Source organism: Litorilinea aerophila, from assembly GCF_006569185.2.
GTDB classification, from domain to species: Bacteria; Chloroflexota; Anaerolineae; order Caldilineales; family Caldilineaceae; genus Litorilinea; species Litorilinea aerophila.
Genome location: NZ_VIGC02000037.1, coordinates 1 through 51,176, shown reverse-complemented (window position 1 = coordinate 51,176; position 51,176 = coordinate 1). Strand labels below are relative to the sequence as shown.

Sequence of the window (51,176 nt, the reverse complement as noted above, 5' to 3'; positions counted from 1 at the left end):
CGCGGGGGCATCCTGCCCTGAAAAAATGGAACCCGGATGGGTAGGTCCGGTCTCCTGGCCGGACATCCGCACCCAGCGGGACGGGAACCCATGTCACGCAGGGATGCGTGACCTACGGAGCGTGCGGGTTTTTTCATCCTCCGCAACGCAATGAAGGTGCATGAAGAATTCAGATGCGGCGCTGTGCCGTTTGGGACGGCATCTGAGGATGCCGACTCCGCATGACGATGATCGTGGTTCAAGCATGTGATGATAGGGTACAGGGGATGGCGGCAAACGACAAATGAATCGCGTGATAGGATGTACCCGCGGGCGGCCAGGGAATTGCGTGGGCCGGGTATCAGTGGCAAAATAGAATAGATTGTTCAGGATGGCACAAACGCCTGCCGGCCCATGCCCGACAGGGAAACCCAGCCAGGGAGCGCCGACCCAAAGAAGAGACCGGCCAGCAGGAAGTGCCGGTTTGCAGTCCATCAAAGGAGAAGCCGAACCATGACCACCGTGACGCCGACGGATACCCAGACCAAGCCTGCCCAGCGCCTTTTCATTCCCGGGCCCACGGACGTCCTGCCCGACGTTCTGGCCGCCCAGACCGCCCCCATGATCGGGCACCGCTCCGACGAGTTTGAATCCCTCTTTGCTAAGGTGGAAAAACAGCTGCAGGAACTTTTCTTCACCCAGAACCGGGTCTACATCGTGGCCGCCTCCGGCTCCGGCCTGCACGAAGCGGCCATCCGCAACGGCGTGCGGGGCCGGGTGCTCAACTTTGTCAACGGCGCCTTTGGCCAGCGCTGGCATCAGGTCTCCCTGGGCTGTGACAAGGAGGCCATCCGGGTGGACGTGACGTGGAATACCGCGGTCAAGCCCGAGATAGTGGCCGAAGCGCTGGAAAAAGCCCTGGCCGACGGCCCGGTAGATGCCATCACCGTGGTCCACAACGAGACCAGCACCGGCGTGATGAGCCCCGTGGGCGAGATCGCGGCCGTGGTGCGGGAGATCAGCCCCGAAACCCTGGTCATGGTGGATGCGGTCTCCTCCTTCGCAGGGGTGAAAATCCCGGTGGATGAATGGGGGCTGGACATCTGCCTGACCTCCTCCCAGAAGGCGCTGGCGCTGCCGCCGGGCCTGGCCTTCTGCGCCGTGAGCGACCGGGTCCTGGCCCGGGCCGAGACGGTCAAGGGGCGGGGCTGGTACTTCGATTTCCTGAACCTGGAGAAGTCGCTGCAGAAGAGCACCACCCCGGCCACCCCGGCCATCTCCCTGATGCGGGCCTTGAGCGTCCAGCTGGATCACATCTTCGCCGAAGGGTTGGAGGCCCGCTTTGCCCGCCATGCCCGCCTGGCCCAGAAGGCCCAGCGCTGGGCCGTGGAGCGGGGCTTCGAGCTGGCCGCGGAGGAAGGCTACCGCTCCCACACGGTGACCAACGTGGCCAACACCCGCAACATCAGCATCAAAGAGCTGAATCGCCACCTGGCCACCCAGGACATGCAGATTTCCAACGGCTATGGTATTTTTAAGGACAAAGCCTTCCGCCTGGCCCACATGGGCGAAGTGACCGACCAGGACATGGATCGCCTCTTCGCCGCCATGGATGCCTACCTGGCCCGGCAGGGCCAGTAAATCCCGGCAGAAATTCGCCGATAGGTTCCACCAGAGGTAATGCCGCTGAATTTCTGCCGTGGTATTTACGCCAGACTGTACTGGTACCGGGAGGCGCCTGTTCCCCCAGAAATCCGATGACGCGTGGTGCGTGGTGCATCCCCTGGCGGATGCACCACGCACCGGAAACCCCATGCCACCCCTGGAGAAAACCCATGAGCGAGAGCAATAACCCGGTGATCGACCTGCGCAGCGACACGGTGACCCGCCCCACCGCCGCCATGCGCCAGGCCATGTTCGAGGCCGAAGTAGGCGATGACGTCTACGGCGAGGATCCCACCGTCAACCGGCTGGAGGCCATGGTGGCCGAGCTGTTGGGCAAAGAGGCCGCGGTCTTCGTTTCCAGCGGTACCATGGGCAACCTGGTCTCGGTGCTGAGCCACTGTGGCCGGGGAGACGAGATGATCCTGGGCGATTCCTCCCACATCTTTCTCAACGAACAGGGCGGCGCGGCCGCGCTGGGCGGCATCCATCCCCGCCCCCTGCCCAACCGGCCCGACGGCTCCCTGGACCTGGAGCAGGTGGAGGCCAGCATCCGGGCGGACAACGAGCACTATCCGGTCAGCCGGCTCATCTGCCTGGAGAACACCCACAACCGCTGCGGCGGGCGGGTGCTGTCGGTGGAGTACATGGATGCCGCGGGGGAGCTGGCCCATCGCCACGGGCTGGCCCTGCACGTGGACGGCGCCCGGCTCTGGAATGCGGCGGTGGCCCTCAACGTGGCGCCGGCCCGGCTGGTCCAGGCGGCGGACAGCGTCAGCGTCTGTCTGAGCAAGGGGCTGGCCGCGCCGGTGGGCTCGGTAGTGGCGGGCAGTGCAGACTTCATCCGCAAGGCCCGGCGCAACCGCAAGGTGCTGGGTGGTGGCCTGCGCCAGGCCGGCGTGCTGGCCGCGGCCGGCATTGTGGCCATCACCGAGATGGTGGAGCGGCTGGCCGACGACCACGCCAACGCCCGGGCCCTGGCCGAGGGCCTGGCCCGGTTGGACGGCGTCGCCATCCAGCCGGAGACGGTAGAGACCAACCTGGTCTTCTTCGACATCACCCACCCGGAGCTGGATGCGGCCCAGGTCTCCCTGGCTTTGAAGCAGCGCCACATCCTCATCAACCCGGTGGGGCCCCGGCGCATGCGGGCAGTGACCAACTACCACGTGAGCCGGGCCGACATCGACACCGTGGTGGGCGCCTTCGCCGAGATCCTGGCTGCCGGCGCCCAGGCCAGCCAGGGCAAGGTGTACGTTTACGGTTAGGTATGTATGGGGTGGGAGGATTGGGGAGTTGGGAGGCATCTTGTCCCCCAATTACCCAATCCCCTAATCCCCCAATTTCGACAGCTGCTTGGGGGCAGCCAGGAGCTGGAGCTGGCCACATCCCCAGCGAATCTGATGCCACCAGAAGATTTCCAGTTCCAGGTGGGCCAGGCCCGCAGTGGGCATCTTCAAGTTGAGGCGGGCCGGATCCCCGGCACAGAGGCCGGAGACCAGGGCTTCCATGCCCGGGTTGTGGCCCACCAACACCACATGTTCCGCGTCCCCCGGCACTTCTCCCAGCACGGTCAATAATGTCTCGGCGCTCGCCTCGTAGATGCGCTCGTCCCAGGTGATGGCATGGGACACGTTCAGCGCGGCCGCCAGTCCCTCCGTCGTCTCCCGGGTGCGCAGCGCGGGCGAGCTGACGATCCGGTCCACTGGCGGGCTGAGCCGGGCGACGAGGCGGGCCATGCGCCGGGTATCCTGGTGACCTCGCTTGGTCAGGGGGCGGTCGAAATCCTGGGGATATTTCTCTGGCCGACGGGCCTTGGCATGGCGGAAGATAGAGAGCTTTTTCATGGCTCGATTCCTGACATCGGTTTATCTGAGCATGGGCTATCTGGTCATTCCATCGGTAATGGGCTCCCACCTGCGGGTGCGGCTCGGCGCCCCGTCCGGTTATGGGAGTCGGGCAGGGTAAATCCCGGCAGAAATGCGCCAATGGTATCCACCAGCGGTAGGGTAGTGCCGCCGAATTTCTGCCGTGGTATTTACGCCAGACTGCAAGAGTATAGCACGTTCTCCCGCTTTTGGACATGGGCACCCCTCTGGTGAGGTATCCTGACGATTTCGTCCAGTTGCATGGCGGGGCCCGGTCTGATATACTGGCCGCCAACGTGGCCCGGCCACGGGAGCGAGCGTTCAGCAGCCTGGATGAACAGCCGCAGGAACAGGAGGTGGCGTAGCGCGGGTTCCAAAACCACGGGAAGAGAGCGCATGGCCCGTCCCACGGCCGTTTTGGCCCGGGACGGGTGACGAGGAGGGGGTTCCCGGCTCCACGCCGGGCTAACCGCAGACGCCGGCCCATGGCCACTGGCGTCTGCGGGAAAATCGAACCATCAGCGGATGCCCCTGGGTCGCTTCCACCGGCCCAACCAGGAACCACCCCGGTTCTGGTCACAATCTTCCCCACCATACATGGTCAAGCGAGCGTTGAAAACCGGCGGGTAACCGCCGGCACAAAGGCGCTCTGCAGTGGAATCGCTCCAACTGGAAAATCGAATTCCGGAGGAACCGGCCCGGCCGGTCCATGCCGGCGCGCGGATGGCCTCGCGCCCGGAGGCGCCTGCCCCTTGCCGGGGCACCAGCCCATGGACGCGGTGCCTCGGCGCCTGGCCCTTCCCGTCGGTCAGCCACGACCCATGTCGGCGGCTGGCCTGGGGCCGGTTTTCCTTCCCCTTGGAGGATCCTTGCACCCAAAACAAGGAGGTTGAACCATGTGTGGCATCGTCGGCTATGTGGGTGCCCGGGAGGCGGCGCCCATTATTCTACAGGGATTGCAGCGCCTGGAGTATCGAGGCTATGACTCGGCCGGGCTGGCCGTGCTGGCCCAGGACGGCACCCTCCACGTGCGGCGGGCTGCCGGCAAGCTCAGCCAGTTGATGGCGTTGGTGGCGGCCAGTGGCAACGGCTCTGGGACGCCGGAGCCTGTCCGGGGGACCCTGGGCATCGGCCACACCCGCTGGGCCACCCACGGTCCGCCCAGCGAGCGCAACGCACACCCCCACTGCAGCGTGGATCGACAGTTCGTGCTGGTGCAGAACGGCATCGTGGAGAATTTCCTGGAGCTGCGCAGGCGCCTCCAGGCCGAAGGCTACCCCTTCCACAGCGACACCGACACCGAGGTCATCGTCCACCTGATCCACTACCACTTCCACAACGGCTGCCGGGGGGATTGGGAATGGGCTGTGCGTTGTGCCCTGGGCGAACTCCAGGGACCCAGCGCCATCGTCGTCCTCAACCGGGCCCAGCCCGACCGCCTCATCGCCGCCCGTCTGGGCAACGCGGGTGGGGTGGTCATCGGCCTGGGCCAGGAGGAGACCTACGTGGCCAGCGACATTCCGGCCATCCTCCACCACACCCGCCACATGGTCTTCCTGGACAACCGCCAGATGGCCGTGGTGACCCGGGACGGCGCCCACTACACCGATCTGGCAGGGCGACCGGTGGCCCGCCAGGCCATCCACATCGACTGGGATCTGGCCACGGCGGAGAAGGGGACCTATGTACACTACATGCAGAAGGAAATTTATGAGCAGGGACGCAGCCTCACCGACACCCTGCGGGGCCGGCTGGATTTTGAGCACGGCCGGGTGGTGTTGGACAGCCTGAACCTCTCTGCGGCCCAGGTCCAGGCGCTGGAGCGGGTCACCATCGTGGCCTGCGGCACCAGCTACTACGCCGGGCTGCTGGGCAAGCACTACATCGAACGGCTGGCCCGCCTGCCCGTGGAGGTGGACTACGCCAGCGAGTTCCGCTACCGGGAGCCGGTCATCGGGCCCGGCCACCTGGCCCTGGCCATCACCCAGAGCGGTGAGACGGTGGACACCCTGGCCGCGCTGGAAGAGGCCCAGGCCCAGGGCGCCTTCACCGCGGCCATCGTCAACGTGGTGGGCAGCCAGGCGGCGCGGCTCTGTGATGGCGTCATCTACATGCAGGCCGGCCCGGAGATCGGCGTGGCCAGCACCAAGGCTTTCACCGCTTCCGCGGTCGACCTGCTCCTGCTGGCCATCTACCTGGGACAGGCCCGAGGGCTGCTCTCGGCCAGCGCGGTGATGACCCTGTTGGAAGAGCTCAGCCGTCTGCCTGGGCTGGCCGGCGAGCTGCTGGAGGCGGCCTGGCAGGGGAGCTACTACCGGGAGCTGGCCGGCCGCTTCGCCCACTACCAGCACTTTCTCTACCTGGGCCGGGGCCTGAACTACCCCATCGCCCGGGAAGGCGCGCTGAAGCTGAAGGAGATCAGCTACATCCACGCCGAGGGCTACCCGGCTGGCGAAATGAAACATGGGCCCATCGCCCTCATCGACCACCAGATGCCCACCATGGTCATCGCGCCCCGGGACCGGGTCTATGATAAGATGATCAGCCAGGTGGAGCAGGTGAAGGCCCGGGGCGGCACAGTGCTGGCCGTGGCCGAAGCCGGCGACCCCATCCTGGCGGAGAAGGCGGACTTCCTGCTGCCCGTGCCGCCCAGCCACGAGCTGCTGGCGCCTATCCTGGCGGTGTTGCCTCTCCAGCTCTTCGCCTACGAAGTGGCCGTCCACCGGGGTGTGGATGTGGACAAACCCCGTAACCTGGCCAAGTCGGTCACGGTGGAGTGAGTTTCAGAGCCCCCTGCCCTTCTACCTGGCCGCCGGCCGTACCCTGCAGCGGGATGTGCCCGCCGGCGCGTTGCTCCCCTGCGACGGGGTGGAGGAGCCAGGGGCATCCACCCTGTGGACCTTGCGGATGCAGCCCGGCTATGGGTCTGGCCCCTCCGGTGGAGAGGGGGGAAGCGGACCATGGCCGGTGGCCCAGTAAATCCCGGCAGAAATTCGGCGGCACTGCCCCTGGTGGAACTTGTCGGCGAATTTCTGCCGGGGGATTCATGCCAGACTGTACTAGAGCTCCGGGGTAACGACTTCCTCGGCCATGGCCCGCAGCCGTTCCACGTCCCGCATGGGCGGCTGGCCGAAGAGCCGCTTGTACTCCCGGCTGAAGTGGGAGGGGTCGTTGTAGCCCACGCTGTAGCCGGCGCTGGTGGCGTCCAGATTTTCGCCCAGCATCAGCCGGCGGGCCTCCTGGAGGCGCAACTGCTTCTGAAACTGGAGGGGCGTCATCCCGGTGACGGCCTTGAAGTGGTGGTGGAAGCTGGAGACGCTCATGCCCAGCTCTCGCGCCAGGTTCTCGATGCGCAGGGGGCGATCGAAATCCTGACGGAGCCGCTCGATGGCCCGGGCGATGGGCGATGCCGTGCCTCCCAGCACGGCGATGTGGCGGAGCCGGTCCCCCTGGTTCCCCATGAGTAGCCGGTAGAGAATCTCCCGGATTACCAGTGGCGCCAGAAACGTGGCCTCGGACGGGTCATCCAGGAGCCGGGCCAGACGCACCACCGCGTCCAGCAGATCTGGATCCAGGGTGCTCACATCGAACGCCCGCACCTTGGCCGGCCGCCGGGATATGCCGTTCGCGGCCTCGGCCAGCACCGAACTCACCAGGACGGGATCCAGGGTCAGGCGGAGGCTGAGGTAGGGCCGTTCGGGGGAGGCATCCACCACCCGGCTGACCACGGGCAGGTCCACCGTCCCCAGGCAGTAGTGGTACGGATCGTACCGGTAACACTCCTCTCCCAGGTAGACCTCTTTGCTCCCCTGGGCAATCACACAAAAGGCAGGGTCGGCCACGCCGGGCAGGGAGTCGGTGGGCGACGAGGAGCGATGGAGGCGGATGCCCGGAAAGGGCTCCACCCTGCCGTCGGTGGGTAGATACCGGGTGAGCCGCTCTACCAGTTCGGCCCGATTGGCCTGGGTTCGCTGGGCCTGGCTATCGACAGACCGGAGGTTGATCAGATGCATGGCCGCTCCTTGTGAACTTGCAGGATCGTACAAGGATTCTGGAGAATTATTGTATCCCTTTTCATCCCAGGATACTAAAATAGTCGCCAGATGACAATGCGCCCCCGGGTAGCGACGGTTGCCCACCGCCGCGACGGATGAACCCGCGCCCGGCTGTTGGGGGCGAGCCGGGTGATCTACCTGCAGGAGCACAAAACATGGAGCGCCTCTGGACCCGTTCTTTTATCTTCGCGATTTTGGGGACGCTGTTTCTTTTCGTAGCGTTTTACGCCCTGTACCCGACCCTGCCGGTCTTCATCAAGCAGATGGGCGGCAGCGAGGCCCAGGTGGGCCTGGCCATGGGCTTCTTCATGCTGGCTTCCGTGGCCATTCGGCCCCTGACCGGCGGCCTGTTGGATCGGTTCGGACGGCGCCCGTTTATCGTGGGGGGGATCCTGCTCTTCGCCCTGGCCATGTACCTCTATGGCTGGGTGGGGGGCGTCGGGGTGTTGTTGGGGATTCGCATCCTCCACGGGGTGAGCTGGGCCGTTTCCTCCACCTCCCTGCAGACGGCCATCACCGACATGATTCCCCGTCCTCGCCTGGGGGAAGGCATGGGGTGGATGGGACTGGTCATGACCCTGGCCATGGCGGTGGGGCCGGTTTTCGGCGTCTGGCTCTTCCAGGAGATTTCCCCGTGGGCCCTCTTCCTATCCGGCGTTGGCCTGTCCATGGTGGCGCTCCTCCTGACCTTTGGCGCGACCATGCCTTTTCAGCGGCAGCCGGGCAGCAGGGGCATCGGCGTGGTGGAGAAGTCGGTCCTGCCCTTGACCCTGGCGGTCTTCTTCCTCTTCGGCTCCTATGGCGGGATCACCACTTTTGTCCCCTTGTTTGCGGATGCGATTGGGGTGAACTCGGGCACCTTTTTCCTGGCCTTTGCCCTCACCCTGGCCTTGACCCGGCCCTCGGCCGGCAGCCTTTCGGATCGCTACGGCGAAGGGGTGGTCATCGTGCCGGCACTGCTGTTCGCCATGGTGGCGCTGGTGGTCCTGGGCTTCTCCACCGGACTGGCCGGCGTGGTGGGGGCGGCGGTTTTGTATGGGATCGGCTTTGGCGCTGCCCACCCGGTGCTGAATGCGCTGACCGTCCGCATGGCTCGGCCGGATCGGCGGGGTGTGGCCATCGCGTCGTTTTCCACCGCTGTCGACCTGGGCATTGGCCTGGGCGCCATCGGCCTGGGCTGGATCTCCGAATACGTGGGCTACCAGGGACTTTTCACCGCGGCCGCCGGGCTGGTGGTCTGTTCCTTGCTGGTCTTCCTCTGGGTAAAGCGTTTGCTGGCTGCCCGCTCCCTGCCCCTTCCCGCGGGCGAGGCCACGTGATGTCCTGCCTCATCCTTTCAGGCCTGTGGTGCTGATCCCCTCCACCAGATATTTTTGGAAGGCGACAAACAAGACAGACACAGGCACCAATGCCAAGGTTCCCATGGCAAAGACACCGCCCCAGTTGGTTACGGAAGAGGGATCGGCGAACGAGCGCAGGGCCAGGGAGATGGTGTACAGCCGAGGGTTGTTGAGGTAGACCAAGGGGGTCAGGAAGTCATCCCAGCTCCAGTAGAAAGCGAAGATGGAGGCGGTGACCAGGGCCGGCTTGAGCAGGGGCAGGATGATGCGGAAGAAGATGCCCGCCCGGTTGCAGCCATCGATTTCCGCCGCCTCGTCTAGCTCCCTGGGGATGCCGCGGATGAACTGGACGATCATGAAGACAAAGAAGGGAGCCGCAAAAAAGTGGGGCAGAATCAGGGGGATGTAGGTGTTGACCCAACCCAGGCGGCTGAAAACGATGTATTGAGGGATGATCTGGACCTGCACCGGCAACATCATGGTCGCCAGCATCACCGCGAACCAAAAGCCCCGTCCGGCAAAGCGGATGCGGGCGAAACCATAGGCTACCACCGCCGACGAGAAGACTGAGGCTACCGTGCTGATAATCGTCACCAGCAGGGAATTTCTGAAATAGGTGGTAAAGGTGACGCCGCCAAAGCCGGCCCACCCTTCAATGTAGTTTTGCAGGGTGAAGCGCCGGGGGATCAGGGAGGAGACGTTGGTCCAGATTTCGTCGGGCCCCTTAAAGGAGCTAGCCAGCATCCAGAGGAGGGGGTAGATCATCACGAAACTCAGGGCCAGCACTCCGGCGTGAAAGGCTCCCGTCTTGAGTAACTCCGGCACTCTTTTGGGATTTGCTCTGATGGTGGAAGAGTCGTTGAATGCGCCCATGGTCTCCTGCTCCGTACAGTTTGGCGTAAATACCACGGCAGAAATTCGGCGGTACTATCTTTGGTGGATGTTATCGGCGAATTTCTGCCGAGATTTACTCCGCAGCTTCGTAGAAAACCCAATAACGGGAGAAACGAAACATCAGCCCGGTGACGACGGCGATGACCGCCAGCAACACCCAAGACATGGCCGCCCCGTACCCCAACTCGAAGACGTGAAAGGCCCGGTTGAACACATACAGGTTGTAGAACAGGGTGGTGTCCAGGGGTTTCCCGCCGGTGATGACATAGGCCTGGGTAAAGGTCATGAACCCGTAGATGAGCTGCATCACCAGGTTGAAGAAGATCACCGGGGTCAGCAAGGGGAGGGTGATGCGCAAGAACTTGGCCCAGAAACCGGCCCCGTCGATGGAAGCAGCCTCGTAGAATTCTGGGGGGATGTGTTTGAGACCGGCCAGGAAGATCAACATGGGCGAGCCAAATTGCCACACCGCCAGCAGGATCAAGGTCCAAATGGCCGTCGCGGGATCGCCCAGCCAGGCCCTTCCCGGCAGACCCACCAGCGCCAGAAGCGCGTTGAACAGGCCGTTGCTGCCGAAGATCTCCCGCCACATCACGGCCACGGCGATACTGCCGCCCACGATGGATGGCGCGTAATACATGGCCCGGTAGACCCCGACAAAGGCTCGTGCCCGGTTCAGGACCATGGCCACTGCCAGGGCAAAGGCCAGCTTCAGGGGGACCGAGGCAAAGGTAAAGTAGAAGGTTGCCTTGACGGCGCGCCAGTATCGGGGGTCGCCCAGGAACATCTTCTGAAAGTTCTGGAATCCCACCCAATTCGGAGCGCCTGCCAGGATATTGTAATCCGTGAAGCTCAACACCAGGGATGCACCGATGGGAATAAGGGTCCAGACGAAAAAGCCGATGAGCCAGGGCGAGATGAACAGGTAGCCCATCAAGTTATCCTGACGCCACCGCCTGCTCCGTGGTTTGGCGGCTGCTGTTTTTGGGGGCAGGGACTCCGCGCCCATTTCCACTACGCCAGCCACATGGAACCTCCCTCTCATTTATGCCAATATCAAGCATACCGACACCGTACGGATTCAACGTCCTGCCAACACCCGGGTATCCCCCGGGCTTACGACCGGAGGGATACCCGGCATTTTGACAGGACGGCTTAGTTGGCTGCGGCCAGAATCTCGTTGGCCCGCTCCCGCAATACCCGGGCACCCTCTTCCGGTGTGATCAGGCCATAGCGCACCGGATCGGTGAATTCCGGGTAGTAGACGTTGGTGCGGATGTCCTCCACCCCCAGAGGATCCTGGACCAGGGAATAGGGTGTGGAATCTTCTGCCAGGCGAGCCAGGTAATCATAGATAGCGGCCTGGGGCGGCTGGGCTTCTGCCTTCAACGCCTCCAACACCACCGTGTTGATGGGCACTCCCCGTTCCCCGTTCAGGACCTTGTTGGCCTCCACATCGTTGATGAAGAAATCCAGGAACATGGCGGCGATTTCCGGATGTTGGGAATGTACCGTGATCGCCTCGAACTGGCTGGGGCGGATGGAGAGTCCCTGCTTGCCACCAACAGCCCTGGGAACGGGCATGATCTTAAACCGCCGCTCCTCGCCAGCTGCGGTCCACAGGGCAACCAGTTGATTGGAGCCGGCCAGCCAGTCCATGGCAGCCTGTCCAGAGACGATAAACTGGCTTTCCGGGCCGAGGCCGTGCACTTCGCTCTCTTCTGCCAGGGATGGGATCGCACCGGCTTCCTGCAGGCGCAGGATCATCTTCATGTGATCGATGAGGGGTTGGTCATCCGTGTAGCCCAGGGACTTGCCGTCGGGCGCGTAGAGCTCCATGCCCAGGCCGGCATAGATCACCCGCCACAGATCGATGTGATGGAGATACATGCCAAAGCCCCAGATGTCCAGCTTCTCGTGCAGCGTCAACACAAGCTCCTCGAACTCTGGCCAGGTCCACGTGTCTGGGGGAACGTCTACGCCGGCTTTCTCAAAGGCATCCAGATCGATGACAATGCCGTTGGCATTGGTGCCGGCGCTCACCCCATAGATCTTGCCATCCACCATGCCGTGGGTTTGCAGAACCTCGGGCACATGGGTGAAGTCGATGACGCCAGAGGAGACATACTCATCCAGGGGGAGGAGGAAGCCGTTCTTGGCCCATTCCACCAGGGTGGGTGAGCCGTGCTGCATAATGTCCGGCAGACCTCCTCCTGCAGCCTGGGTGGTCATCTTGGTCCAATATTCTTCGAAGCCCAGGGGCTCGTAGGTGAACTTCACGTTGGGATGCTTGGCTTCGAACATCTTGATGACCTGGGTGGTGATGTCCGCACGAAGCTGGCCGCCCCACCAGACGAAGCGTAGCTCCGCGGGGGCAGAGGCACTGCCGGCACCTGCTGCCGTGGCGGCTGCTGTGGGCGCTTCGGTCGCGCCGGGTGCGGCGGGTGCCACACAGCCGGCCAGGGCAGCCCCCAGGCCACTCATCGCCGATAGCTGCAGAAATTTTCGACGGGATAGCTTCTGTGTCATGGGATTCCTCCTGGAGTGATAGAGTAGGTGGGAAAGTACTCTTCGAACATTGGGGAACAATGCTACAAGAACCCCGCAGCAAACATGGCAGCAGAAAACATGGCAGAGGTCCGGCGGTCGTCGGACATTGCCTACCGCTCGACGATCGGTACCGGTCCGGTCGACTCCCGGAGAATCAGGCGAGCCGGGACTCGGACCTCCTGCGGGGGGGAGTCCGGCTGTTCTAGCCGCGCCAGCAACAGCCGGATCGCCTCCTGGCCGATTTTCGTGCCATCCTTGGATGCGGTGGTGAGGCGCGGAACCAGATACCGGGCCAGGGGGATATCGTCGTAGCCGGCCAGGGAGATGTCGTCAGGCACCCGGAGCCCCGCGTCGGCGATGGCCCGCAGGGCGCCGATGGCCAACAGGTCGTTGATGGCCAACAGGGCTGTGGGTGGTGTGGGCAGTTCCAGCAACTGACGGGTGGCCTGATAGCCGTCTTCCAGGGTCGGCCCGCACTGGATGATCAGGTTCGGATCCACAGGCAATCCGGCAGCTTCCAGGCTTTCCCGATAGGCGACCAGGCGGTCATTGCCCAGGGTCGGCACGGCGATCCCGAAGACGAAACCGATCCGCCGGTGTTGCCAGGCTAGCAGGCGGGCCATCAGCTCCAGGGTGGCGTCCCGATAATCGGCGAGGATGCGGTCGATCTTGTGGGGGACATGACCGTGGCCGGACATGATGCCCACCACAGGAAGGCGCCGTTTCAGCAGGGCAGCCAGGGTCTTCTGGGCTTCGGCGGAATCGTAGAGAAAACTGGGCACCATGATCAGCCCGTCGATGCGCCGCCGGGCGAGGTTTTTGAAAATATCCTTGGCATGCTCATCTTCTGGGCGGATGCTGGAGAGAAGGATGTCGTAGCCGGCGGCCCTGGCCGCTTGCTCGGCGCCATCGGCCATTTCCCAAAAGTGCGGATTGTGGATATCCGGGATGATAAGGCCGATGGTCTTGGTGTTGCCGGAGCGCAAGGCCTGGGCGCGGGCATCGGGCACGTAATCCAGCTCGGCAATGGCATCCAGGACCCGTCGCCGGGTCTCTTCAGAAATGGGGACCCGGCCACGGGTCTGGTTGTTCAGCACGTAGGAGACGGTGGCCCTGGACACCCCGGCCAGCCGGGCAACATCCGCCTGGGTGGGACGTTTCATGGGAAAAGTACCTGAAAAATGTAGATGGGAAGATGACAAAGGCAGATGACACGTGTAACCTTACACGTGTCAATAAACTGCAGGCATGATAGCATGGGTTTGGGGCAGTGTCAAGAGGTGTAGAGATAAAGAGATAAAGGAGATAGAGGCGCACGGTCGTGCGCCTCTACCGGCATGGGGTTTTAATGGGAATCCCGCGGGATGAACGCGCCGGATTTGCCCACCAGGAAGTCGAAGTCCGCGCCCTGGTTCGCCTGGAGGACGTGCTCCACGTATAGCCGGGCGTAGCCCCGTTCCGTGTAGGGCGTGACCGGCGGGCGCCAGGCAGCCCGGCGGCGGGCCAGCTCTTCTTCCGGCACATCCAGGTGCAGGCGCCGGTTGGGCACGTCCAGCTCGATGGGGTCGCCGTTTTCCACCAGGGCCAGGGTGCCGCCCACGGCCGATTCGGGCGCGACGTGGAGCACCACCGTGCCAAAGGCTGTGCCGCTCATGCGGCCGTCGGAGATGCGCACCATGTCTTTCACCCCCTGCTCCAACAGTTTCTTGGGCAGACCCATGTTGCCCACCTCGGGCATGCCGGGGTAGCCCCTGGGCCCCACGTACTTCAGCACCAGCACCGAATCCCGGTCCACCTCCAGGTCCGGGTCATCGATGCGGGCGTGGTAGTCCTCGATGGACTCGAAGACCACGGCCCGGCCCCGGTGGCGCAGCAGCTCCGGCGAGGCGGCCGACGGCTTGATGATGGCCCCGTCCTCACAGAGGTTCCCCCGGAGCACGGCCAGACCGGCCTCCCGCTGGAAGGGTTTGTCCAAAGTGGCGATGACCTCCCGGTTGTAGCAGACGGTCGCCCCTGGGGACGCGAGATTCTCGGCCACGCTCTTTCCCGTCACTGTCAGGGCGTCCATGTGGAGCAGCTCCCTCAGCTCGTGGATCACCACCGGTAGCCCGCCTGCGTAGTAGAAATCCTCCATCAGATATTGGCCCGAGGGCATCAGGTTCACCAGCAAGGGCAGATGGCTGCCCAGCCGGTCGAAGTCGTCCAGGCTCAGGGGGACGCCCACCCGGCCGGCCAGGGCCAGCAGGTGGACGACGAAGTTGCTGGAGCCGCCGATGGCCGCGTTGACCCGGATGGCGTTCTCGAAAGCCTCCCGGGTGAGGATCTTGGAGAGGGTCAGCCCTTCCCGCACCATCTCCACGATGCGATTGCCGGCCAGGTGAGCCAGCCGTTTGCGCCGGGAGTCTGCCGCGGGGATGGCCGCGCCGCTGGGCAGGGTGAGGCCCAGGGCTTCCACCATGCAGGCCATGGTGGAAGCGGTGCCCATGGTCATGCAGTGGCCGTCGCTGCGGGACATGCAGGATTCGGCCTCCAGGTATTCTTCCATGCTCATGCGGCCGGCGCGCACGTCGTCGGTGAACTTCCAGACGTCCGTGCCGGAGCCGATGTCGCGGCCCCGGTACTTGCCGTTGAGCATGGGGCCGCCGGAGACCACGATGGTGGGCAGGTCTACGCTGGCTGCGCCCATGAGGGTGGCGGGCGTGGTCTTGTCACAGCCGGCCAGGATCACCACGCCGTCCAGGGGATTGGCCCGGATGGATTCTTCCACGTCCATGCTGACCAGGTTGCGGTAGAGCATGGTGGTGGGGCGCATGATGGGCTCGCCCAGGGACATGACCGGGAACTCCAGGGGGAAGCCGCCGGCCTCGTAGACGCCCCGCTTGACCATTTCGGCCAGGATGCGGAAGTGGGCGTTGCAGGGAGTGAGTTCCGACCAGGTGTTGCAGATGCCGATGACCGGCCGGCCGTCGAACATGTGATCCGGATGGCCCTGGTTCTTGATCCAGCTACGGTGGATGAAGCCGAGCTGGTCGGTTCGTCCGAACCAGGCCCGGCTGCGCAAGGTGGGGTTGGATTCCATGGGATACCTGCTCTTTCCAGACGGGTACGGATAAAAATAGATGACAAATGGGTGGCCCATCGTCCAGGTGTCTGTCGATGGGCGGCGGGTGACCCCAGACCGGTGTTGTGTCCTGGTGGGTGGGGGGCTGGGGAAGCCGGGCAGGGCCAGCCCTGGTTGCCTGTTCGTAAATCCTGGCAGAAATTCGCCGATGGTTTCTACCAGAGGTAGTGCTGTCGAGTTTGCGCCGTGGTATTTACGCCAGACTGTATTAGTGTACCGTAACGGCCTGAGGGATGGGAATTTTCCGCGTTGCTTGAAAGCATCCCAAATCGCGCCTATAATGCCATTCGTACGTTTCCCACCGTTACCCGTGTCCACCCTGGCCGATGCACTTGCCAGGAGGCTCCTAAAATGATAAGGAATATCCCCATGCCCATGCACACCGTTGAAAGCCGGCGACAGTCCTTCCAGGGGTATCTGGCCCTGCCGCCCTCGGGCAGCGGACCCGGCGTCCTGCTCCTCCACGCCTGGTGGGGACTCAATCCGTTCATCCAGGAGCTGAGCGACCGGCTGGCCCAGGCCGGCTTTGTCACCTTCGCACCGGATTACTACGACGGCGCCGTCGCCACCACCATTGAGGATGCTACCCGGCACCGCCAGGCGCTGGACCGCAAGGCCACCAACCGCCTGGTGGCGGACGCGGTGGATTTTCTGGTGGATTTGCCTGCACTCACCAGTTCCCAGATCGGGGTGGTGGGCTTTTCGCTGGGGTGCGGCTTCGCCATTGAGGCGGCCCGCAGCCGAAATCAGACGGTCAACGCGGTGGTCCTCTACTACGGCACGGGCGGCGGCAAATTCGATAAGGTGCAGGCCGATTTTCTGGGGCACTTCGCCGCCCAGGATGAGTGGGGGGCCCATGGGGCCAGGGCCAAAGCCCTGGCCGAGCGTATTCAGACGGCCGGCCGAAATGCCCTCTTCCACATCTACCCGGAAACGGAACACTGGTTTGCCGAGGCGGACCGGCCCGAATTTGATCCAGAGGCGGCGGAATTGGCCTGGGATCGAACGGTCCAATTCCTGGGCCAGCAGCTGGCTTGAATCGGGTCGGGTGCCGATTGTCTGGAATCCGGAGAGCGCACCCATGTCCCATGATGGTGCCGGGCACCCTTCCACCATCCGCGAGCGGTTAGATAGGGCGCGCCGCGGGCGCTTTGTGGGCCGGGCCGCGGAGCTGGAGCTCTTCCGCCAGGCCCTGCTGGCCGAAGAGCCCCCTTTCCTCGTGCTCCATCTCTTCGGCCCCGGCGGCGTGGGCAAGACGACCCTGTTGAGGGAATTTGCCCGGCTAGCCACCGACTGGGGGCGGGCTGTCTACTGGCTGGATAGCCGGGACATAGATCCTTCCCCCCAGGGGTTTCTTCGTGTCCTGGCCCAGGCTGCCAGCCCAGAGGTGGTCGGGCCCGGACTCGCTGCCCTGGCCCATCTCCCGCCGGCGGTCCTCCTGCTCGATACCTATGAGCGCCTCCTGGCGCTGGATGGCTGGCTACGGGAGACCTTCCTGCCCGCACTCCCGGCCCACGTCCTGGTGGTCATCGCCGGCCGCAATCCCCCCGCGGAGCCCTGGCGCACGGACCCTGCCTGGCGGGAGCTGGCCCGCATCGTCTCCCTGCGCAACTTGCGTCCCGAAGAAAGCCGCCAGTTGTTGACCGTGCTCCAGGTGCCACTGATGTTGCAGGAAGCCGCGCTCGGCGTCACCTACGGCCACCCCCTGGCCCTGGTCCTGCTGGCCGACTGGCTGGCTCTGGACGCAACGCCAGTCCAAGAAATCGGCCTGGAACAGGCGTCAGACACGGTGCGCCTGCTGGTGGAGCGGTTCATGCAGGACGTGCCTACCCCCTTGCATCGGCAGGTGCTGGAAGTCAGTGCGCTGGCCCGGGTAACCACCGAAGCCCTGCTGGCCGAGGTGCTGGGTGAAGAAGCCACCCCCGCCCTCTTCGCCTGGCTGCGCGGCCTTTCCTTCATCGAGACCGGCCCGGACGGCCTCTTTCCCCATGACCTGGTGCGGGATGTGCTCGAAGCCGACCTGCGCTGGCGCAACCCAGAGACCTGGAAGCAGCTCTACCGCCAGGTGCGAAGACATCTGAGCCGCCGCTTTTGGCAGAGTAGCGGCCTGGCCCGCCAACAGGCCATCTTCGACCTGATCTACCTGCAACGTCACCACCCCCTGATGAAACCCTACTATGACTGGAAAGCTATGGGTGGCGCCTATCACGAGCCGGCAAGCCCTCAAGATCACCCTCACATTCTGGCCATGGTCGAGCAGCACGAAGGAGCGGACTCGGCCCGTGTTGTTGCCTACTGGCTTCAGCGCCAGCCTCAGGCATTCGTGGTGTACCGCGGACCGGAGCCTCAGCTCCTGGGCTTTGCCGCCAATCTCTTGCTGGAAACTGTGACCCCAGAGGATGAGCAGGCCGACCCGGCCCTGCGCGCCATTTGGGCCTTTGTGCGCCGCTACGGCCCCCTGCGCCCCGGCGAGCGCATCCAGATTGCCCGCTTCTGGATGGGCCGCGAGAGCTACCAGACGCCCCTGACCCACAACATGATCACCCTGAACACGGTGATCACCTGGCTCACCACCCCCAACCTGGCCTGGACCTTCTGCTGCACCGCCGACCCGCCCTCCTGGGAAGGCTTGTTCACCTATATCAACTTCTGCCGCGTCGCCGAAGCCGATTTCGAGGTGGGCGGCCGGCGCTACGGCGGCTTTGCCCACGACTGGCGCGCCGAGCCGCTGTCGGTCTGGAACCGGATATTGGAGGAGCGACAGCTCGACCTGGAATTCCAGCCGCAACCGGTCCACCAGACCTCGGCTCCGCCCCTGATGGTCCTTTCCCAGCCCGAATTTGCCGAGGCCGTGCGCCAGGCCCTGCGGGACTACAGGCGGCCAGACGCCCTGGCGCATAACCCGCTGCTGCGCTCCCGCCTCCTGCGGGATATGGCCGGCCCCACTCCCGGCCCGGAGGCCCTCCAATCCCTGCTGCGGGCCGCCGTCGAGAGCCTGACTACCAACCCGAAAGACGAGAAACTCTACCGCGCCCTCTACCACACCTATTTCCAGCCGGCCCCCACCCAGGAGGCCGCCGCCGAACTGCTGGACCTGCCCTTCAGCACCTACCGCTACCACCTGAGCAAAGGCATCGAGCGGGTCACCGACTGGCTCTGGCAGCGGGAATTGTATGGCCCATCCTCTGCTTCGTAGCAGGGCGACGAGACATGAGTCATCGTCCGTGCCTGGGAGTTGCGCCTGCGGTAAAAGCCCTTCTGTTTGCCTTTGTCCCCGGGCTATTATGATGTATAATGTGATGTATATACGGCTACGGTAGCGAAGGAGGAGCCCATGGCAACCAAGGTGCGGAAGCAGGTTTATATCGAGCCCCGTCAAGAGGCCATGCTCAAGCAATTGGGGAAAGAACACGGTCTAACCGAGGCTGAGATCATCCGCCGGGCCATTGACCAGTTCACCCGGTCATTGCGTTTTCCCTGGCGGGATCCGGCTGCCTGGGAGGAGGAGCGGGCATTCATCCTGCGCCTGATCGAGGAAGGTCCTGTGCCCGGGCAACGCACCTGGCGACGGGAGGACCTGTATGGGCGCTAGAGCGCTGGTGGATACAAACGTCCTGGTCTATGCCTACGATCGCGCCGAACCCGAGAAGCAACGGCGAGCCCTGGAAGTTCTGGATTTCCTGGCCATCAGCGGTGCGGGCGCAATCAGCACCCAGGTGCTGTCTGAGTTCTTTGTCGCTGTGACCCGCAAGATTGCCGCCCCCCTCTCTGTGCCTGACGCTTACGATCGGGTGAAAAACTATCTCCAGAGCTGGACGGTTCTGGACCTGACCGGCCTGATCGTCCTGGAAGCGGCCCGCGGGGTGCGCGACCACCAATTTAGCTTCTGGGATGCTCAGATCTGGGCCACTGCCCGGCTGAACCAGATACCGGTTGTTTTCAGCGAGGACTTCAACGTGGGACAGGTCACGGAAGGGGTCCGCTTTGTGAACCCTTTCGCCGAGGAGTTCCAACTTGAAAGCTGGCTGAACCAATAAACCGGAACGGGCGAACGAATTTCTGCCATGGTATTTACGCCAGACTGTACTGGTTTTCGTCAGGCTCAAGAGGACGGTCACCTCCAGGTGACCGTCCTCTTTTTTGGCAAAAATTTAGCAGTTTTCTGTCTGGAGAGTTAGCAGCCCATTGCCCTATATTGCCTCCTGAAGACACCTTACCGGCTAATGTTTGTCACTCATGAAAGGAGGCAAAAAATGGCACTGGCAATTGTAACCTGGGACCTGCCGCCGCAGGAGAAAATGGAAGCCTATAATGAGCAGGCGCGTACAGAGTGGATCCCCGCCGTGGTGCGCCAGCCGGGCGTCAAGGAGTTCCGCGGCCTGCGCAACGCCTTCCACGCCAGCCCCCACGTGATGAGCATCACCGAGTACGACAGCCTGGCGTCGGCCCTGAAATTCATCGAAACGGAGGATTTCGCCCGGGTGATGGAGGGCCTGCGGGCTGCCGGCTGCACCAACATCACGGTCCAGCTCTGGGACGTGTCGCCGGTGATCCCCGAACCCATCCGGCCGGGCGGCTAAGCCATTCGGAGGGGCGCACAACAATCTGTGCGCCCCTCCGGCATTAAACATGTTCCCAACCAACGGAGGTGCAATATGGAATCTATCCAAACCCTATCCAATCAGTACGCCCTGGGCCACTCGCAGCCCGAACTGGAGCGGCTGGTCCATCAAGAGCGCTTTCTCGGTGAACTGACCGAAATCATGCTGCTCAAGGCCGGCCTGGTCCCCGGCATGCGGGTGCTGGATGTGGGCTGTGGCGCCGGCGATGTCTCGTTCCTGGCGGCGAAGTTGGTCGGGCCGGAGGGCGCGGTCATCGGCGTGGACCGGGCGCCGGAAGCCATCGCCTTTGCCCACCAGCGGGCACAAAGCGCCGGCCTGCCGGGCGCCCAGACCATGGCCATGCTCCGCTACGAAAACGGGCCGGACTCGGCCATCTATGCCTGGATCGAGCAGTTGACCCGCACCCTGCTGCCCCTGATGCAGCAGACCGGCGTGGCCACCGCCGAAGAGGTGCAGGTGGACACCCTGGCCGGGCGTATGCGGCAGGAGGCGGTGGAGAAGGGCTGCACCTTGATCACCCCACCGCTGGTCGCCGCCTGGGCACGGAAGGAATAAGGAGGAAAACAGCGATGATCGGCGCCTGGCTTGCCCAACGCAAAACCCCGGCCATCTATCAGGCCTTCAACCGCCACGATCTGAAGGCGGTGCTTTCGAACTTTGCCGATGACGTCACCTTCATCTTTCCCGGCGACGTGCGCGCCAGCGGCGTGCATACCGGCAAGGAGTCGGTGGCCCGCTGGTTCGAGCAGTTCTTCGCGCAGTTTCCCACCTTGCGTTCACCGTGCGCCGGGTGGCGGTGGCCAACCTGTTCGACATGGTGGGCAATAACGTGGTGGTCACCCGCTGGGATGTGGAGGTCGTCAACCGCCAGGGCCGTCAGGGTCAAAACAGCGGCGTGACGGTGACCACCCTGCGGCGGGGCAAGGCGGTGCACATCCAGGATTTCATTTTCGATACCGGGCCGGCCTTCCTGGCCGCCTGGGGTGAAGGAGGATAAGTATGCAGGTGGCTACTATCAGTCAAAACACATTATGTAAAGGCGCGGTCACCTATCAGGGCATCCGCTCCCCCTATCTGGAGAGCGGCGACCGGCGCAGCGAAGAGGCAGTGGTCTTCGTCCACGGCAACCCCGGCTCGTCGGAGGACTGGCGCGACCTGGTGGGCCGGGTGGGCGGCTTCGCCCGGGCCGTGGCTCCCGACATGCCCGGCTTCGGCCAGGCCGACAAGCCCAAGGACTTCGACTACACCGTGGAAGGCTATGCCCGCCACCTGGAGGGCCTCCTCAACCACCTGGGCGTGCGGCGGGCGCACCTGGTGCTGCACGATTTCGGCGGGCCGTGGGGCCTGACCTGGGCCGCCCAACACCCGGAGCGGCTGGCCAGCGTGACCCTGATCAACATCGGCATCATGCCCGGCTACCGCTGGCACTACCTGGCCCGTATCTGGCGCACGCCGCTCCTGGGCGAACTCTTCTTTGCCACCACCACCCGCACCGCGTTTGGCCTGTCACTCCGGCACGGCAACCCCCGCGGCCTGCCCAAAGCCATGGTGGACCGCATGTACCGTGACCTGGACTGGGGCACCAAGCGGGCGGTGCTGCGCCTCTACCGGGCCACGGACAACCCCGGCCAGATGGCCGAAATGCTGGGGCCGCTCTTCCGGCAACTGGACGTGCCGGCCCTGGTCATCTGGGGCGCGGCCGACCCGTACGTGCCGGTGCGCTACGCCGAACGCCAGCGGGAGTTCTTCCCCCGCTCCCGGATCGTGATTCTGGAGCAGAGCGGTCACTGGCCCTTCGCCGACGACCCTGAAGCCGTGGCCGGTGCGTTCATTCCGTTTTTGCAGAAACAACTGAGAGGATAAAGGAGACAGCCATGCCAAATCAAAACCATGCCATCGTCATCGGCGCCAGCATGGGCGGGCTGCTGGCCGCCCGGGCTCTGGCCGACTTTTACCAGCAGGTGACCCTCATCGAGCGGGACGCCTTTCCGCCTATCGGCGAGAACCGCAAGGGGGTGCCCCAGGGACGGCATACCCACGCACTGCTGCTGCGGGGCGCTGAGGTCTTGGAGGGGCTGTTCCCCGGCCTGGCCGCCGATTTGATGGATCGAGGTGTGCCGCTCATTAACCGTCCCGAAAGGGAGCTGATCTGGTTCGACGGCGGCGGCTATCACGCCCGTTTCACGAATGAAGACGGACGTCTCGGCACGTTGGGTGTCAGCCGGCCCCTGCTGGAAGGCTACGTGCGGCAACGGCTGCTGGCGCTGCCCAACGTCTGCGCCATCCAACAGTGTGACGCGCTGGGCCTGGCGCCGTCGGAGCGTGGTGGGCGAGTGCGCGGGGTACGCATCCTGCGCCGGGTGGAAGGCAGCGCCGAGGAGGTGCTGGAGGCGGATCTGGTGGTGGATGCATCGGGGCGGGGCTCCCGGGCACCGAAATGGCTGGCAGAGATGGGCTATGCCCCGCCGAAGGAAGAGCGGGTGACGGTCAACGTGTCCGGTGTAACCCGCCTTTATCGTCGCCGTCCAGAACACCTGAACGGCGCCAAGGTGGTGATTGTCACCCCTTCTCCGGAATGCAAACGAGGCGGGGTGATGGTTGTCCAGGAAGGGGAGCGCTGGACGGTCACATTGATTGGCTTTACTCGCGATGCACCGCCGAGGGATGAAGAGGGATTTCTGGCTTTTGCAAGGAGTCTGCCTGCGCCGGAGATCGATGAGGTGATCAAGGATGCTGAGCCGCTTTCCGATTTTCTTCCCTATCCCTTCAGGGCCAGCCAGTGGCGCCGTTACGATAAGCTGGACCGCTTTCCGGAGGGCTTTCTGGTCTTCGGCGATGCCATCTGCAGTTTCAACCCCATCTACGGTCAGGGGATGTCGGTGGCGGCGATGGAGGCGCTGGATTTACAGCACGAGCTGCGCCGGGGAAGCGAGGGGTTGTGGCGGCGCTTCTTCCGCCGGGCGGCGCGGAGCATCGACAACCCCTGGCAGATCGTGGTCAGCGGCGACCTGCGCTTCCCGGAGGCGGAAGGGAAGCGCACGCCGGCCATCCGCTTCATCAACGCTTACATGGCGCGGCTGCACCGGGCGGCGCACCGGGATCCGGTGGTGGCCCGGGCCTTCAACGAGGTGGCCGGCCTGCTGGCGCCACCGCAAAGCCTGATGCGGCCCGGGATCATGTGGCGGGTGTTGCGGGGGAATTCCCAGACATCGGCCAACAGCCACCTCGTATGAAACCGGGCCTTGCCGGCAATGTCCGTTTGCCATGATGGCATGACAAAGAAGTGGAGTTTAGGCGTAGGAATGGGAAAGAATGGTCACTGAGGCAAGGTTAAAGATTTAAAAGCCCGGGCCTGTGCCTCGATCGCGGTTTCGGTAGGCAGCCGCTCGATACTTGACGCCCCGAAGAAGCCCACGACGCCCTCCGTGTGTGCCAGGATGTAACGGACGTCTTCCGGTTCAGCGATGGGCCCCCCATGGCACAGCACCAGAATCTCCGGGTTGACGGCCACAGCCGCATCCCGGATGGCCTGAATGCGTCCCACGCAGTCGTCCAGGGAGAAGGCCGTTTTCGCACCAATGGAGCCCTTGGTGGTGAGGCCCATGTGGGCGACCAGGATATCGGCCCCGGCATGGGCCATGGCCACGGCTTGATCCGGGTCAAAGACATAGGGACAGGTGAGCATTCCCAGGTCATGGGCCGAGCGGATCATGGACACTTCCTGATCGTAGCGGATGCCGGTCTCTTCAAGATTTTGGCGAAACACGCCATCGATCAGCCCCACGGTGGGGAAGTTCTGCACGCCGTCAAACCCTCTTTCCCGCAGTTGTTTCAGAAATACGGGCATCAGGCGAAACGGATCGGTGCCGCAGACGCCCGCCAGGACCGGCGTCTGTTGCACGACCGGCAGGATTTCGCCCGCCATTTCCTGGACGATTTGATTGGCATCTCCATAGGGCAGTAGACCCGCCAGGCTACCCCGGCCGGCCATTCGATATCGTCCCGAGTTGTAGACAATGAGCAGGTCCACGCCGCCGCGTTCGGCGAACTTGGCTGATATGCCGGTTCCAGCGCCGGAGCCGATGATGGGGCGGCCAGCCAGGGTCTGGGCACGTAGCCGTTCCAGGATGGCTGTGCGGCTGAGAAAAGGCATGGGCATTCTCCCTTCTATTGCAGCGAGCCTGCTGCGGTGACTTCCCCCTGTCCTGGCTGCATCAAGCGCAGTAGCCAGGTGACCACGGCTTGAGCGAAGGCGGGGTCGTTGATATGCAGGTCCAGCTCTACCAGCGTTACCTTCTTTCGATCCAGATGGGTGCGCAGGGCCTGGATCAGGGCCTCATCAGCCTCTGGGTCGTGGAAGGGCTGCCCCGGAGCGTCGATCATGCTGATCCCCCGCAGAGGGACCAGTAGTGCCGTGGGGCCGATACTCCGGTTAAGTTTGGATGCAATCAGGGTTCCCAGAGACGCACATTCTGCCGGGGTGGTCCGCATCAGCGTGACAGTAGGATTGTGCTGATAGAGCCTGCGCCCGCGAAATGGGGCCGGTACCGTCTCCAGAGGGCCGAAGTTCACCATGTCCAGTGCACCCAGGGAAACCACCTGGGGAGTTCCAGTATGGGCCGCAGCTTCCAGCCGATGGGGCCCTGCGCTCAGGATGCCGCCCACCAGCTCATCGGCCAATTCGGTCGTGGTGATATCGGCGATGCCGGCGAAGAACCGATCCTGTATCAAGGTCTCCATGGCGCGTCCGCCACTGCCGGTGGCGTGAAAAACCAGCACCTCGAAACCCTTCTCTTCCAGCAGCTGTCGGACTTGGGTCACGCATGGGGTTGTGACCCCAAACATGGTGGCACCGATGAGGGGCTTCTCTGCTAGGCTCCCATGGGCGGTCTGCCGGGCCCTCTGCTCTACCATGCCGCAGATGGCGCCGGCAGCATTGTCGAAGATCTGTCGGGCCACTCGATTCAGCCCGGCAATGTCGACCACAGAGTAAAGCATGGCGATGTCTTTCGCCCCCACATAGGGGCGGATATCGCCGGAAGCCATGGTGGAAACCATGACCTTGGGTATGCCCACCGGCAGTGCCTGCATGGCAGCCGTGGCGATGGAAGTTCCCCCGGAGCCTCCCAGGCTCACCACGCCAGCGAGCTTCCCCTGGTTGAAGAGTCGGGTAGCCAGCAGCCGGGCCCCCTGGGCCATCGCCGCCAGGGCCTCGCCCCGGTCAGCTCGTTCCCGCAGGGCCTGGAGGTCGTGGCCGGCTGCGCTGGCTACTTCGGCAGCAGCGATGTGGGGCTGGAATTTCGGTACACCCATGACGCCCACATCCATGACCAGGTACGGATGACCGCGAGCGGAGATCTGGGTGCACAGATACTCGAATTCCTCCCCCTTGGTGTCCAGGGTACCGATCACCAGAATGGCTGCAGCCATGGAGTCCTCCTTTCAAGACGTCCGCCAGGGGCTCTGCTCCTTCCTTTTGCCCGGCGGTGGAGGATGGTGTTTATCCGCGACTTCTACAGGGCTCGGTCGACGAATTCCCGGTTATGGACTTTGACCGGCACTTTCTGCAGCTCCAGTAGCCCCCTGGCTACATGTTCCGAGAGGCGACGAAAGGCTTCCTCGCCTTTTTCGGCCGTTGCACGCAGGGGGTTGCCAATGACCCCGCTCTCGATGAACTCGTGATGGTCCATGGGGAAGGTGAAATACTTATACCCCTCGAACTCTACGTCGGGCATACCATCTTTTTTCTCGAAGGACTTGGGTAGATACTCGGGAATGTGGGCCCGGGTGAAGTTGGCGCGATCCATGCGCACCAGATCGGGACGCCAGGCCATGTCCTGGGATGTCTCTAATTCGCTGGCATGCCAGCCTGGGGTTTCGTCCCATGGATTTTCCATCAGCCCTTCCAGGATGCCCACGTAGTTTTCCATGTAGGGCTTAACAAAGCTGATCAGCGCGCCGGTTTCGTAGCGCAACTTGCGCAGCACGGGATCGATGACCTTGACATTGGAGCCGTGGCCGTTGATCAGGATGATGCGGTTGAAGCCATGATGGATCAGGCTGCGGGCCACATCATGAATGAGGTTGAGAAGGGTGGTGCTGCGTACGGTGATGGTGCCTCTGCCAGCTCCCGGCGTGTACATGTGCTGCGGGGAATACCCCATCCAGATGGGCGGCGTGTGGAGAACGGCGATCATCTCAGCGACCCGCTTGGAGATCTCCCATGCGGTCACAGTATCGGTGTAGAGTGGAAGGTGGGGGCCGTGTTGTTCGAGGCTGGCCATGGGCACCAACACCATGTCCTTGTGTTCCAGGTAATAACGAATATCCGTCATGCACAGATCGCCGATATCCCAGGAGAGGAATTGTCGCCGGAACTCCTCATCTCCCTGGGTCAGGTGGGGGACTTCGCGGTATTTAGGGCTCATGTGATCGTCGATCATGGGATAGCTTCCTCCTGGCGGTTCTCGAACAGATGGACAAAGAGATCTGCCACAATGCGCCCGAACTCGGGATCATTTACGTGTAGGTCGTAGGTGTAGATGGGGATCTCTGGCCGCAATTCTCGACGCAGAACTTCCAGGAAGGCCGCGTCGGCTTCCGGATTCCAGAAAGGCCCTCCGGGGGTGTTTGGAATTGAAAGGCCGCGGGTGGGCACAGCCACGACTACTGGTCCCTGGGCCAGGTTCAGCCGCTCGGCGAAGATGTGGCCCAGAGTCACCATGTCCTCGTGGGAGGCTCGTACCAAGGTATATTCAGGGTTGTGATCGTAGATCGGCCTGCCCTGGAGTGCGGGCGGGATGGTGCCCGCGTGAAATACGCAGAAGTCTATACATCCAGGAACTACTACCTGGGGCAGGCCAAGAAGCCCAATCCGTTTCAATCGATCTGGCCCACCATCATGGATTCCTCCTACCAATGGATCGTAGATCTCGTTGGTAGTGAAGTCGACCACACCCACAAACTGGCCCTGGGCTGCCAGCTCCTCCATGGCCGGGCCACCGACACCGTTGGAATGGAAGATAACAGCCTCGAATCCGCCCTTTGCCAGGCGATCTTTCAGGGCCATAACTGCTCGGGTGGTGTTACCTAACATGGTCACGCCCACATAGCGGTCCCCTGGTTCCGGGGGCGGGAGCACGTGGCCGTGTTCCACCAGGCCAGCCAATGCGGCAGCCACATTGTCGAAGACCGTGGTGGCAATGGGGTTTAACCCGAGGATGTCCACAATGGAGTGGACCACCATGATGTCGCTGTGGCCGACCAGAGGATCAAAGTAGTGCTTGCCCGAGGCAATAGGCGATACCAGCACTTTGGGGACACCCACCGGCAGCTGCATCATGGCCGCTGCGCCCATGACTGCGCCTTCAGCTCCCCCCAGGCAGGTAATGGCGTCCAGGCGGCCTTCGGCATAGAGCTGACGGGCCAACACCTTGATCGCCTCTCGCATCCCTTCCACCGCGCGACCGCGGCTACCTGCCTGGCGTAGTTCCTGGATGGTGGTTCCTCCATAGGTGGCCGCTTCTGCGCGCGAGATATCGTTGGGCCCGAGCTGGATCCCTACGGGCTCGCCCAGGATACCTGCATCGACCACAAGGGTGTTGAGCCCCAGCGCCCGGAGCCGATCCCGCAGGTAGCCAATCTCCTGTCCTTTGGTATCCAAGGTTCCGATGATGACCACAGTTTTTGCCATCGCTTCACCGTCTCTTGTTCTACCTGAATTATCTGGGGAGCGGATGGAGAGCAGCCGTTGGTCGTCCATGCCCACAGCCCGCCGCAACCCCGGATCACTTTGGCCGGCGTCGTTTGGCAACCGGCAGGAAGGCGGCCGTCCAATCCCGGCGAGTCCCGGCGGAAATCCTTCGCCCGCCTCTGCTGAGGCGAAGACAACCAGATTTCCGCCAGGGGATATCCACCGAGATGGCACTAGCGAATCAGTGGCAGTAAGGTCTTGGCCGTTTCCTCGACCAGCCAGCTATAAAACTTTTCGGAGAGGATGCCACTCCCGTGGTCCTCGATGAACTTCAATTGTTCAGGCGTCAGCTCATCCTCGGGGGTCGCGGTGGCATCGGGATAAGGATTGGCCGGAGTGCGATCGATGGGCGGGACAAACTCCACGGTCAATGCGCCGTCGTATCCGATTTCCCGTAGGGTCCCCACGATGTCTCGCCAGTTCAAGGCACCCATTCCGGGAGCCATACGGTTATTGTCTGCCACGTGGAGGTCGTAGAGGAGAGCGCCGGTGTTCAGGAGCGCCTGCCGGAAATTGGCCTCCTCGATGTTCATGTGGAACGCGTCAAGGCAGACGCCGCAGTTCTCGCCCACCTCTTTGGCCAGCAGCAAGGCTTGGTCGTGGCGATTGAGAAAATTCGTTTCAAATCGGTTCAAGGGCTCAATGGCGATGCGGATCCCTGCCTGCTTGGCATGATCGTTGATCTCACGCAATCCCTCCACGGCCCAGCGCCATTCCGTGTCTGGATCGGCCTGGGGCTGGATTTTGCCCACTTCAGAGGGGACGATGCTCATCACGGTGCCATCCAGTTCCTTAACCATCGTGACGCAGTCTTTCAGATACTGGATGGTCTTGGCCCGGCCTGCCTCATCAGCCTGGATGAGGTCCAGGCCGGTAAACATCAGGCTGATGGAACCCCAACATCGGATGCCATATTCCTTGAGCAAGCGGCGTACTTCTTTTGTGTCGTACTTGTAGGGCTCGCCGCCGATTTCAATGCTCTGGTAGCCGTACTGGGCCAGGCGTCGAATCGTGACCTCTAGGGGTTCCGCTCGCATCCAGTTATGCATGGAAAGATGCATGGTTGACCTCCTTTTGCGTCTCCTTTTGATAAGTTGTAGTTGACATGTTGTGGTTGACCAGTTGCGGGTGAACAAAAGTACAGGCAATCGCAGAAACTACGAAAGGAAACAGAGGGGGCAGGTTGTCCCTACCCCTTTGCAGAGGCAGACGATGACGGATGCGGATACTTACAGATGTAGGCGATCCGCTAAAAACTCGTACAATCCCCGGATTTCTACACCGTAGCTCTGGGCATGTGGTGCCAATACGGCCAAAGCTCCGGGATCTTCGCTGAACAGGTAACGTATGCCGGCGCGGCGTGCATCCTCCAGGCGCGCTCGGGTCAAGTGCTCGGCCACATGGGGGTGGGTCCAGCTTAGGGCCAGACTTCCCACCGGATGGGCTCGTTCTCGGCGCCAGAACAACTCCCTGGGAGGTGAGTCCAGGATGGCGGCCAGAAGTTGCCGGGGAGCCTCGTGGCGTCTCGGGTCCACGCGTACGGCGTGGGGTGGATCCATGTAAGCCCAGGGAGCGTCCAGGGTAAATGGCCGGAAGGTCAGTTCGCCGGCAGTCAGGCGTTCCGCCAGCAGCGTCACCACGTCGATGACCGCGATCTCTGCCGGTAGCGGAAGGTCAAGCCGCTCGCGGTAGAGTTGGGTGAAGGCATAGAAGTCGCCTGGGGTCAGGGCCAGTAGTTCCTGAGCGCCCACCTGGCTCAGCTCCTGCAGGGTAGCCCGGGCCAGATCCTGGGCCACATCTCGGAGCCCCAGGGAACTGGCCACCAGACCACTGTTGCGCCCCACACCGATAGGAACCGGGGCCAGATGGATAGCGTCGAGGAGCTGCCGAGCGGCATCGATGGCTTGGGGCCATCGGTGGTAGGCCTCATCGCCGACAAAGAGGGCTACGTTGCCCTGCGCCTGGGCTGGTTCTGATAGGGGGGCTCCCCACGGCGTACCCCACGTGCGCAAACATTCCGCCAGCTCATAGACCTGGGGAGGGGCCAGGCCGGCCTGGACCACCAGATTCCGCGCTGCCACGATGGCATCGGGCAGGGGTTGGTCGGTCAGGCAATGGGCGCGGCAGACTCCACAGTCCGCGCAGGCGTAGAGCTTATCCACCGATTCCACATTCCAATCCAGCAGGCCTCGGCGTTCCGATGCAATCATCAATGCCCACCCATGGGGCGTAAACGTCTCGATGCAGGTGACATGGCCCACCGGGCAGACATGCCGGCACATCAGGCAATAGCGGCAGTTCTCGGTGGTCTGTATCTCTGGGGCAAATGACGAATTTGGGTTGTCCATATGTCTACTCTATCTATATCTCCTTGTCCTTATGGGCAGTTCAGAATCCGAAGCCGACTTTGCCGGGGTTCATGATGCCGTTGGGGTCGATGGCTTTCTTCAGTCGCAACAGGAACGGCCAGGCACTGCCGTACTGCCGTCGCATGTAGCGGGCCAATTTCAAGCCGACACCGTGGTGCTCGTTGATCATGCCGCCATTGGCCAGGACGGCCTCCATGGCTGTGCTCCAGATCCGGTTGTGCAGGCGCAACGCTTCTTCTGCTTCCTGGGGCGGATTCTCCACAATGAATCGGGAATAGAGCATGGCGCCCCAGTGAAACCAGTGGGAGAAATGCCCGATAAAGCGGATGTTCCAGTCTGCGTAGGTGGTTTCGACGGCTTCCTTTTCTGCCCAATAGAGGCGCTCGATCTTGTCGTAGGTGGAGATTGTCTCGGTGGTGCCGTACATCCAGGGGAGCTTCAGGTTTTTGGGAGGGTAGTAAAAATCGTAGCGGTGATGCCACCAGCCCCATCCGGGCTCAGGTCCCAGATCTTCTCCACCGAGTTTAGCGCAGAGGGCCAAGGCCTTTTCCTCTTCCAGGGTGGCGATATCGGGATCGCCGTCGAAGCCGAGAACCATATACGCACCATCAAATTCGTAACCCAGGATTGCCTTGACCCGCAGGGCGGTGGAAGCCGGGTCGTAGAGCCGGATGACGAAGGGGTGGAGACGACGTGTCATAATCTGTCGTCCAGCTTCGATGCCTTTGCTCAGATCTCGGAAGAGAACGGCCCGCAGGCGTCGGCTTTCGGGGAGGTAATCCACCTGCATGGTGGCCTTGGTGATGATACCGAAGGTTCCTTCCGCACCAAGCCACAATCCCATCCAGTGGGGACCGGCGGCATGGCGGGGCACCGGAGGCGTCTCAATGATCTCCCCGGTGGGGAGAACGATCTCCATGGAAAGGACCATGTCTTCGGCCTTGCCATATTTGGTGCTGATGGTCCCAGTTCCCCGGGGCGCCAGATAACCACCCAATGTGGCACAGTTGGCCGAGGCTGGGTAGTGGGGCAACGTGAGTCCCCGTTCGTTCAGGGCCCATTCGAGCTGTTGGCCGTTGATCCCTGCCTCGGCGGTCACCGTCAAGGAAACTTCATCGATCTCCAGGATGCGGTTCATCCGTTTCATATCCACCAGGATGCCACCAAAGAGGGGAAGGGCGCCCCCTTGGGTACCGGAGCCGCCGCCCCACGGAATGACGGGGATCCGGTATTTATTGGCCACCTCCATGATCTGGGCGATCTCTTCTGTCGAGCCCGGGTGAACAATGAAGTCCGGCCCCATCAGAAGGCGCCCCCGGTCCAACCACATTTGGGGCATCCACGACCAATCGGTGGAATAGATGAGCTTGTTGCTCTCATCGGTGTTGATGAAATGGGCACCGACGATGTCTTCCAACTCACTCCGGACCATTTCCAGCCAGAATCGATCTCGATCCATGTGTACTCCATCTCCTGGCAGCGAAGCACTTTGATTGTCAGTGGGTTCGTGCCCTCGTGAGCACGCCCGACGTTTGGTTACATCTGGCAGAACGAAAGCATCTAACCAATTTCTTCCGTAATCATGGGTGAGATATGGCTCCACAGAATATAGAAGAGTGTCGCCATGAAGAGGAGCAGAAAACCTAGCCGGTATAGGGCCAGGGACCAGGGCTGAAACATGGCCACGATGCCGGCCAGGATGCCTGCCATGGCGGCGTACTCCACTACACGGTAGATGGATTCCGGAACAGCGTGACTGAGGTAGGTAGATGCAACAACGATCAGGGTGACGAAAGCCAGGACGATGGCGACAAAGATCAGGATAAAGGGAATGGCCGCTAATAACACGTTATTGGCAATCTGCTGTTCGGTGAACATGCGCGGGGTTAGCAGATGGGCCACATATCCCAAGACCAACAACAGCACAATCGAGCCCAGAAGCGGTTTCGGTAGCACTATCTGTCTTTCTTTCATGGTTCAATCCGTTCAGATGCACGGGGCGCAGGTTCACGGGTAGAAGGCGAGGAGCTTTCTGCACCGGCCATGGCTGGGACTTGCGGTACAGGGATGCGGTGTCCTGCTTTATCAAAATAGTGAAAATGTTCGCTCCGCAGGTCGAATCGTACCGCCTCCTTGATGCGCAGGTTGGAGAGGCCGGTGACCAGGGAGACGAAGGTTTGGCGTCCAGAACGCACATGGATTACGGTTTCGGCCCCCAAGGGCTCAGTCAATACGATCTCCCCCTGGAAGGTTCCCTGCTCCGAGAGGATAATGTCCTCTGGACGAATGCCCAGCTGGAGCACAGGGGGGAGAACGGCTCCCTGGGGGATGGAGACATGTACGGTGCTGTCTTCAATGTAGATGGTGCTGTCTTCGCGTCGGGCCTGTAACAGGTTGATCCGGGGGGTTCCCACAAGCTGGGCAACGAAGATGGTCGCGGGGTGGTCGTAGATTTCTTCCGGTGTGCCAATCTGCACCACCTGGCCTTTGTTGAGTACCACAATGCGGTCGGCCATGGTCAGGGCTTCAATCTGGTCGTGGGTGACGAAGAGCGTGGTGCTCCCCTGGGATTTCTGCAGGTGTTGAAGTTCCACCCGCAACGCTTCGCGCAGCTTGGCATCCAAATTGGAAAGAGGTTCATCCATAAGAAAGATGCGTGGCCGGCGCACGATGGCTCGACCAATGGCCACCCGTTGCATTTCCCCGCCAGAAAGATGGCCGGTCTTGCGGCTCAGCAGGTGATGAATGCGAAGTTTCTCTGCTGCTTCTTCTACACGACGGCGAATCTCGTCTTCGGCGATGCGGCGGCTTGGCGCGCGTAGGGGAAAGGCCAGGTTATCGTAGACCGTCATGGTGGGATAGAGAGAATATTGTTGGAATACGAAGGCGACATCCCGCTCTGCCGGCGGCGCCTGGTTCATAACCTGGCCATCAAAGATTACATCCCCGGTATCCTGTCGTTCCAGCCCGGCAATGACGCGTAGGGTGGTGGTTTTACCGGCTCCGGTGGGCCCCAGCAGGACCAAAAACTCGCCGTCCTCCACATGGAAGGAGACATCCTGCAAAGCCGTAACATGGCGGAATCGTTTGGAGATGTGTCGCAGTTCAACGTGGCTCACCGTACCTCCTCCAATCGGATGGCTTTTTCCGTCGTCGGATCGAAGAATCGCAGCATGGTCGGCTCCACCCCAAAGCGTACTTGCGTGCCCAGTGGATAAATCGCTTCCCGATCGGCGCGAATATGGATGATGGTGTTTCCATTGAAGGCAATGTGGAGGAGGGAATAGCCCCCTTGGAGCTCGGCCGCGTAGACTTCCCCCACCAGGCTGCCTTGCGGATCGAGGCGGGCTGCTTCTGGCCGAAACCCTACAATCACTTTCTCTGCCCCTTGCAGTGCTTGCGCCAGACCCGACCAAAGGGCTGCAGGAATCGGAAGTTTCTGATCCCCATTGGAGAGATGGAGCACCCCTTGAGAACAATGGCCGGTAACCAGGTTCATTCCTGGGCTGCCGATGAAGCGAGCTACAAAGAGGTTGGCCGGGTTGTGGTAAACCTCTGCCGGTGTACCTACCTGTTGGACCTCGGCAGCAGACATCACCACGATCCGGTCCCCCATGGCCATGGCTTCGATCTGGTCGTGGGTGACATATACGGTAGTTGCATGATGCTCGATGTGGAGCCGTTTGATCTCACTCCGCATCACCTCCCGCAGCTCCGCATCCAAGGCGCCCAGGGGCTCATCCATGAGGAAGGCCGCCGGATGTCGCACCAGTGCCCTGGCAAGGGCCACCCGCTGTTGGTCACCGCCGCTCAACCGCCCCGGTTTCATGCGCAGAAGGTGGCGGATGCGCAGGAGATCCACCACTTCGTTGACTCGTTCCTGGACGACTTTTCGGGGAGCCCTTTCGGCCCGCAACGGGAAGGCGATGTTGTCGTATACGGACAAGTGCGGGTATAGGGCGTAAAATTGGAAGACGAAGGCAATGTTCCGTTCACTGGGGTGCCGCCATGTGATGTCAGCGCCGTTGAGCAGGATCTTCCCGCCACTCACTGCCTCCAGTCCTGAAATCATGCGGAGGGTGGTGGTCTTGCCGCAGCCGGACGGCCCTAAAAGCACCACGAATTCCCCATCCTGAACGGTCAGGTTCATGGGCTTGACTGCCTGATAGTCACCAAAGCGTTTCTCGACCTGGTCAAGTTGGATGGTGGCCATGATTTTCCAATCCGCAATAAATTCAGCGACGGACGGCGCCAAAAGTGACTCCGCGCAAGAGGTGATTTCGCAGCAGAAAGGTCACAAACACGACAGGGATGAGGAACCCCAGGCTACCTGCTGCGATGGCCGACCACTCGATACCGCCCCGGCCCAACATGGTGGCGATGCTGGGCGGGGCCGTGCGGGCATCGTCGCTGGTGAGCATGAGGGCAAAGGCGTATTCATTCCAGGCAAAAATGAGGCAGAACACCGTAGTCGCCGCGATGCCTGTGGCTGCCTGGGGCAACACAATTTTGTAAAAAGCCTGGAAACGGGTGTAGCCATCCACCATGGCCGCGTCTTCGTACTCGGTGGGGATCTCGTCCATAAACCCCTTGAGCAGCCACACCGCCAGGGAAAGGTTAAAGACCGTATACAGGAGGATCATGCCCAGGTGGGTGTCGTGTAGCTTGAGCTGGCGATACATCAGGAACAGGGGAATCGTGACCACCACAGGCGGCAACATTCTGGTGCTGAGGATAAAAAACAGGAGATCATCTTTCCCGGGTATGGGGAAGCGACTGAAGGCATAAGCCGCGAATACCCCCAGGATCACGGAAAACAAGGTCGACAGGCCGGCGATGATCACAGAATTCCGCAGCCGGTCCACATAATCGCTGGGGCCGGTAATGATCTGTCCCGTGCGGAGGGCAATGCGTTGGAAGTAGTTCAGTTCCCCCGCTTCGGCCGCGGCTTGCAGCGCTGCCATTTGAGATTGGGGCACCACTGCCCGTTCGGTCAGCAGATAGACGAAACCTTCCAGGGTAGGTTCGAAAATGATCTTGGGGGGAACAGAAACCACATCTGCCCGGGATTTGAAGGCCGTCATGATCATGACGAAGATGGGGATTAGCAGGATGAGGGCCAGAATGGTGACCACAGTGACCCGGATTTGGTTCAAGAGTCGGGCCCGAGGATGGATTTTGTCGACTCGGGTGGAAATGAGAACCGGTTTTCGCGGGCCCTCGTGGATAAAATTGCTAAACATAATCCACCTCAGTCACGCAGGCGATTCAAGAAACGAATGTAAATATTGCTGATGGCGATGATGACAATCAGGATGATATAGGCCAATGCGCTGGCTCGTCCGGTCTGCCATTGGCCGAGGAAGGCCTGTCGGTACAGGTTGACCGCAATGAGCTCGGTCTGGTCACCAGGCCCTCCACCTGTCAAGCCCATAACCAGGTCGAACGCTTTGAAAGCTTCGATGGTACGGAACAGGATGGCGATCAACAGAAGTGGCAACACCTGGGGCAAGGTGATGTGCCAGAACTGAAACCAGGGGCTTGCCCGGTCAATGGCGGCGGCCTCGTAGAGGTACTCGGGTATGGCCTTTAATCCGGAAAGGACGAGAAGCATGACAAAAGGGCTCCACATCCACACGTCCACGATCACGACGGCCCAGAGGGCCAGATCGGGCACCGGCTTGCCGGCAAATCGACTGGCCAGCATATCCGGCCCTTTGCTCGGATCGGTAAAGCCCAACAGATAGTTGAAGTAGCCGAAAGTGGGGTTATAAATAAGCTTCCAGAAAAGTCCGACCACCACAGGCGAGAGCATCATGGGGAGCAGGATTAAGGTCGTGATGAGCCCGCTACCGCGGAATTTTTCCTTGACCAACATGGCCAGGGTGAAACCCACGATCACCTGTAATCCCACGGAGAAAAAAGCGTATTTCCCTGTGGTGGCAAAGTACTTCCAAAGTTGAGGATCGTTGAGAATATCGCTGAAGTTCTGTAAACCTACCCATCGAGGAGCCTGTCGAGCGATGGCTGAATAATCTGTAAAACTCAGATACAGGCTGTAAAAGAGTGGGAACACATTCATGCAGATGAGCAGCACCAGGGTGGGCCAGATGAAGAGGTGGACGATAGCCCGGTCTGAGAGAACCCAACGCAGGTGTCTGGTCTCGTAGCTGGTCTGTTTGACATGCACATGGGTAGTGCGCATGGATGATTTCCTTCCAGGTTTTAGGGGCAATAACCAGATGTGGGAAGGGTGAGCGGTGGCCGGACTGGCGCTGGCTCACCCTTCACCACAGCGGTTAATCTGACTACTCGAGATAGCCTGCCTGGCGCAAGATCCGGTCGTGCTCAGCTGCGATGGTGTCCATGGTCTCTTGAGCGGTCCCCTGCCCTTCGACGACAAAGCGGCTGAATTCCCGCTGGGTTACCTCCAAGAGCTGGCCGTATTCAGGAATGTTCCAAAAGTCCTTGACCATGGTCATGGATGTCGCAAAGGCCGGGTTGAAGGGCGTGGCGTTGAGGAAGGCGTCTGTCTGGAGGACATTGGCGTTGCAGGTATATCCGCCCAGTTCAGCCCACTTCATCTGGATCTCCTCCTGGGCGAACCACTGGATGAAGGCTTTGGCTGCCTCTTGCCGTTCAGGGCTGATGTAGCTGATGATGCTCATGCCCTGGCCTCCCAATGCCGCATGTTGGGCACCGCCAGGACCAGCCGGGTTCGGGAAATAACCGGTCACATCGGCATAGGGATTGATACCCGAGCTGGCCAGGGCCGGGAAGAAGGCAAAGTAGTTCATGATGAGTGCGGCCTGGCCGCTGATCAGGGCATCGTTGGCCTCGGTGAAGAAGGCGTTGCTCAGGCCAGGCACCTGACAGCAGTCATAGAGCTCTTTGTAGTACTGGACCGCAGCCACGTTCTCCGGCGAGTTCACAACCCCCATGACGTTGTAGTCCTCGTCCTTCCAATCTCCCCCATAACTGAACATCACGCTCTCCATCCCCATGGTGATAGCATCGTAGTCCTTTTGGGTGTAGATAGCTACCCCATAGAGGCCCTCTTCGGGTCGGGTGAAAAACTTGGCAATATCCATCAATTGCTCAAAGGTCTGGGGGACGTCGAGCTCATAGCCGTATTGTTCCTGAAACGCGGCCTTGTTCTCGGGGTTTTCGAAGAGGTCCTTCCGATAGGCCCATCCAAGCGCGTCGCCTTCTGTGGGGTAGGCCCAGTAGCGACCGGAGCCCGTGGGGTACTCGCCGTAGTAGGTTAGGGTTGCCGGCGTGACCGAATCGGCAATTCCGGTGCTGACCAGAAAGTCGGTGAGTTCAATGTAGTGTCCTTGGGTAGCTCCCTGGCCCAGCCACTGGCTGTCGCCGACCACGATGTCCCAGGCGTCTCCGCTGGCGGCCATCTCCGTGAAGAAACGGTCACCAAAGGATCCCCAGGGCTCCTGGATCACGCTGACTTTGATGCCGGTCTCCTGTTCGTAGAGGTTGCCGATCTGCTGCAGGTAATCGGCCGGATCCCATTGTGCCCATAGAATTTTGAGTTCGCTGACTTGAGGGGCCGCGTTCTCGCCTTCAGTTTCGGCGGCAGCTTCGCCCTGGGCCGGTGTACCTTCTGGCGCGGCCTGAGGGGCACAGGCGGCCAATAAACTGAACAATAACAAAATAGCCAAAAACTGCAGCTTCCCCTTCATGGTTGCCCATCCTCCTGTAATCGTGGGATAACGAACGATCCGGTCTACATTCTGAAAATGGAAGGTCGGCGGCGCGATGATTCAGAAACACACCTCCTTCTACTCTACCTGGGCAGCACCCTCCCCAAATCGAGATACACTGCGCTGCCCCCATACAGGAGAACACGAACTCGACATGAACTTCAAGATGAATACATGCATGGCGCCTCCATGCCAGTTTTCGGCAAGAAAAGGCGCAGGGACTATCTGGGAAAACAGAAAACGGGGACGGGGAGCTACTTTGTCGTGGCCTATGGACCCGGAAAATGGGCCAACGGTTGGTGACAGGACTGGGGACGCTTGCGTCTGCACCTAGGAAAAGCCGTTGGCATCAACCGCAACAGAGCCTACAAGGTTGTCTGTACAGGCTGTTCACCTCCCTTCAATCTCGATCGGTCAATAGGGGTGGGTATAGCGCTGGAAAATGCTATCCCGAAGCATGCGCAGATGGTATCGCATGGCCTCCTCTGCACCTTCCGCATCTCCAGCCATGAGTTTCTCTACAATGGCCCTGTGCTCTGCCGTACAGGCAGCCAGCCGTTCATCGTTATCTTTGACATTGATGGCCAAAAACGCGATACGATTTCGGGTTTGTAGCGCCATCTCTCCTAGAAGACGATTCGGGCATGCCTGGCTGAGGGTGGTATGGAAGACATTATCATGGGCCGACCAGGCCGCCCGATCTTTCTGCTCGACAGCCTTTTCCATGGCCTGGACAGCCTGCGCCAGGGTAGCTAGCTGTTCGTCGCTGAGATTTTGAGCGACCAGGCGGGCGACTTCAGGTTCCAACAAGTAGCGGACGTGAATGGCATCCATCACTTCCTCGAAGGATGGCGCGGCAACCGTAACTGCTCGTCCAGGAATGATCTGGACCAGGCCTTCTTGTGCCAGGGCCTGGAGGGCCTCCCGCACGGGGGTCCGGCTAATACCAAGCAACTTAGAGAGCCCTGTTTCCGAAAGGGCTTCTCCCGGCTGCAATTTGGCTGAACGGATGGCCTCCTTGATCTTCTCGTAGGCCAGATCGCGCAAAAGGGGAGAGGCTGAGGCGTCACTCATGGAGTAGAGGCTCACGCTCGCACAGACATGGAAAAGTTTCTATTATGGATGAACAGAATGATATATGGGAAAGTATACTGTGTGGCTACAGCTTGTATACAGGCTGTATGTCGAGACTATACAATGAAAATATTGCCCTGTCAAGCCCCAATTTTTACATTCAATTCAACTTGCTTTATCTCCATGAGGTCAAGCGGATGAGGTTAAGCGAGAGGCGGTCGTCCCATATTATGAGACTTACCGATATAATGATCCCAAGCAAGCTCAGCAATCCTCCAAACCGTAATGAGCCGGGCGCAAAACGAAAAATCACCTGATGTTCTCCAGGCGGCATGATTACACCCCGCAAGACGTGATTTACCCGCACAATAGAGGCCGGTTCCCCATCTATAAAGGCTTGCCAACCTGGGTAAAACTGATCACTCAAAACCAGTAGTCCTTGTGTGTCTGCTACTGTACGGATCACGATCTGGGTATCTTTGTATGTAACTATCTCCGCTGGGGTGGCAGGCTGTAGAGGGGTTGCAGGTAAGTTTACTCGTTCTGCGGTGATCGCTACATTGCGCAAGTCGAAGGATTCATCTAGCAACCGACGCACTGCTTGGGCATCATCCGGAATGTATTCTGTTGCATAGACGATATAAGCTCTGGGAAGCGGTGCCAAACGTTGGTGGACAAAAACCTCACCTTGGTAGATTTCCATCCAATCTGCTCCATATACGGCGATAGCTGGTTGCCCTGCCGCATCTGTACAGAGGCCGACACCTGTGTGTAACGTTCCGTCATCCGGTGCGATTTCCCATGTGTAGACGTGTCCTGGGGCGTTGAATTCTGGAGATAGGTAAAGAGAGATCTTTTCCTTATCTTGCAAAAGTGTGGCATCTACACGATTTTCCATGATCAGTTGGCCTTCGTAAGAGCCTCTCCACATCCGTACAACCAGAATACCGGATGCCTGTTCGGGTTGGTAAACACGGAAGTGTAGATCCACTCGATTAATGGCTGTATCCCGTACGGTGAATTGCCCACGGACGACATGGGTGCCCTTTATCTCGCCACTGTCTCCCACACAATCATCAACAGCAATTTCTGCCCGTAATATGGGATCTGTTAATGAAGTTGGCGAGATAGCATAGGCTACCCCCAAGATGTCTAACAGCCGCCGTGAGGGATAACTGAAGGCGACAATATTACGATTGGGAACCATCCACCAAACGTCGAGATTTGGATCACCTTGTTCAATCAACGCCCGGTATCGTTCTGGGATCAGTGAGGAGTATCCCCCCGGTTCTGCAATGCCATACAATGAAAGTACGCTGGGGCCAAAAAGTACCTGATCATCTCGCTGATAGGCAACGACGCGATGGAGCCCGACTTGGGTTTGCAGAAATTCAATAGCTGGTGTTGGTGGCAATAGCTCGGAGATTGCCCCTGTCGGATTGAAGTGACTACCGAACGTGTATAAGTCCACAAAAACAAGGACGACAATGGCCCAATCGACCAAATTACGTTTCGTTGGAAGATAGGCTCGGAGTGTCAGGAGTAAAAATGTGGCAAAAAGCCACGTCCCGAAGAGGAAAATGGGGCGGCGTAACTCCAACCAGTGTGTTTGGGCCTCACCCCAATTGCCTAAGAAAGCTGCGCCCACACTCACACATAATAGAACACTGGTAATCAATGCGGCGCGGATAGGAATTTGGGGTGCACTCAAGGTGGTAGCTGCCAATAATGCAACCAGCAAAGGTAAAAGAAATGTAGAACGGTGGAGTGAGGTGTAATTGAAAAGAGGAAAGGTGTTCAGGAGTTGCACACCCGGGGCTCCGATAATAAAGAGAAGCATTAAAATGGTTAATAACGACAGGTACCTCACCCGGAATTTAGCATTGCAAAAAGGTGACAGAATAGCCAAAACCAAAGCCGGTAGCCCGGCGTAAATAGTCCCTTCGCTAAAATTTATAGCACCCCAATAAGGGCCAATACTAGCTGGGTTTCCATAAAAATCAGGGATGATTAGGGTAATTAGCTGGCGCCATGGTAAGGGATCTTGCAATCCCAGGCCATCAGAACGATGGCTAAGTCCCAGGAATTCAGCAAATGGCCAGATTTGGACAGATGCCAAGAGGATCCCTAGCCCAAGGATGCTTCCGAAAACTACCAGTGGCCAGAACGATGTTTTCCCTGGATGCTGTTGAAAGGCTTCCAATATTCGCCCAATGGCGTAAAAGCTCAAGAATAGAGAGAATGTAGCAACGAATTGTAATTGTCCGCCAAGAATAGCTAATGCCATCGCCAGTGCTGCAAAAACAACATAACGGAAACGATAGCGATGCACGGCGCATTCAAAAGCCCATAGGACGCCAGGCAACCAGCTAAGCGTACTGATCCGAAAATGCGACTCAAACCAAATAACCATGTAGCCGCTCAGGGCATAGGTGAACCCTCCCAGAATTGCCGCCCGGCGGGAGCATCCAAACTCTCGTAAGAAACCATAGGTGAGTCCAGCAGCTAACAAGGCGTGAAGCCACAATCCAAGCGCCCACCCGCGGGCTGCTCCCGCCAAGAGGCCGAGTAGAACAAATACTGGATACAGATGCTGAGCGTTAGGATTGGCGAAAACAGGGTGGCCAAGAAGAACATAGGGGTTCCATAACGGCCACTCCCCGTTTTTACGAAGCGTATCAACGGCATGGACCAAGTATGGATAGAAATTGTATAGGGGGTCTGAAATAAGCCAGTTTTGCAGAGGGTGTGGATCACCTGAACGCCATGGAAAAAGATTTTGCGCCAGATCCACGGGCATGAAAGTTTGTCCTGGCCACAGTCCACGAATGTGAAAAAAGGTGACCCCCGCAAAGAGAACAAAGAACGTCAGAAGGCGAGTATATCTGCTATACCCTTGTAAAAGACGAAGGTGTCTCATATATCGTACTGATAACAATTCTCGATTTTATCGAAGGACAAGTGGTAGATAGACGCTTGTTGAAGAGCAAGCAAGGACCGACACCCCCTACCGCCCGCCCATGCCCGAGAGGGTAATCCCCTCCACGAACCAATTTTGCCCCATCATGTAGATAGCCAGCACCGGCGCCAGCGCGATGACCGATCCGGCCATCAGCAAGTGCCACTGGACGTTGTATTGCCCCTGGAAGGTGCTGAGACCCACGGGCAGGGTGCGCATCTCCAGGGAGTTGGTGACCACCAGCGGCCAGAGGAAGTCGTTCCAGGCGTTGAGGAAGATGAAAATGGTCAGGGTGGCTACCACCGGCCCGCTCAGGGGCATGATGATCTGTCCCCAGATGCGCCAGGACGAAGCGCCGTCCACCCGCGCCGCTTCATCCAGCTCCAGGGGGATGCTCAGCAGGTACTGGCGCATGAGAAAGGTGCTGAAGGCCGAAAAGGCGGGCGGTAGGATCAGGGCCTGGTAGGTGTCGTACCAGCGCAAATAGCGGACCAGGATGAAGTTGGGGATCATGGTCACCTGAAAGGGGATCATGAGGGTGGCCAGGTAGAGCAGGAAGAGCGCATCCCGCCCCCGGAAGCGCAGCCGGGCAAAGGCGAAGCCGGCCAGGGATGCCGTTAGCAGCTGCAGGACGGTGATCCCCGTGGCCACCACCAGGCTGTTGAGGTAGAAGCGGCCGAAGGGCATGGCCCGGACTGCCTCCACGTAGTTCTCCCAGGCCAGACGGCTGGGGATCCAAATGGGCGGGTAGGTGAAAATTTCCGCCGGCTCCTTCAGGGAGGTGCTGAGCATCCACAAAAAGGGGAGCAACATGAGACCACTGCCGGCCAGAAGCAGCCCGTGCAGGAGCAGGTGACGGAGCTGAAAACGGTGCCGGCGACGCGGGGCCGGCGCGGCAGCCTGGGATCGGAGCATGACCTAACCCTCCCCCGCTTCGTAGTGGACCCACCGGCGCTGCAGGCGGGTCTGGATGTACGTGAAGATGAAAATGAAGATGAAGAGCACCCAGGCAATGGCGGCTGCCTTGCCCATACGGCCAAATTCGAAGGCGTTCTGGTAGATGTAGTAGACGATGGTCAGGGTGGCCTGGGCCGGCCCGCCCCGGGTCATGACATAGGGCTCGCTGAAGAGCTGGAACGCGCCGATCATCAGGATGATGGCCAGGAAGAAGGTGGTGGGGCTCACCATGGGCACGGTGATGTAGCGGAAGCGATGCCAGGCATTGGCGCCGTCCACATGGGCGGCGTCGTACAGCTCCTTGGGAATGGCCTGCAGCCCGGCCAGGTAGATGACCATGCTGAAGCCCACGTTTTTCCACAGGGTCAGGATCACCACGGCCGGCCGGGCCCAGGTGGTGCTGTTGAGCCAATCCGGCGGGCTGACGGGCATACCGGTCCACTCACCCACCTTCCAGATGAAGGCGCTGATGATGCCGAAGTCCCGGTTGAACATCCACTGGAAGACCAGGGCCGCGGCCACGATGGTGGCCACCACCGGCATGAAGTAGATCAGCCGATAGACCTGGATACCCCGCAAGGGCTGGTTGAGGGCCACGGCCAGCAGCAAGCTCAGGACCAGTTGAAGGGGGACGATGGTGACGATGAAGTAGGCGGTGTTGAAGGCCACCCGGCGGAAGATGGGGTCCTGGTTCAGAAGTTGGGTATAGTTGGCCAGGCCCACAAACTCCGGCGGAGTCAACAGGTTCCAGCGCATGAAGCTGAGGGCCAGGGACCCCAGGATGGGCAGCGCGGTGAAGACGAGGAAGCCGATAAAGCTGGGTAACAGGAAGAGATAGCCCTCCCACTGCTGATCCGGCCGCCACCGTCGCCAGCGCCCCAGGGCCGGCCTCTCGGCCAGGGTTGTGGTCTTTCCGCTCAACAATGCAACGCCTCCTCCTCGCTCCACTGGTTTAACTGAAGGATGACTCCAGATTCTCCAGAACGGAGCCACATCTGAGTCTTTCTTGCACTTTCATGGCACCGCGGATTCATTACACTGCGGAGGATGAAAAATCCGCACCATCCGTAGATCACGCATCCCTGCGGGACATGGCTTCCTGTCCCGTTGGGTGCGGATGCCCGGCCAGGAGACCGGACCGACCCATCCGTGTCAATCCCTGTTCAGATGAAAATACAGCGCAAAGGCGGTGATGGATCAAGCAAAATGGATCAAGCAAAAACGGTGGAGCGCGTTACGCGCCCCACCGTCCGCCTGATGCCCGACCATGGGCTCTATTTCGGATAGCCGTGCTCGCTCAGGAACGCATCCACCTGCTCGCAGAGCTGGGGCACCACCTCCTCCGGCGTGGCTTCACCCGCCCAGACCCGCTCCAGGGCGGGCTCGATGATGGAGCCGCTCAGTTCGCCCCACTCGGGGAAGTAGCCAAAGCGCCCCACCTTGGCGTTCTCGCCTTCGATGAGGAAGGCTTCCCGGTTGGCCGGGGGCTTGCCGGCGTGGAGGAAGGCGTCGGAGCGGGCCGTGGAGCGCAGGGCCGGGAAGATTTCTCCCGCTTCGGTGTAGATGCGCTGGCCGCCATCGGTGCTCTGCAGCCAGCTCAGGAAAGTCCAGGCCTCTTCCTTGTTATCGCTGACGGCGCTCATCACCCAGGCCGCGCCGCCGGCCGAAGCCGCCCGCTGGCCGTCCGCAGGAATGGGCACGGGCGCCACGTCATAGTTGAGGCCGGCCGCATTGAAGGTGGAGACCCGGCTGGCGTTCTGGATGATCATGGCCACCTGGCCGCTCTGGAAGACGGCTGCATCGCCGCCGGCCTGGTTCAGGTTGGCCGAGCGCATGGCCAGGTTGCGGTTCATCAGATCGGCGAAGAACTGGATCCCCTCCATGGCCTCCGGTTCGGTGAGGGTGCAGCGGGAGGGGTTACGCATGTCGTCCAGGATGCTGCCCCGGTTCTGGCCGACCCAGAGCTGCCATTTGCCGCCCTCCATGCCCAGGGCATAGCGGGCCACCCGGCCGCTGGGCTCCACCACCGTGAGCTGCTCCGCCGCGGCCACAAAGTCATCCCACGTCCAGTTCTCGTTGGGGTATTCCACCCCCACTTCGTCGAAGATGTCCTTGTTGTAATAGAGCACCTCGACACTCACATCTCGGGGCAGGCCGTAGACGCTGCCGTTCCACATGGCGGACTCCAGCAGGGCCGGCCAGTAGTCGCTCAGGTCGTAGTTGCTCTGTTCGATCCAGGGGTCCAGATTTTCCAGCACCCCTTCGGCGGCGTAGCGAGGGGTGGGCCACAGGAAGAAGACATCTGGAATGGCCGTGGGATCGCCGGCGGCGAAGAGGGTCTGGAGCTTGGTAAAGTAGTCACTCCAGGGGAAATGCCAGTATTCGATGCGGATGTTGGGGTGCTCCGCCATGAAGGCCTCGGCCACCTGTTCGTGGGTGGCCCGCTCTTCGGCGCTGCCCCAGAAGCCCCACGTCAGGGTAACCACATCCTCACCTGCCTCACCGGTCTGGGCTGCCTCTGGGGCGGCGCCGGACTCGGCTGCCCCAGGTGGGGGGGGCACAGGCACGGTGCAGGCGCTGAGAACCAGCAGCGACATCAGCGCGGCCAACAGCACATAGAGCATGCCACGTCTGTCCATGTTTTCCTCCTCAGAAGTCAAAATCGGGAATCGAAGAAATCGGTTCAACCCTGATTATCATGGCTGGGCCATAGGGTCATGGGTTGGACGGTTGATGGAGACAACGCTGTGCAGGCCGGCATTCAGCTTCAATATCATGATAGCACCATCCATCGACTTCAGGCAAGGCGGTTGGAAATGGTGGCCTCTGTGATATAATGGCGCCAGCATCTGGCACGTCTCTGTTTCGATAGGTCAGCTCCCAATAGTTAGCCAACTTCCCTAGGCGGCATTCCCACGGTAACGCCCATGCCCAGTTCGGCTCCTCCACCGGCCCAGCCCCCCCGATACGTGATCGGCGACATCCACGGCCAGTTGGAGGCCCTGGTGCGCCTGCTGCAGACGGCCGGGTTGATCGATGCCCGCCAGTGTTGGTGTGGGGGGCATGCCCGGCTATACCTGACCGGTGACTTTTTCGACCGGGGCATGGATGGCGTACCGGCGGTAGCCCTGATCATGGCCCTCCAGCAGGAGGCTGCCGCAGCCGGAGGCCAGGTGGAAGCCCTCCTGGGCAACCACGATGTGATGGTCCTGTCGGTTCTGCGCCTGGGCACAGCCGCCCAGACCAGCTGGGGAGAAACTTTTGCCCAGGTGTGGCTGCGTAACGGCGGTCTGCCGGCGGATCTGGCCCGGCTGACCCCGGCGCAGGAGGCCTGGCTGCAGGCCCGGCCGGCCCTGGTGCGGGCAGGCGACTTGCTGCTGATGCATGCCGATTCCCACTTCTACGGCCACCTGGGGGCCACGGTGGAGGAGGTCAACCGGACCGTGGCTTCCGTCCTGGCAAGCGACGACCCAGCCGCCTGGGAAGTGCTGCTGGAGGCGTTGTCGACCCGCTATTCCTTCCTGTCTCTCCAGGGCGGGAGCCCTGCCGAGGCCCGCAAGCTGCTGGACCGTTTTCACGCCCGGCGCATCGTTCACGGCCATACGCCCATTAGCTACATTACCGGCCGGCCGCCGGAGCTGGTCACCGAACCCTACATCTACGCCGATGGGCTCTGTATCAATGTGGACGGCGGCCTCTACTTGGGCGGCCCTGGTTTTGTTTATTCGGCCCCAGAGGCTGGTGAGGTATAATCCTTTCATCCCAAATCATCCCAAACCCTGGCAGGGTCATTCACCCATCATTATCCAACTGAAATCCAACTGAAGGAGTACCGTCCATGATCACCCGGGAGCAATATCGCCAGTTCACGGAGGAAGGGTATCTGGTCGTCTCGGGGCTTTTCGATGCCCGGGAGGTGGCCAAAATCCAGGACCATTTCATGGCCATGAACGCCGCCGGCACCTATCCTGGCGCCGAGAACTCCCTGGATCGTTCCAGCCCCGATCCCCTGCGCCACTACCCGCGCATCATGCAGCCCCACCGCTGGGACGACCTGAGCCTGCGCTGGCTCATTGACCCCCGCCTCAACGGGGTGATGACTGCCCTCCTGGGCCGGGAGCCCTACGCGGTGCAGACCATGTTCTACTTCAAGCCGCCCAAGGCCCGGGGCCAGGCCCTGCACCAGGACCAGTACTACCTCCAGGTCCAACCTGGTACCTGCATGGCCGCCTGGATGGCCATCGATGACTGCGACGAAGAAAACGGCTGCCTCCAGGTGGTGCCGGGCAGCCATACCTGGCCCTTGCTCTGCACCGTGGAGGCAGATACCAACCAGAGCTTCACCGATGTCACCGTACCCATCCCGGAAGGGACCGAGGTGCGCCCGGTGGTGATGAAGGCCGGCGACGTCCTCTTTTTCAACGGGCAGCTGGTCCACGGCAGCTTCCCCAATACCAGCACCTCTCGCTTCCGCCGCTCCCTCATCGGACACTACATCGTAGGCGAGGCGGAAAAGGTCTACCGCTACTACCATCCGGTGCTGCGCATGGACGGCAGCCTGGTGGAGCTGGGCGTCAGCGAGCGGGGCGACACCTGCGGCAAGTGGGTTGATGTGGACGGCCGGCCCGTGCTGGAAATGCAGGCAGTGGCCGACACCACCACTGCCCTGCCCCGGGTTTCGTAGTTGTTCAGTCTGATATTTTTACGAGGAAAGGAGCCGACCAATGCCGTACACCCTCAACTCCACGGTGCGAGAGATTCTGGCCGACGAGCGGGCGAAAGCCATCATCGAGAAGCATATGCCCGGTGCCACCAGCCACCCCCAGCTATCGGAGGCCATGTACATGACCCTGCGAGAGGTGGCCATGTATCCCGAGTCGGGTCTGACTCCCCAGAAGCTTCAGGCCATCCTGGACGATCTGGCCAAACTTTAGTGACACTCTGACGCACAGTCTGAATTTGTACAAGTGGCGTGCGTGGTGCGGAGTGCGTGCACCAGTAGCACCAAACCACACTGGTCGGCACATGGCTTGGCGTACCACGCACGCCGCACTACCCTCCACAAACCGCAAACCCTCCCAATCCCATTCGAACCAGTAGCCAACGTACGTAGCAAGGGGCTCCCATGGCTGAAACCCGCGGTACCATTGAGCAGGTGATCCGTCTGCGTTGTGAATACAAAGACAACCCCATCGGCATCGACGTCGCCGCGCCGCGCCTGAGCTGGCAGCTTCAGGCCAGCGGTCGCCAGGTGCGACAGAGCGCCTATCAGATCCAGGTGGCGGAGGACGCCGATGCCCTGGCGGCGGAACGAGACTTGCACTGGGACAGTGGCAAGGTCCTCTCTCCAGATTCCATCCACCAGCCCTACCAGGGGCCGCCCCTTCAGTCGGGGCGGCGTTACCACTGGCGGGTTCGGGTGTGGGACAGCCTGGACCGGCCGTCAGCGTGGAGCCAGGTGGCCTTCTGGGAGATGGGGCTGCTGGCGCCTGGGGATTGGCGCGCCCGCTGGATTACGCCCGACCTCCCGGAGGATCCCTCCACTTCTCAGCCCTGCCCCATGCTGCGTACCCGATTTGCCGTGGACGGCGCTGTCCGCCGTGCCCGCCTCTACGTCACCAGCCTGGGCCTCTACGAGTGTGAGCTGAACGGCCAGCGGGTGGGCGACCAGGTGCTGACCCCTGGGTGGACCAGCTACGACCATCGCCTCCAGTATCAAACTTACGACGTGACCGACCTGCTGCAGTCGGGCGAGAATGGCCTGGGCGTCCTCCTGGGCGACGGGTGGTATCGGGGATACCTGGGCTTCGAGGGCCAGCGCAACCTGTACGGCGATAAGCTGGCCCTGTTCCTGCAGCTCCGCATCGAATATGCCGATGGCCGGATCCAGGAAGTGGTCAGCGACGAGGGGTGGCGTGCATCTACCGGGCCACTGCTGACCGCGGACATTTACAACGGCGAGGTCTACGATGCCCGCCTGGAGAAACCGGGCTGGAGCCAGGCCGGCTACGACGACAGCGACTGGGCCGGCGTCCAGGTGCTGGCAGCGCCGTCCGCCCGGCTGGTGGCGCCGGCAGGGCCGCCGGTACGCCGCATCCAGGAGTTGCGTCCGGTGGCCATCCTCCATTCGCCCAAAGGCGAGACCATCTTCGACTTTGGGCAAAACATGGTGGGCTGGATACGCCTACGGGTGCAGGGGCCTGCCGGTACCGTAGTCACCTTGCGTCACGCGGAAGTATTGGACCAGGAGGGGAACCTCTACGTGGCCAACCTGCGTTCGGCCCGGCAGACAGTCACCTACACCCTGAAGGGCGAAGGAGTGGAGCTCTATGAGCCTCGATTTACCTTTCAGGGCTTCCGCTACGTCGCGGTGGAGGGCTATCCAGGCACGCCCGACCTGGACAGCTTGACCGGCATTGTGGTTCATTCAGACATGGCGCCCACGGGCCACTTCGCCTGCTCCGACCCCCTCATCAACCAGCTCCAGCACAACATTGTGTGGGGGCAGAAGGGCAACTTCGTGGATGTCCCCACCGACTGCCCCCAGCGGGACGAGCGGCTGGGCTGGACGGGGGATGCCCAGGTCTTCATCCGCACGGCCTGCTTCAACATGGACGTGGCAGCCTTTTTCACCAAATGGCTCCAGGATCTGGCGGCAGATCAGGCACCAGACGGCAGCGTCCCCTTCGTGGTGCCGGATGTCCTGACTCGACGGCCGGATCCCCTGCGGGCAGTGGGCGGTTTCAGCGGGCGAGGCTCCTCCGCCTGGGGAGATGCAGCGGTCATCTGCCCATGGACCATCTACCTTTGCTATGGCGACCGGCGCATCCTGGAACAGCAGTATGAAAGTATGGTGGGGTGGGTAGAGTTTATGACCCGCCAGGCCGGGAATGACTACATCTGGGACAGTGGCTTCCACTTCGGGGATTGGCTGGCCATTTTCCCAGAGGCCAACCCCCTGATGCCTGCCCCCAAGACGTCTACCGCCCTGATTGCCACGGCCTTCTTTGCCTATTCCACCCGCCTCCTGGCCGAGTGTGCGGCCGCGTTGGGCAAAACAGCCGACGCTGAGCGGTATCAGGATCGCTATGAGCGGATCCGGGCGGCCTTCCGGGCGGAGTTCGCCTCACGTCTGGGGCGCATCGATGCAGAGACTCAGACGGACTACGTCCTGCCCCTGATGTTCGACCTGCTGTCGGAAGAGGAGCAGCGGTTGGCCGTGCGCCGGCTGGTAGCCGACATTCGGGCCCGCCACTATCACCTCTCCACGGGCTTTGTGGGCACCCCCTACCTCTGCCACGTCTTGACCCGGCACGGTTATCTGGATGTGGCCTACAACCTGCTGAAACAGCGGACCTTTCCGTCCTGGCTCTATCCCATCAAGCGGGGAGCGACCACCATCTGGGAGCGTTGGGATGGCATCAAGCCGGATGGGTCCTTCCAGGATGAGGGTATGAACTCCTTCAACCACTATGCCTACGGCGCCATCGGCGAGTGGCTCTATCGGGTGGTGGCGGGCATTGAGGCGGATCCGGCCGAGCCAGGCTACCGACACATCCTGATTCAGCCCCAGCCAGGCGGCGCCTTCACCTTCGTGGAGGCCAGCCTGCAGTCCATGTACGGGGAGATCCGCTCTGCCTGGCGGGTGGATGAAGCGGGTTTCACCCTGGAGGTGACGGTGCCAGCCAATGCCTGGGCAACGGTGTGGGTGCCGGCCCGGGATCTGGCGCAGGTTCGCCTGGACGGTGTCCCCCTGGCGGAAGCGCCCGACGCTGCCAATGTGCGGAACGAAGGGAGCCGCGTGGCCTGCGATGTGGGCTCAGGGACCTACCAGTTCACCAGCTCTCACCTGCGGCTGGATAAGGCGTGGATGGACGCTTGCCAGGCGGTGGCCCTGACACCTGCCAGCCGACTGGTGGATCTGCTCAGCGATCCCGATGCCCGGGCCATCCTCGAGAAGCACATGGGGGATGGCTTTGCTGAGTTGACCAACATGCGATGGGGCGCGCGGCTTTCCCTGGAGCAGGTCGCCACGGCCAGGCCCGATCTGATCCCGCCTGCACTCCTGGAAACAATGGCGGCGGCGCTGGCCAGGCTCTAGCCAGCGCCGAACTTCATTGTGTTTTAGGCCGTTTTGGATTTGGGGGTGGGGTGGGGGATGTGGTAAATTAGGGACTTGTGTCTGGGCGTGAGGGCGTCCAGGCAGGAGCGCACGTTAAGACAGGAGAGCAAGGCAGGAGGAGTACCCGGGGCGCACC

42 protein-coding genes and 1 pseudogene are annotated in these 51,176 nt (G+C 61.3%); 18 read left to right on the top strand and 25 right to left on the bottom strand.

The genetic code is table 11. The annotated features are described in order from the left end of the window. Positions 1–492: 492 nt before the first annotated feature. Both FKZ61_RS20935 and ltaE read left to right on the top strand, forming a co-directional pair. A complete protein-coding gene (locus tag FKZ61_RS20935; RefSeq protein ID WP_170200099.1) occupies positions 493–1,620 on the top strand; it encodes a pyridoxal-phosphate-dependent aminotransferase family protein in 1,128 nt (375 codons plus the stop codon). Between the two features lie 194 nt (positions 1,621–1,814). Next, positions 1,815–2,906 (top strand): low-specificity L-threonine aldolase, encoded by a 1,092-nt coding sequence (gene ltaE, locus FKZ61_RS20930; protein ID WP_141612100.1) that lies wholly within the window; start codon positions 1,815–1,817, stop codon positions 2,904–2,906. Between the two features lie 63 nt (positions 2,907–2,969). On the opposite strand, the gene FKZ61_RS20925 is transcribed toward ltaE, so the two are convergent. Next, positions 2,970–3,485 carry a SixA phosphatase family protein gene (locus tag FKZ61_RS20925; protein WP_141612099.1) on the bottom strand — a complete coding sequence of 172 codons (516 nt, stop codon included), beginning with the start codon at positions 3,483–3,485 and terminating at the stop codon, positions 2,970–2,972. Between the two features lie 917 nt (positions 3,486–4,402). Here FKZ61_RS20925 and glmS point away from each other — a divergent pair. Next, positions 4,403–6,286, top strand: coding sequence for a glutamine--fructose-6-phosphate transaminase (isomerizing) (glmS, locus tag FKZ61_RS20920; protein ID WP_141612098.1), 1,884 nt, complete (start codon positions 4,403–4,405; stop codon positions 6,284–6,286). Positions 6,287–6,565: 279 nt separating this feature from the next. On the opposite strand, the gene FKZ61_RS20915 is transcribed toward glmS, so the two are convergent. Then, on the bottom strand, positions 6,566–7,519 hold the full coding sequence (locus FKZ61_RS20915; protein WP_141612096.1) for an AraC family transcriptional regulator: 954 nt from the start codon (positions 7,517–7,519) through the stop codon (positions 6,566–6,568). Between the two features lie 197 nt (positions 7,520–7,716). On the opposite strand from FKZ61_RS20915, the gene FKZ61_RS20910 reads away from it, so the two are divergent. Beyond that, positions 7,717–8,880: an MFS transporter gene (locus FKZ61_RS20910; RefSeq protein WP_141612095.1), complete on the top strand. Its 1,164-nt coding sequence runs from the start codon at positions 7,717–7,719 to the stop codon at positions 8,878–8,880. Positions 8,881–8,889: 9 nt separating this feature from the next. Here FKZ61_RS20910 and FKZ61_RS20905 read toward each other — a convergent pair whose 3' ends face one another. From FKZ61_RS20905 to FKZ61_RS20885, 5 genes are all read right to left on the bottom strand, one after another. Next, on the bottom strand, positions 8,890–9,726 hold the full coding sequence (locus FKZ61_RS20905; protein WP_229964342.1) for a carbohydrate ABC transporter permease: 837 nt from the start codon (positions 9,724–9,726) through the stop codon (positions 8,890–8,892). A gap of 142 nt (positions 9,727–9,868) precedes the next feature. Then, complete coding sequence (locus FKZ61_RS20900) at positions 9,869–10,729, bottom strand: carbohydrate ABC transporter permease (protein ID WP_141612093.1); 861 nt, start codon at positions 10,727–10,729, stop codon at positions 9,869–9,871. A 221-nt stretch (positions 10,730–10,950) separates the two neighbouring features. Then, complete coding sequence (locus tag FKZ61_RS20895) at positions 10,951–12,324, bottom strand: ABC transporter substrate-binding protein (RefSeq protein ID WP_141612092.1); 1,374 nt, start codon at positions 12,322–12,324, stop codon at positions 10,951–10,953. 131 nt (positions 12,325–12,455) lie between these two features. Further along, positions 12,456–13,508, bottom strand: a complete 1,053-nt coding sequence (locus tag FKZ61_RS20890; protein ID WP_141612091.1) for a LacI family DNA-binding transcriptional regulator — start codon at positions 13,506–13,508, stop codon at positions 12,456–12,458. Between the two features lie 182 nt (positions 13,509–13,690). After that, complete coding sequence (locus FKZ61_RS20885) at positions 13,691–15,424, bottom strand: IlvD/Edd family dehydratase (RefSeq protein WP_141612090.1); 1,734 nt, start codon at positions 15,422–15,424, stop codon at positions 13,691–13,693. Positions 15,425–15,817: 393 nt separating this feature from the next. Between FKZ61_RS20885 and FKZ61_RS20880 the strand changes: the two genes are divergently transcribed. From FKZ61_RS20880 to FKZ61_RS20840, 10 genes and pseudogenes are all read left to right on the top strand, one after another. After that, a complete protein-coding gene (locus FKZ61_RS20880; protein WP_141612089.1) occupies positions 15,818–16,504 on the top strand; it encodes a dienelactone hydrolase family protein in 687 nt (228 codons plus the stop codon). Between the two features lie 43 nt (positions 16,505–16,547). Continuing rightward, a complete protein-coding gene (locus FKZ61_RS20875; protein ID WP_141612088.1) occupies positions 16,548–18,662 on the top strand; it encodes a MalT transcriptional regulator family protein in 2,115 nt (704 codons plus the stop codon). Positions 18,663–18,800: 138 nt separating this feature from the next. After that, entirely contained in the window at positions 18,801–19,058 is a 258-nt protein-coding gene (locus FKZ61_RS20870) for a hypothetical protein (RefSeq protein WP_141612087.1), read from the top strand. Further along, complete coding sequence (locus tag FKZ61_RS20865; RefSeq protein WP_141612086.1) at positions 19,048–19,503, top strand: PIN domain-containing protein; 456 nt, start codon at positions 19,048–19,050, stop codon at positions 19,501–19,503. Before FKZ61_RS20870 ends, FKZ61_RS20865 begins: the two co-directional genes overlap by 11 nt. A gap of 216 nt (positions 19,504–19,719) precedes the next feature. After that, on the top strand, positions 19,720–20,046 hold the full coding sequence (locus FKZ61_RS20860) for a hypothetical protein (protein WP_141612085.1): 327 nt from the start codon (positions 19,720–19,722) through the stop codon (positions 20,044–20,046). Between the two features lie 75 nt (positions 20,047–20,121). After that, a complete protein-coding gene (locus FKZ61_RS20855) occupies positions 20,122–20,643 on the top strand; it encodes a methyltransferase domain-containing protein (RefSeq protein ID WP_141612084.1) in 522 nt (173 codons plus the stop codon). A gap of 14 nt (positions 20,644–20,657) precedes the next feature. After that, positions 20,658–20,852, top strand: a pseudogene (locus FKZ61_RS24540) (nuclear transport factor 2 family protein); the annotation flags it as partial. Positions 20,853–20,869: 17 nt separating this feature from the next. Then, positions 20,870–21,085 carry a hypothetical protein gene (locus FKZ61_RS20850; RefSeq protein WP_229964341.1) on the top strand — a complete coding sequence of 72 codons (216 nt, stop codon included), beginning with the start codon at positions 20,870–20,872 and terminating at the stop codon, positions 21,083–21,085. A 2-nt stretch (positions 21,086–21,087) separates the two neighbouring features. Next, on the top strand, positions 21,088–21,951 hold the full coding sequence (locus FKZ61_RS20845; RefSeq protein WP_141612082.1) for an alpha/beta fold hydrolase: 864 nt from the start codon (positions 21,088–21,090) through the stop codon (positions 21,949–21,951). An 11-nt stretch (positions 21,952–21,962) separates the two neighbouring features. Further along, positions 21,963–23,321: an FAD-dependent oxidoreductase gene (locus FKZ61_RS20840; protein ID WP_141612081.1), complete on the top strand. Its 1,359-nt coding sequence runs from the start codon at positions 21,963–21,965 to the stop codon at positions 23,319–23,321. Positions 23,322–23,404: 83 nt separating this feature from the next. On the opposite strand, the gene FKZ61_RS20835 is transcribed toward FKZ61_RS20840, so the two are convergent. The 18 genes from FKZ61_RS20835 to FKZ61_RS20750 all read right to left on the bottom strand — a co-directional run bounded on the left by FKZ61_RS20835 (position 23,405) and on the right by FKZ61_RS20750 (position 45,557). Then, positions 23,405–24,241 carry a phosphoenolpyruvate hydrolase family protein gene (locus tag FKZ61_RS20835; RefSeq protein WP_141612080.1) on the bottom strand — a complete coding sequence of 279 codons (837 nt, stop codon included), beginning with the start codon at positions 24,239–24,241 and terminating at the stop codon, positions 23,405–23,407. 14 nt (positions 24,242–24,255) lie between these two features. Continuing rightward, positions 24,256–25,518, bottom strand: a complete 1,263-nt coding sequence (locus FKZ61_RS20830; protein ID WP_141612079.1) for a Tm-1-like ATP-binding domain-containing protein — start codon at positions 25,516–25,518, stop codon at positions 24,256–24,258. A gap of 83 nt (positions 25,519–25,601) precedes the next feature. Then, a complete protein-coding gene (locus tag FKZ61_RS20825; protein ID WP_211358669.1) occupies positions 25,602–26,531 on the bottom strand; it encodes a creatininase family protein in 930 nt (309 codons plus the stop codon). Next, complete coding sequence (locus FKZ61_RS20820) at positions 26,528–27,781, bottom strand: Tm-1-like ATP-binding domain-containing protein (RefSeq protein ID WP_229964340.1); 1,254 nt, start codon at positions 27,779–27,781, stop codon at positions 26,528–26,530. The genes FKZ61_RS20825 and FKZ61_RS20820 overlap by 4 nt, the downstream gene beginning before the upstream one ends. Positions 27,782–28,014: 233 nt before the next feature. Continuing rightward, complete coding sequence (locus FKZ61_RS20815) at positions 28,015–28,902, bottom strand: sugar phosphate isomerase/epimerase family protein (RefSeq protein WP_141612077.1); 888 nt, start codon at positions 28,900–28,902, stop codon at positions 28,015–28,017. A gap of 168 nt (positions 28,903–29,070) precedes the next feature. Next, positions 29,071–30,051 (bottom strand): (Fe-S)-binding protein, encoded by a 981-nt coding sequence (locus FKZ61_RS20810; RefSeq protein WP_141612076.1) that lies wholly within the window; start codon positions 30,049–30,051, stop codon positions 29,071–29,073. Positions 30,052–30,229: 178 nt separating this feature from the next. Next, positions 30,230–31,669 (bottom strand): FAD-binding oxidoreductase, encoded by a 1,440-nt coding sequence (locus FKZ61_RS20805; RefSeq protein ID WP_141612075.1) that lies wholly within the window; start codon positions 31,667–31,669, stop codon positions 30,230–30,232. Between the two features lie 101 nt (positions 31,670–31,770). Beyond that, the gene (locus tag FKZ61_RS20800; RefSeq protein WP_141612074.1) at positions 31,771–32,184 is read right to left on the bottom strand and encodes a hypothetical protein; all 414 of its coding nucleotides are present in this window, start codon (positions 32,182–32,184) and stop codon (positions 31,771–31,773) included. Beyond that, positions 32,181–33,329 carry an ABC transporter ATP-binding protein gene (locus tag FKZ61_RS20795; RefSeq protein WP_170200095.1) on the bottom strand — a complete coding sequence of 383 codons (1,149 nt, stop codon included), beginning with the start codon at positions 33,327–33,329 and terminating at the stop codon, positions 32,181–32,183. The genes FKZ61_RS20800 and FKZ61_RS20795 overlap by 4 nt, the downstream gene beginning before the upstream one ends. Continuing rightward, positions 33,326–34,423: an ABC transporter ATP-binding protein gene (locus tag FKZ61_RS20790; RefSeq protein WP_141612073.1), complete on the bottom strand. Its 1,098-nt coding sequence runs from the start codon at positions 34,421–34,423 to the stop codon at positions 33,326–33,328. The genes FKZ61_RS20795 and FKZ61_RS20790 overlap by 4 nt, the downstream gene beginning before the upstream one ends. Before the next feature lie 22 nt (positions 34,424–34,445). After that, positions 34,446–35,300 carry a carbohydrate ABC transporter permease gene (locus tag FKZ61_RS20785; RefSeq protein ID WP_407659962.1) on the bottom strand — a complete coding sequence of 285 codons (855 nt, stop codon included), beginning with the start codon at positions 35,298–35,300 and terminating at the stop codon, positions 34,446–34,448. Between the two features lie 161 nt (positions 35,301–35,461). Next, the gene (locus FKZ61_RS20780; protein WP_141612071.1) at positions 35,462–36,415 is read right to left on the bottom strand and encodes a carbohydrate ABC transporter permease; all 954 of its coding nucleotides are present in this window, start codon (positions 36,413–36,415) and stop codon (positions 35,462–35,464) included. Positions 36,416–36,518: 103 nt separating this feature from the next. After that, entirely contained in the window at positions 36,519–37,907 is a 1,389-nt protein-coding gene (locus tag FKZ61_RS20775; RefSeq protein WP_141612070.1) for an extracellular solute-binding protein, read from the bottom strand. A 435-nt stretch (positions 37,908–38,342) separates the two neighbouring features. Continuing rightward, a complete protein-coding gene (locus FKZ61_RS20770) occupies positions 38,343–39,002 on the bottom strand; it encodes a GntR family transcriptional regulator (RefSeq protein WP_141612069.1) in 660 nt (219 codons plus the stop codon). Positions 39,003–39,177: 175 nt separating this feature from the next. Beyond that, positions 39,178–41,802, bottom strand: coding sequence for a glycosyltransferase family protein (locus FKZ61_RS20765; RefSeq protein ID WP_170200093.1), 2,625 nt, complete (start codon positions 41,800–41,802; stop codon positions 39,178–39,180). A 207-nt stretch (positions 41,803–42,009) separates the two neighbouring features. Further along, a complete protein-coding gene (locus tag FKZ61_RS20760) occupies positions 42,010–42,876 on the bottom strand; it encodes a carbohydrate ABC transporter permease (RefSeq protein WP_141612067.1) in 867 nt (288 codons plus the stop codon). Positions 42,877–42,879: 3 nt separating this feature from the next. Further along, positions 42,880–43,839: a carbohydrate ABC transporter permease gene (locus FKZ61_RS20755; RefSeq protein ID WP_141612066.1), complete on the bottom strand. Its 960-nt coding sequence runs from the start codon at positions 43,837–43,839 to the stop codon at positions 42,880–42,882. Positions 43,840–44,192: 353 nt separating this feature from the next. After that, complete coding sequence (locus FKZ61_RS20750; RefSeq protein WP_141612065.1) at positions 44,193–45,557, bottom strand: ABC transporter substrate-binding protein; 1,365 nt, start codon at positions 45,555–45,557, stop codon at positions 44,193–44,195. Positions 45,558–45,845: 288 nt separating this feature from the next. Between FKZ61_RS20750 and FKZ61_RS20745 the strand changes: the two genes are divergently transcribed. The 4 genes from FKZ61_RS20745 (at position 45,846) to FKZ61_RS20730 (ending at position 51,019) form a co-directional block, all read left to right on the top strand. Then, a complete protein-coding gene (locus FKZ61_RS20745) occupies positions 45,846–46,670 on the top strand; it encodes a metallophosphoesterase (protein WP_141612064.1) in 825 nt (274 codons plus the stop codon). 86 nt (positions 46,671–46,756) lie between these two features. Further along, entirely contained in the window at positions 46,757–47,602 is an 846-nt protein-coding gene (locus FKZ61_RS20740) for a phytanoyl-CoA dioxygenase family protein (protein ID WP_141612063.1), read from the top strand. A 40-nt stretch (positions 47,603–47,642) separates the two neighbouring features. After that, positions 47,643–47,852 (top strand): hypothetical protein, encoded by a 210-nt coding sequence (locus FKZ61_RS20735; protein WP_141612062.1) that lies wholly within the window; start codon positions 47,643–47,645, stop codon positions 47,850–47,852. Positions 47,853–48,043: 191 nt separating this feature from the next. Then, entirely contained in the window at positions 48,044–51,019 is a 2,976-nt protein-coding gene (locus tag FKZ61_RS20730) for a glycoside hydrolase family 78 protein (RefSeq protein ID WP_141612061.1), read from the top strand. Positions 51,020–51,176: the final 157 nt, after the last annotated feature.

Bases quoted from the DNA above. Each gene is read 5' to 3' on its own strand.
- FKZ61_RS20935 (WP_170200099.1), top strand. From the start codon at position 493: ATGACCACCGTGACGCCGACGGATACCCAGACCAAGCCTGCCCAGCGC.
- FKZ61_RS20830 (WP_141612079.1), bottom strand. From the start codon at position 25,518: ATGGCTGCAGCCATTCTGGTGATCGGTACCCTGGACACCAAGGGGGAG.
- FKZ61_RS20845 (WP_141612082.1), top strand. From the start codon at position 21,088: ATGCAGGTGGCTACTATCAGTCAAAACACATTATGTAAAGGCGCGGTC.
- FKZ61_RS20855 (WP_141612084.1), top strand. From the start codon at position 20,122: ATGGAATCTATCCAAACCCTATCCAATCAGTACGCCCTGGGCCACTCG.
- FKZ61_RS20825 (WP_211358669.1), bottom strand. From the start codon at position 26,531: ATGATCGACGATCACATGAGCCCTAAATACCGCGAAGTCCCCCACCTG.
- FKZ61_RS20750 (WP_141612065.1), bottom strand. From the start codon at position 45,557: ATGGACAGACGTGGCATGCTCTATGTGCTGTTGGCCGCGCTGATGTCG.
- FKZ61_RS20925 (WP_141612099.1), bottom strand. From the start codon at position 3,485: ATGAAAAAGCTCTCTATCTTCCGCCATGCCAAGGCCCGTCGGCCAGAG.
- FKZ61_RS20890 (WP_141612091.1), bottom strand. From the start codon at position 13,508: ATGAAACGTCCCACCCAGGCGGATGTTGCCCGGCTGGCCGGGGTGTCC.
- FKZ61_RS20785 (WP_407659962.1), bottom strand. From the start codon at position 35,300: ATGATCATGACGGCCTTCAAATCCCGGGCAGATGTGGTTTCTGTTCCC.
- FKZ61_RS20735 (WP_141612062.1), top strand. From the start codon at position 47,643: ATGCCGTACACCCTCAACTCCACGGTGCGAGAGATTCTGGCCGACGAG.
- FKZ61_RS20775 (WP_141612070.1), bottom strand. From the start codon at position 37,907: ATGAAGGGGAAGCTGCAGTTTTTGGCTATTTTGTTATTGTTCAGTTTA.
- FKZ61_RS20880 (WP_141612089.1), top strand. From the start codon at position 15,818: ATGATAAGGAATATCCCCATGCCCATGCACACCGTTGAAAGCCGGCGA.
- FKZ61_RS20760 (WP_141612067.1), bottom strand. From the start codon at position 42,876: ATGCTCCGATCCCAGGCTGCCGCGCCGGCCCCGCGTCGCCGGCACCGT.
- FKZ61_RS20805 (WP_141612075.1), bottom strand. From the start codon at position 31,669: ATGGATCGAGATCGATTCTGGCTGGAAATGGTCCGGAGTGAGTTGGAA.
- FKZ61_RS20770 (WP_141612069.1), bottom strand. From the start codon at position 39,002: ATGAGTGACGCCTCAGCCTCTCCCCTTTTGCGCGATCTGGCCTACGAG.
- glmS (WP_141612098.1), top strand. From the start codon at position 4,403: ATGTGTGGCATCGTCGGCTATGTGGGTGCCCGGGAGGCGGCGCCCATT.
- FKZ61_RS20820 (WP_229964340.1), bottom strand. From the start codon at position 27,781: ATGGCAAAAACTGTGGTCATCATCGGAACCTTGGATACCAAAGGACAG.
- FKZ61_RS20910 (WP_141612095.1), top strand. From the start codon at position 7,717: ATGGAGCGCCTCTGGACCCGTTCTTTTATCTTCGCGATTTTGGGGACG.
- FKZ61_RS20870 (WP_141612087.1), top strand. From the start codon at position 18,801: ATGGCAACCAAGGTGCGGAAGCAGGTTTATATCGAGCCCCGTCAAGAG.
- FKZ61_RS20860 (WP_141612085.1), top strand. From the start codon at position 19,720: ATGGCACTGGCAATTGTAACCTGGGACCTGCCGCCGCAGGAGAAAATG.
- FKZ61_RS20895 (WP_141612092.1), bottom strand. From the start codon at position 12,324: ATGACACAGAAGCTATCCCGTCGAAAATTTCTGCAGCTATCGGCGATG.
- FKZ61_RS20780 (WP_141612071.1), bottom strand. From the start codon at position 36,415: ATGCGCACTACCCATGTGCATGTCAAACAGACCAGCTACGAGACCAGA.
- FKZ61_RS20800 (WP_141612074.1), bottom strand. From the start codon at position 32,184: ATGAAAGAAAGACAGATAGTGCTACCGAAACCGCTTCTGGGCTCGATT.
- FKZ61_RS20875 (WP_141612088.1), top strand. From the start codon at position 16,548: ATGTCCCATGATGGTGCCGGGCACCCTTCCACCATCCGCGAGCGGTTA.
- FKZ61_RS20815 (WP_141612077.1), bottom strand. From the start codon at position 28,902: ATGCATCTTTCCATGCATAACTGGATGCGAGCGGAACCCCTAGAGGTC.
- FKZ61_RS20810 (WP_141612076.1), bottom strand. From the start codon at position 30,051: ATGATTGCATCGGAACGCCGAGGCCTGCTGGATTGGAATGTGGAATCG.
- FKZ61_RS20840 (WP_141612081.1), top strand. From the start codon at position 21,963: ATGCCAAATCAAAACCATGCCATCGTCATCGGCGCCAGCATGGGCGGG.
- FKZ61_RS20765 (WP_170200093.1), bottom strand. From the start codon at position 41,802: ATGCCCGTGGATCTGGCGCAAAATCTTTTTCCATGGCGTTCAGGTGAT.
- FKZ61_RS20745 (WP_141612064.1), top strand. From the start codon at position 45,846: ATGCCCAGTTCGGCTCCTCCACCGGCCCAGCCCCCCCGATACGTGATC.
- FKZ61_RS20790 (WP_141612073.1), bottom strand. From the start codon at position 34,423: ATGGCCACCATCCAACTTGACCAGGTCGAGAAACGCTTTGGTGACTAT.
- FKZ61_RS20730 (WP_141612061.1), top strand. From the start codon at position 48,044: ATGGCTGAAACCCGCGGTACCATTGAGCAGGTGATCCGTCTGCGTTGT.
- FKZ61_RS20740 (WP_141612063.1), top strand. From the start codon at position 46,757: ATGATCACCCGGGAGCAATATCGCCAGTTCACGGAGGAAGGGTATCTG.
- FKZ61_RS20900 (WP_141612093.1), bottom strand. From the start codon at position 10,729: ATGGGCTACCTGTTCATCTCGCCCTGGCTCATCGGCTTTTTCGTCTGG.
- FKZ61_RS20865 (WP_141612086.1), top strand. From the start codon at position 19,048: ATGGGCGCTAGAGCGCTGGTGGATACAAACGTCCTGGTCTATGCCTAC.
- FKZ61_RS20835 (WP_141612080.1), bottom strand. From the start codon at position 24,241: ATGCCTTTTCTCAGCCGCACAGCCATCCTGGAACGGCTACGTGCCCAG.
- ltaE (WP_141612100.1), top strand. From the start codon at position 1,815: ATGAGCGAGAGCAATAACCCGGTGATCGACCTGCGCAGCGACACGGTG.
- FKZ61_RS20885 (WP_141612090.1), bottom strand. From the start codon at position 15,424: ATGGAATCCAACCCCACCTTGCGCAGCCGGGCCTGGTTCGGACGAACC.
- FKZ61_RS20915 (WP_141612096.1), bottom strand. From the start codon at position 7,519: ATGCATCTGATCAACCTCCGGTCTGTCGATAGCCAGGCCCAGCGAACC.